This window comes from Streptomyces sp. NPDC104106 (assembly GCF_055584345.1).
In genome coordinates, this window is record NZ_JBVJMF010000025.1 from 1 (window position 1) to 57,671 (window position 57,671).

Here is a 57,671-nt window from a genome sequence, read left to right on the forward strand (position 1 = left end):
GCCCAGGGCGATGACCCGCAGCCCTCCTTCGGGAAGGGGCGGGGCGGCTTTCAGCTCGGGGTGCGGATGACTCATACGCTGACGGTACCCGGAGAACGGGACAGGGTGATCCAACGGTCGGCAACCGTCTCATCTGCCCGCTGCCCCGGCCCCGGGACAGGAGGGCATCCGCAGCCGCGGCGACCGCCGCTGGTGCCGGGGTGGCTTCGCGGGTCGCGCGGGCGGTGAGGACCCCGCCCGCGATCACGCAAGAGGAGCAGGGCGAACCGACGGCCCGGGCATGCGCTCACGGCCGCTGAAGTACCGAGGCCGAACGTGATGTCGGCCTTCGGGGGCCGGGTCTGACTCCTGGTATCGGTGACCAGGGCGTCTTGCTCACGCTGTGTCGACCGTCGGCCGGGGATGGTGCGTTGCTGGTACCGGGCCGGCCGGGTGTGTCTCGACAGGGGTTTGCCGACCGGGCGTCGTCACGGTTCTGACCGTCCGCGCGGTCCGGTGCCGACGACGCGATGAACCGTCGGGTCGGAAGGCGGACGAGCATGACCGGTACGTCCCCTGCCCGGCGTCCCCGCCGACGTCGGACGACGGGGGAGGTGGTCCTTGGAGTGGAGAGGCGCCGGGACGATCGTGTGGCTGCCGGGCTCTCTCTGGGGGGCAGTGATCAGCATCGAGGTGTTCGCGGACACCGCGGCCGGATACGGCGAATTGCGCCGTCCGGACCGACCGTCGCCGGCACGCCACGTCGGATCGCTCGACGCCCAGAACGGGCCCGGGCGCTGCTGAGCGGGCGGGCACGCGTGCCCAGGCGAACTCAGTCGATGGACCGGTGCAGCCGTACCTGTGCACGGCTCGCCGGCGAAGAGGCGGTGCTGCGGGTCACCCGCATCACCCCGTGCCTACTGGCCCAGAGAATCGGGTAACTCACCCAGGAGATCCGGGACTTGGGGGACCGACTGACCTGACTCGCGGAACACTGCGCCCCGCAGCTGCTCACTGGGTGGGAGACAACCCGGAACGCCTGGGCAGTGAGGCGTCCCTTCGCCGCGCTGTGCGGGGTAAGCCCCGTCGAGCGTTCCTCGGGCGGTCGACAGTGCCGGCGCCCTGGGAAGTCAGCAACGGGTCGGTGTGAGTCCTCAAACACCCTGCGACAGCTGACCGCACATGCCAAACGTTGTAGCCTCCGAACATCGCCCTTGACCTGCAAAAAGCAGGCAGGGAGCAGACAGACCGGGAGTTTCTTCGTGTTTCGTACAATGTTCAAGTCCAAGATCCACCGAGCCACCGTCACGCAGGCCGACCTGCACTACGTGGGATCGGTGACCATCGACGCCGACCTCCTCGACGCCGCGGACCTGCTGCCCGGGGAGCTGGTGCACATCGTCGACATCACCAACGGCGCCCGGCTGGAGACGTACGTCATCGAGGGCGAGCGCGGCTCCGGGGTCATCGGGATCAACGGGGCGGCCGCTCATCTGGTGCACCCCGGTGACCTCGTGATCATCATCAGTTACGCTCAGGTCAGCGACGCCGAGGCACGGCAGCTGCGGCCTCGGGTGGTCCACGTCGACGGCGGCAACCGGATCGTGTCCCTCGGTGCCGACCCGTCCGAACCGGTCCCCGGCTCGGACCAGCAGCGCAGCCCGCAGGCCCGCCCGGCCTGACGGCGGCGCCCGACCAGGCCGTACCGGACCAGGAGCGTGTGAGCCCGTGAGCGAGACCGAGATCCGCGACGACCGGGCGGCGGGCCGCCTGGAGGCCGTCGGCGACGGCGAGGTCGTCGGCCGTATCGAGTACTTCGTGCTGGAGTCGCCCCGGCGCGCCCTGGTCCCCGTCCACACCATCGTCGAGCCCGCCCACGAGGGCAAGGGCATCGCCGGTTCGCTCGCCCGCGAGCTGTACGCCCTCGCCGAGCGCGAGGGCGTACCGGTTGCCCCCTTGTGCCCGTACGTCGTCAAGTGGGCCGAACGCCACCCCGAGGTCGCCCCGCCGGCCGCCCCGGAACTGCTGTCGGCCGCGAAGCACTGGCTGCGGGACCATCCCGGCCAGTTCTGAGCGCCCGGCTCGCCCTGCCGGGTGAGTGAGCGACGGGCTGGGGGGAAGGCGGGGGAATGAGTCCACAGTCAGCAGAGCGGGCGACGTCCCGTGACCGCCCGGAGGACATCATGACCACCCCGGATCCCTATCCCACCCCCGTACCGCCCCCGCCGCCACCCCCCGCCCCCACCCCGCCGGAGCCGGGCCCCCAGCCCCCGTCACCGCCGCCACCCCCGGCGCCGGGACCGCCGGAGCCGTCACCGTCCCCGGTCCCCCCGGGCCCTGAGCCGGTACCGAACCCGGAGCCGGGTCCCCCGCTCACCTGAGAGCACCGGGCCGGAGACCAGGGGCGCGGGGAGCGGCGCGAGCGGCCACGACGAACCCGCGGCCGCGAACGCACCCCTGCCCCCGCCCCTTCAGGCCCACCGAGAACTACGGGCGGACACGGAACCGGCGGGCCACGGCGAACTACGCCGACACCTCGCTGCGGTCCCCGCCCCACAGCGTGTGGAACGACCCCTCCCGGTCCACCCGCCGGTACGTGTGCGCCCCGAAGAAGTCCCGCTGCCCCTGCGTCAGCGCCGCCGGCAGGCGCGAGGCCCGCAGCGCGTCGTAGTAGGCCAGCGCCGCCGAGAAACCGGGCGTGGGGACGCCCTGGCGCACCCCCGAGATCACCACCTCGCGCCAGTCGTCCTGCGCCCCCGCGATCTCGCGGGCGAACGTCTCGTCCGACAGCAGGCTCGGCAGGTCGGCGCGGGCGTCGTACGCGGCGCGGATGCGGTCCAGGAAGGCCGCCCGGATGATGCAGCCGCCCCGCCAGATCGAGGCGATGCGGCCCAGGTCGATGTCCCAGCCGTACTCCTCGCTGCCCGCCGTGATCTCGTGGAAGCCCTGCGTGTACGACACGATCTTGGAGGCGTACAGGGCCTGCTCCACCCGGTCGGCGAAGGCCGCCGCCTCCTGCTTGCCCAGCGGCGCCGCCTTCGGGCCGGCCAGCCCCCGCGAGGCCTCGCGGAGCTTCGCGTGCCCGGACAGCGAGCGCGCGAAGACCGCCTCGGCGATGCCGGACACCGGGACGCCGAGGTCCAGCGCGATCTGCACCGTCCAGCGGCCGGTGCCCTTCTGCTCGGCCTGGTCGACCACCACGTCCACGAACGGCCGGCCGGTCGCCGCGTCCACGTGGGACAGCACCTCGGCCGTGATCTCGATCAGGTACGAGTCGAGACGGCCGGTGTTCCACGTACGGAAGATCTCCGCGATCTCGGCGGGGGAGTACCCGGCGACCTCGCGCAGCAGCTGGTAGGCCTCGCCGATCAGCTGCATGTCGGCGTACTCGATGCCGTTGTGGACCATCTTCACGAAGTGCCCGGCGCCGTCCGGACCCACGTGCGTGACGCACGGCGCGCCGTCCTTCGCCTTCGCGGAGATCTTCTCCAGCATCGGGCCCAGCGAGTCGTACGACTCCTTCGGGCCGCCCGGCATGATGCTCGGCCCGTGCAGTGCGCCCTCCTCGCCGCCGGAGACGCCCATGCCGACGAAGTGGATGCCCTGCTCGCGCAGCGCCTTCTCACGGCGGCGGGTGTCCGCGAAGTGGGCGTTGCCGCCGTCGATGATCATGTCGCCGGGCTCCAGCAGCGGCGCGAACTCCCGGATCACCGCGTCCGTCGGCTCACCGGCCTTGACCATGACGACCAGGCGCCGCGGGCGTTCCAGCGCGGCCACGAACTCCTCGGCGGTCTCGGCGGCGATGAAGTCGCCCTCGCCCCCGAACTCCTCCACCAGTGCCTTGGTGCGCGCCACCGTACGGTTGTGCGCGGCGACGGTGTACCCGTTGCGGGCGAAGTTCCGGGCGAGGTTGCGCCCCATGACCGCGAGGCCCGTGACACCGATCTGCGCTGAAGTACTCATGCCGCCTGCTCCCTGGTTGCCTCGTGACTACGGCTCCGACAGTACGGGTCCTCGCCCATCCTGACGTGCCGTCCCGGCGAGCGCACATCAGACCCGCCGGGCTTGAGTACGCGCCGACGGCCCCTGCGGCCTCAGTCTTCCGCGGGTCAGGTCAAGGCCGGGCCGTTCCCGGCCACTTGGGCGCCGCGCGAGGCCGGTTTTCCGTCTTGTCATGGCCGGTTCGGCGCGCTTAGTTTTGCCCCTCCTGACGCATGCCGAGGGGAATTCGGACATGGCCGTACGCGGCCGGCATCGCCGGTACCAGCCGAACAGGATCAACCGCGCCTCACTCACCGTCACGGCGAGCGGCGCCGGACTCGCGATCCCGCTGGTCGCCGCCGGCACCGCCGACGCGGCCGACGCGGCCACCTGGAACAAGGTCGCCGCCTGCGAATCCAGCGGCGACTGGAGCATCAACACGGGCAACGGCTACTACGGCGGGCTGCAGTTCACCCAGTCCACCTGGGAGGCGTACGGCGGCGCGCGGTACGCCTCGCGCGCCGACCTCGCCACCCGGGACCAGCAGATCGCCGTCGCCGAGCGGGTGCTCGGTGCCCAGGGGCCCGGCGCCTGGCCGGTCTGCTCGGTGCGGGCCGGGCTGGAACGGGGGGACGGCGGGCCCGGTACGCGTACCGACAGTGCCGCGACCCGGCCGGCGAAGGCCGAGGGGAGCGCGAAGAAGACCTCCGTGCGGGACGTACGGCCGCAGACCACCCCGCAGTCGCGGGCCGGGCGTGCCGAGATGTACACCGTGGTGCACGGCGACACGCTCTCCGGCATCGCCGAGGACCACCACGTCCGCGGCGGCTGGCGCACGCTCTACGCCGGCAACCGTACGACGATCGGCGCCGACCCGGATCTCATCCTGCCGGGGCAGCGGCTCAGCCTGCGCGGCGGATCCACCGTCGAGCCCAAGGCTCCTAAGCGCAAGGCGCCTTCGGGGCACACGCCCGCCCCGCACCGGACGAGGACCACGAGCCGCACGCTCGTCGCCCCCGTCGACGCCCCCATCGGTACCGGCTACCGGGTGGCGGGCGCGCACTGGTCGAAGGGCTACCACACCGGCGTCGACTTCCTCGTGCCGACCGGGACCTCGGTCAAGGCCGTGGAGGCCGGGCAGGTGGTGGCCGCGGGATGGGGCGGTTCCTACGGCTACCAGGTGGAGATCCGGCACGCCGACGGCCGCTACAGCCAGTACGCCCACCTGTCGGCGATCTCCGTGCGGATCGGGCAGGACGTCACCGCCGGCCAGCGCATCGGCCGTTCGGGAGCCACCGGGAACGTCACCGGTCCGCACCTGCACTTCGAGGTGCGGACCGGACCGGACTTCGGTTCGGACATCGACCCGCTGGCCTATCTGCGGGCCGGCGGCGTCAAGGTCTGACGCCGGTACGGTCCAGGCCCGGGGCCGGCAGCGGTACGAGGACGCCGCCGGGCAGCGCGGAGTACGGCACCGCGAGCACCCGGCCGGCGGGCGGCTCGCCGCGCCCGCCGCCCGCCGCGCCGCCGCCCGCGGAACCTCCGCTCATCCCACGGCCGCCCCTCGCCGGCGGGAAGTCCCCGCCGGCAGCGGGCGGCAGAAGGCCGCCCCCGGCCCCGGGCAGGAGGCCGTGGTCGGGGGCGGGGAGGAGGCGGTCGCCGGCGCGGGGTATGAGGCTGTGGTCGGGGGTGGGCGGGAGGCCGTCGTCGGCACTGGGCAGGAGGCCGTGGTCCGAGGCGGGTATGAGGCTCTGGTTCGCGTCGGACAGGAGGCGGTCGCCGGCCCCGGGCAGGAGGCCACCGTCCGCGGTCGGTGTGAGGGGGCCGTCCGGGGACGGCACAGGCCTGCCGTCCCCGGTTGGGTCGGCGCCGTGCTCCTGAGCCGGCGTCAGCAGGTCCGGCGCTACCGGCTCGTCGGCCGCGCCCTCGTCCGGGGCGGGCCCCGGCGCCTGCGGCTCGGCCGGTGCCGGCCCCCGCTGCTGGGGCAGGCCGGGCAGCGCCTCGGCCCGCGCGGCGGCCGGGTCCGCGCCCGGCGCCGCGGGCGTACCGGTGTGCTCGATCCGCTCGGTCGTCAGCATGACCAGCCCGCCCGCCGCCACCACCCCGCAGCTGACGGCCAGTCCGGTGCCCACGTCGCCGTAGCGGAACGTCTCGCCGAACATCAGGATGCCGACGGCGGCGGCCAGCACCGGGTTGACCACGGTCTGCGTGGACAGCGGGGCGGCGAGCCCGGCGCCCTGGTAGGAGACCTGCGACAGCGCGACACCGGCGACCGCGCACACCCCTATCGCGGCGAGCCACGGCAGGTCGGCCGCTTCGAGACCATGGGTCCAGTCCTCGGCGACCGTCTTGGTGAACACCGAGGACATGCCGAACGCGATGCCGGAGGCCGCGGCGAGCAGCACGCTGCGCACCGCCGGATGCCGCTGCGCGGTCAGTCCCGCCACCGTCAGCGCCGCGACCGCGCCGCCGGTGACGAGCGCGACCGCGATCCGCTGGGCCGCGCCGAGGGAGTGGGGGTCGGAGGAGCCGACCAGGGACAGCAGACCGGCGAGGCCCACCGTGGCCATGACGGCGCCGCGCCAGGCGGCCGCCCCGGCCCTGCGGCCGACGAACAGCGCCGCCATGGGCAGCGCGAAGACGATGGTCAGCGCACCGAGCGGCTGGACGAGGCTGAGCGGCCCGTAGGCCAGCGCCACGACGTGCAGCACGCCCCCGAGACCGTTGAGCGCCAGCGCCCCCCACCAACTCGGGCGGCGCAGCGGCATGTACGCACTGCGGGGAGAGGACACCGCGACCTGCTCCTGCACGATCGCGCCGCCCGCGTAGGCGAGGGCGGACACGACCGACAACAGCACGGACAGCGCGAGGGCGCTCATCGGCGTCTCCTTCGCGGAGTGCGGGGGCGCGCAGCCCGGTGCGACGTACGGTCGGCTTCCATTCCGAACACTCTGCCGGTCCGCGCTGTTCCCGTCGTCGTCCCTGAGCACGCAATGCGTCCTACTGCCGATGGAGTACGGCGCCGACCCGATCATCCTTGGGACGGGTGCCCCCTGGTACTACTGCCTGTCGTGGACCTCGACCCCCGGCTCGCCGCCCTCCGCCCGCTCGGCGGCTTCTTCGTCCTGCACACCGCCGCGGCGGCGGCGCCGACCCTCGCGGAGGCCTACGCGACGGCGCCGCCGGACCGCCAGGACGACCCCCTGGCCGCGCGGGTCGCCGTGGTCGCGCGGCGGCTGCGCGTCCCCGAACCACGGGTCGCCGCCTCCCTCGCCCACCAGGGGCTGGCCGCCCGGCTGTGGTCGGCGGCCCTCGGCTGCGCGGTCCTGTACGGCCGGCTGCCCGACCTCGCTCCCCGGCGCTTGCGCTGGGATCCCCTGGGGTCCGCCCCCGACGACCTGTGGCTGACCGGCGTACACCCGCTGCCCGGTGCCCCCGACCTGGCCGCCGCCGTGCTGCACGGGCACCTGGAACCGCTGGGGGAGGCCCTGACGGACCGTTACGGGGTCGCGGCCGGGCTGCTGTGGGGCAACGCGGGCTCCGCGCTCGCGGGCGCGGCCCGGCAGCTGGACCGCTGGGCGCGGGCGCAGGGCCGTACCGACCTGGCGGCACGGGCCCGCGCCATCACCGACGACCTCTTCGCCCACCCGTTGCTGCGCACCACCGGCACCGGCACGGCCGCCGGCTTCCGCCGCCGCAGCTGCTGCCTCTACTACCGCGTGCCGGGCGGCGGGGTCTGCGGCGACTGCTGCTTCACCCGTCCGCCGCGCGCTTCGCGCCCTTCGCGCTCTTCCCCAGGGGCCGTATCCGGGCGACCATGAGGGGACCTGTCGCCGGTACGAGGGGGTTGTCGGGTGCGAGTGGGACTGCTGACCCGGGAGTACCCCCCGGACGTGTACGGTGGCGCCGGGGTCCATGTGGAGTTCCTGGCGCGCGAGTTGACCTCCCTGGTGGACCTGGAGGTGCACTGCTGGGGCGAGGGCCGCGGGGTGGGCGTCGTACGCCACCGGCCCTGGTCCGCGCTCGACGGCGCCAACGACGCGCTGCGCACCTTCTCCGTGGACCTGGCGATGGCCGCCGCGCTGGCGGGCCGCGAACTCGTGCACTCCCACACCTGGTACGCGGGCCTCGCCGGCCATGTCGCCAAGCTGCTGCACGGCATCCCGCACGTGGTCACCGCCCACTCGCTGGAGCCGCTGCGCCCCTGGAAGGCGGAGCAGCTGGGCGGCGGGTACGCCCTGTCGGGCTGGGCCGAGCGCACCGCCGTCGAGGCCGCCGACGCGGTCGTCGCCGTGTCGGGCGCGATGCGCGAGGACATCCTCACCCACTATCCCGCGCTGGACGCGGCGCGGGTCCACGTCGTGCACAACGGCATCGACACCCGCCTGTACCGCCCGGACCACGGCACCGACGCCCTCCTGCGGCACGGCATCGACCCCGCCCGCCCCTACGTCCTGTTCGTCGGCCGGATCACCCGGCAGAAGGGCGTGCCCCACCTGCTGCGCGCCGTACGGGAGATCGACCCGGGCGCGCAGGTCGTGCTGTGCGCCGGGGCACCCGACACCCCGGAGACCGACCGCGAGTTCCGGGAGCTGTTCGAGGCGCTGAGCCGGTCCCGCGCGGGCGTCTTCTGGATCCCGCGGATGCTGCCGCGCGCGGAGGTCGTCCAACTCCTCACCGGCGCCGCCGTGTTCGTCTGCCCGTCGGTGTACGAACCCCTCGGCATCGTCAACCTGGAGGCGATGGCGTGCGGCACACCGGTGGTGGCCTCCCGGGTCGGGGGCATCCCGGAAGTGGTGGACCACGGCCGTACCGGCCTGCTGGTGGACGTGGACGACGGCTTCGAGGCGGGCCTCGCCCGGGCGCTGGACAGCATCCTCGGCGATCCGGCGGCGGCCCGGCGGATGGGCGGGGCGGGGCGGGAGCGGGCGGTGGGGGAGTTCGGCTGGGACGCGGTCGCCCGGCGCACCGTCGCCCTGTACGAGGAGGTACTCAAGGGGGCTTAGCCCGCGCGACCTTGGGGCAGCCATGGTTCTACCAGGGTGAGGGGAGCGGCCATGCGTCGTGGAGGGCCTTCCGTACTCGGGATCGTGCTGGCGGGCGGCGAGGGAAAGCGTCTGATGCCGCTCACCGCCGACCGCGCCAAACCCGCGGTCACCTTCGGCGGCACCTACCGCCTCGTCGACTTCGTCCTGTCCAACCTCGTCAACGCCGACGTGCTGCGCATCTGTGTGCTGACCCAGTACAAGTCGCACTCGCTGGACCGGCACATCACCACCACCTGGCGGATGTCCAGCCTGCTCGGCAACTACGTCACGCCGGTCCCGGCCCAGCAGCGCCTCGGCCCGCGCTGGTACCTGGGCAGCGCCGACGCGATCCTGCAGTCCCTGAACCTCGTGCACGACGAACAGCCCGAGTACGTCGCGGTCTTCGGCGCCGACCACGTCTACCGCATGGACCCGCGGCAGATGCTAGCCCAGCACATCGACGGCGGGGCCGGGGTGACGGTCGCCGGCATCCGGGTGCCGCGCGCGCAGTCCTCCGCCTTCGGGGTGATCACGCCCGGCACGGACGGCCGTACGATCCGGCGCTTCCTGGAGAAGCCCGCCGACCCGCCGGGCCTCCCGGACGACCCGGAGACCGTCTTCGCCTCCATGGGCAACTACGTGTTCACCACCAAGGCCCTCGTCGAGGCGCTGCACCGGGACGCCGAGGACGGGCAGTCCGTGCACGACATGGGCGGCTCGATCCTGCCCCAGCTCACCACGCGCGGCGAGGCGCAGCTGTACGACTTCGGCGACAACCACGTGCCCGGCGAGACCAGCCGCGACCAGGGCTACTGGCGGGACGTCGGCACCCTGGACGCCTACTACGAGGCGCACATGGACCTCATCGCCGAGCGTCCCGCCTTCAACCTCTACAACCGGCAGTGGCCGATCTACACCCACTCCGGCCAGCTCTCCCCGGCCCGCTTCAGCGCGGGCGGCATCGCGAGCGAGTCCATCATCAGCGCCGGGTGCCTGATCCGCGGCCAGGTCACCCGGTCCGTGCTGTCCCCGGGGGTGCGGGTCGACCCCGGGGCCGTGGTGCAGGGCTCGGTGCTGCACGACAACGTGCGGGTCGGCCGGGGCGCGGTGGTTCGCGGCGCCGTCCTGGACAAGAACGTGGAGGTCCCGCCCGGTGCGACGATCGGCGTCAACCCGGAGCGGGACGCGGAGTTGTACACGGTGTCGGCGGGTGGGGTGATCGCGCTGGGGAAGGGCCGACGGGTGTCGTGACGGGCCCGCCGCCCGGCGCACACCGCGTCAGGCGGCGTGCACGCGCGACGCGTTCCGAGTGAATTTCCTCCGGTTGCCCGGGTTTGCGTTGTCCGCCCCTCAGGATGCAGGGAACGACGTCGAACCTGCGGAGGTCATCGGACATGAGAGGGACCCGGCGCACACGGCTGTGCCTGGCCGGGGTGATGGCAGCGTCCGCGCTGATCACCACCCCCGCCTCGGGCGCCGCCGGGCGGACCGACGGCCACCTCACCGACCTGGTCAACCCCTTCATCGGGAGCCAGGACGAGGGCAACACCTTCCCCGGCGCGGCCGTGCCCTTCGGCATGGTGCAGCTGTCCCCGGACACCGGGCACTTCGCCGGATACGACTACACACACAGCCGCCTCCGCGGCTTCTCCCTGGTCCACCTCTCGGGCGTCGGCTGCGGCATCGGCGGCGACCTGCCCGTGCTGCCGACCGCCGGTGACGTCACGCAGACGGACTACACGCAGTACGCCGCCGCCTTCTCCCACCGGGACGAGGCGGCGCGCCCCGGCTACTACCGCGTGGGCCTCGCCTCCGGCATCCGCGCCGAGCTGACCGCGACCGAGCGCACCGGTGTGCAGCGCTACACGTTCCCGGCCACCGACAAGGCCAACGTCCTGCTGAACGCGGCCCAGTCGCTGCACAAGACGGTCTCCTCCGCCGTCGAGATCCTCGACGACCACACCGTGCGCACCGAGATCACCGGCCGCGGGTTCTGCCGGGACACCGCCCCCTACACCGTCTACACCATCACCCGGTTCAGCCGGCCCTTCACCGCCTACGGCACCTGGGACGGCAGGACCGTCACCCCCGGCTCCCGCAGCGGACGCGGCGGCGCCTACGTCCGCTTCGACACCCGCCGGGACCGCACGGTCGAGGCGACCACGGCCCTGTCGTACGTCGACGCGCGCGGCGCCGCGGGCAACCTCGCCGCCGAGGGCGGCCGGTCCTTCGACGCCGTGCGCGAGCGAGCACGCGAGGCGTGGGAGCGGCGCCTCGCCGCCGTGCGCGTGAGGGGCGGCACGGACACCCGGCGCCGTACCTTCTACTCCTCGCTGTACCGGTCGTTCCTCGCGCCGAACATCGGCGGCGACGCCGACGGCCGCTACACCGGCTGGGACCGCCGCGTCCACCGCGCCGAGGGGTTCACGTACTACCAGAACTGGTCGCTGTGGGACACCTACCGCACCCAGGTGCAGCTCCTCGCCCTGCTCGCCCCGGGCGAGGCGCGGGACATGGCCCGCTCGCTGGTCGCGGTCGACGAGGACGGCGGCTGGCTGCCCAAATGGGGCTACGGCCCGGTCGAGACGAACGTCATGAGCGGCGACCCGGTCACCCCGTTCCTGACCGCCGCCTACCAGACGGGCCTGCTCAGGGGCTTCGAGGAGCGGGCCTACCGGGCACTGCGGAAGAACGCCGACCGGGTGCCCCCCGCCGACTACCCGGGCATCGGCCGGGAGGCCAACGCCGACTACCTCGCGCACGGCTTCGCCCCCTACATCTGGAACCGCCCCCTGGCCAAGATGGGCGACTCCGACTACCACCACGGGGCCTCCGTCACCCTGGAGTACGCGCTCGCCGACGCCATGCTGGCCCAGATGGCCCGGGGCCTCGGCCATGACGCCGACGCCGCCCGGTACGCCGCCCGCGCGGAGAACTACCGCAACATCTTCGACCCCTCGACCGGCTTCTTCCGCGCCCGCGACGCCGCCGGCGCCTTCACCGGCTCGGCCGACCCGGCCAAGGGCACCGGCTTCCACGAGGGCACCGCCTGGCAGTACCAGTGGCTCGTGCCGCAGGACGTCCCCGGCATGGTCAGGCTCATCGGCGGCGAGCGCGCGGCCAACGCCCGCCTGGACTCCTTCTTCGCCTACGACCGGCTGCTCGCCGACCCCGCGCGGACCGCGCGCGAGGTGTGGGTGCACGGGGACGCTTACAACTACTACAACGCCGACAAGTACAACCCGATGAACGAACCCGACCTCATCGCGCCGTACACCTACCTCGCCACCGGCCAGCCCTGGAAGACCACCGACGTGGTGCACGCCGCGCTGACCCTGTTCACCGACGGACCCGCCGGCATCACCGGCAACGACGACCTGGGCACGATGTCCGCCTGGGACGTGCTGTCGTCCATCGGCCTGTTCCCGATCCAGCCCGGCTACGGAACCTGGGGCCTGTCCACCCCCGTCTTCGACCGGGTCGACCTCGGCCTGGACCGGCGCTACTGGCCGAGCGGCCAGCTGACGATCGCGGCGCCCGGCACCTCGGCGACCGACCGCTACATCCAGTCCGTGCGTACCGACGGGCACGCGCACCGGCAGACCTATGTGACGAACGACGCGCTGCGCTCGATGCGCTCCCTCGCGTTCACGGTCGGCCCGCGCCCGTCGGAGTGGGGTACGTCACCCGAGGCGGCGCAGCCCGTCCTGAGGTGATCGGGCGTATCCCGTGGTCCCGCCCCTGATCGAGGGGCGGGACTTAATCTAGCGTTAACTGAGCGTAGCCTGATCGTACTTGACCGTAATCAGGTGGCGGGGATTCACTGCGAATGACTGCGATTGACCGCACATGCACCCGTCGTCGACGCGTGAGGCAAACCCTTGACTTCCGATCTGCTCGCTCCCCTCGATCTGGCGTTCTGGAACATCGAGTCCGACCGGCACCCGATGCACCTCGGTGCGCTCGGCGTCTTCGGCGCGCACTCGCCCACCGCCGGCGCCCACGCGGCCGACCTGCTGGCCGCCCGCGCCGCCGCCGTGCCCGGACTCCGCCTGCGCATCCGCGACGTGTGGCAGCCCCTCGCCTTCGGCGGCGCCGCCCGCGAGACCGACCCCGACTTCGACCCGCTGAACCACGTCCGGCTGCACGCCCCGACCGCCGACTTCCACGCCGACGCGGGCCGGCTGATGGAACGTCCGCTGGAGCGGGGCAGGCCGCCGTGGGAGGCGCACGTCCTGCCCGGCGAGGACGGTCTGTCCTTCGCGGTGCTGTTCAAGTTCCACCACGCCCTCGCCGACGGGCTGCGGGCGCTCAAGCTCGCCGCCGGCGTCCTGGACCCGCTGGACCTGCCCGAACGGGCACCGCGCGCCATCGAACCGCCCCGCGGACTGCTGCCCGACGTGCGCCGGCTGCCGGGGATGGTCCCCGGGCTGGTCCGGGCCGCCCTGTCCGACGCGGGCCGCGCCCTGGACATCGGCGCCTCCCTCGCCCGCTCCACGCTCGGGATGCGGCCCTGCTCCGCGCTCAGCTCCGCGCCGAGCGGCACGCGCCGCATCGCCGGGGTGGTCGTCGACATCGACGACGTGCACCGCGTGCGCAAAACCGCGGGCGGCACGGTCAACGACGTCCTCATCGCCGTCGTCGCGGGAGCCCTGCGCCGCTGGCTGGAGGAGCGCGGCGAGTCCACGAAGGGCGTGGCGCCCCGCGCCCTGATCCCCGTCTCCCGGCGCCGCCCGCGCACCGCCCACCCGCAGGGCAACCGGCTCTCCGGCTATCTGATACCGCTCCCCGTGGGCGAGCCCGACCCCCTCGGCCGGCTGGACACCGTGCGCACCGCGATGGTCCGCAACAAGGACGCGGGGTCCGACCGGGGCGCCGGCGCGGTCGCCCTGCTCGCCGACCACGTCCCGGCCCTCGGCCACCGACTCGGCGGCCCGCTGGTCGGCCAGGCGGCCCGACTGTGGTTCGACATCCTGGTCACCAGCGTGCCGATGCCGAGCCTGGGCCTGCGGCTCGGCGGCCACGACCTGACCGAGGTCTACCCCCTGGCCCCGCTCGCTCCCGGCCAGTCGCTGGCGGTGGCGATCTCGACGTACCGCGGCCGCGTGCACTACGGCCTGGTCGCCGACGCGCGGGCCGTACCGGACCTGGACCGGTTCGCGCACGCGGTGTCGGCCGAGATCCAGGCCCTGCTCACCGCCTGCGCGCTATAAGGGGCTGAGATCCGCGGCCGGCTGCAGGGCGGGCGGGGCGACTGGGGAGCCGGTCGCTTGTCCACGCGGGTTGGTGCGCGGCGCAGGGCTGGTGGCTCGTGCGGGTGGGCTGGTGACGGTGCGGACGGGCGCTCGCCCGCACGGGTGGGCTGGTGACGGGGAGGACGGGACGCTCGCCCCGCCCGCCGGCCCGCCCGTGGGGCTTGCCCCGGCCTGCCCGTCGGCCTGCCCGCGCTCGCTCGTGGCTCCCTGCCCGCGCCCGCCCGCCCCGGCCTGCCCGTCGGCCTGCCCGCGCTCGCTCGTGGCTCCCTGCCCGCACCCGCCCGCCCCGGCCCGCCCCGGCCTGCCCGTCGGCCTGCCCGCGCTCGCTCGTGGCTCCCTGCCCGCACCCGCCCGCACCGGCCCGCCCGCCGGCCCGCCCCGGCCCGTCCGCCGGCCTGCCCACACCCGCCCGCGCGGCCCCCTGCCACACCCGCCCGCGCGGCCCCCTGCCACACCCGCCCGCGGGGCCTGCCCGCACTAGCACGCCGGGCCTGCCCGCACTCGCCCGCGGGGCCCGCCCCACCGGGCCGCGGGCTAGCCCTCATCGGCCCCGGGCCCGTTCCCGGCTGGGGTTGTTCATGGGGCCCGGCCAGGGGGTTGCGGGTGCTGGGGCGATCGGGTTTGGCGGCTGGGCGGGGTGCTCCGTAAAATTCCCCGTTCGAAAGCGAGCGCGAGTCGGCGCGCCGCACGGGTGATCAGGGAAGCGGCGGCGCGATGACGGTGACAGAGGACGGCTCCATGGCCGCCACGGCCACGGACGAGGTGGTCTACGGGCCGGGGATCGACCCCGAGCGGCTGGCCGTCTGCCTGAGCGTGCTCGAAGAACTCGACCAACTGGAGGTCGACCACCCGGACGCGATCAAGGTGCGCCGGGCCACCTCGCACATCTACCGCACGGTCAAGCAGCGCCGCCGCCAGGAGCGCCGCGCCGCCAAGACGGCACACGACCGCGCCGTCACCGAGGCCACCGCGACCGGCTCCGCCGAGCGCATCGACGACGAGACCGAGGGCCTGCTGCCCACCTCCAAGGTCGGCGAAGGCAGGATCGCGGGCATACTCCAGCGCCCCCGCTCCTGCTACACCTGCAAGACCCGCTACGTCGAGGTCGACTACTTCTACCACCAGCTCTGTCCGGACTGCGCCCGCACGAACCGGGCCAAGCGCGACGTCCGCGCCGACCTCGCCGGCAAGCGCGCCCTGCTCACCGGCGGCCGCGCCAAGATCGGCATGTACATCGCGCTGCGCCTGCTGCGCGACGGCGCCCACACCACCGTCACCACGCGCTTCCCCAAGGACGCCATCCGCCGGTTCACGGCGATGGAGGACTCGGCCGACTGGATCCACCGCCTGGAGGTCGTCGGCATCGACCTGCGCGACCCGGCGCAGGCCGTGGCCCTCGCCGACCAGGTCGCCGAGGCCGGGCCGCTCGACATCCTGATCAACAACGCCACCCAGACCGTGCGCCGCCTGCCCTCCGCCTACGCGGCCCTGGTCGAGGGCGAGAGCGCTCCGCTGCCCGCCGGCGAGCTGCCCGCCCACTCGGTGATCGGCGCCTTCAACTCAGGCGCGGTCGACGGCATCGCCGCGCTGCCCGTCGGCACCAGCGGCCTGGACGCGCAGAAGGTCGCCGACCTCGCGCTCGTCGCGGGCAACGCCAGCATCGCCCGCCATGTCGAGGGCACCGCCATCGACGCCGGCGGCCTGGTCCCCGACGTGGTCGACACCAACACCTGGGTGCAGACCATCGAGCAGATCTCCCCGGTGGAACTGCTGGAGACCCAGCTGTGCAACTACACCGCGCCGTTCATCCTCATCAGCAAGCTGCGCCCGGCCATGGCCGACGCCGCGAGGAAGGCGGCCAGCGGGCGTGCCTACGTCGTCAACGTCTCGGCGATGGAGGGTGTCTTCGACCGCGGCTACAAGGGTGCCGGGCACCCCAACACCAACGCCGCGAAGGCGGCCATGAACATGGTCACGCGCACCAGCGCCCAGGAGATGTTCGACACCGACGGCATCCTCATGACCTCCGTCGACACCGGCTGGATCACCGACGAGCGCCCGCACTACGACAAGCTGCGCCTCGCCGAGGCCGGCTTCCACGCCCCGCTCGACCTGGTCGACGGCGCCGCCCGCGTCTACGACCCGATCGTGCGCGGCGAGGCGGGCGAGGACCTGTACGGCGTCTTCCTGAAGGACTACGCGCCCGGCAAGTGGTGACACGGGGCGCGGGCCGGCGGACGGCCGGCGCGAGTGGCCCCGCCGGTACGGCGGGGCCGGTCCGTGTCGCGCCGCCTACCTCCCGGGCCCCTCGCGCAACCGCGCGTGGACGGCGTACGGCCCCGCCCCGGGCGCCGCGGCCCGCACCCGTGTCCCGCCGTCCACCAGCAGATCCGCGCCGGTGACCCAGTCCGCCGCGTCGGACACCAGCCACACCACCGCCCGCGCCACGTCCGCCGGCTCCCCGATCCGCCCGAGCGGCAGCCCCGCGGCCGCCTCCCGCTCGCCCGGCTCCCACACGAACCGTGCCATCTCGGTGCGCACGAGCCCGGGCGAGACGGAGTTCACCCGTACACGGGGCGCGAGTTCGCCCGCGAGCTGCCCGGTGAGATGGAGCAGCGCCGCCTTGGTGGTGCCGTACGCCCCGACGTTCGGGCCCACGTGACCGGCGCCCTCGGTGCACACGTTCACGACCGCCCCGCCGTGCTCGCGCATCCAGGCCCGCCACGCACACCGCACCAGCCGCAGCGGTGCCTCGACGTTCACGGCGAACGCCTGCCGCCACGGGTCCGGATCGGTCTCCATCAGCGGGCCGTACGGCTGGTTCGTCGCCGCGTTGTTGACGAGGACGTCGAGCCGCCCGAACTCGCGCAGCACCAGCTCCGTCAGCGCCTCCGGATGCCCGGGCGCGGCCACGTCCCCGGCGAGCCCGATGCCGCCCAGCTCGGCGGCCGTGTGCCGTACCTCGGCCGCGTCCCGCGCGGTCACGCACACCGAGGCCCCCGCGGCCGCCAGCGCCTCGGCCACCGCCCGCCCGATGCCGCGGGTCCCGCCGGTGACGACGGCCGCCCTGCCCCCCAGTCCGTGCGGTCCGTACGACGACGTCATCGCCGTACCGTCTCATGACGGACCGTCAGAGACCAGGGATGCGACGGGTCCGGTCCGGTCAGTCGACCACGCCGAGCCGCGAGTGCCGCGCCGCGACCAGTTCCAGTACCGTGCGCCAGTCCTCCAGCACGCCCGCGTCGAAGCCCGCCGTGCGGCCCTCCTCGTCGGCGAGGCGCAGTCGCTGCACGTCGTCCTCGGCGGCGGGACCCGCGTCCCCGCGCACCAACCGGAACACCCGCTCCCCGAGCAGGGCCCGCACCGCCTCGGCCGCGCTGCGGGCCCCGCCCGCCGCGTCGGCCGGGCACAGCACCGGAGCGATCCCGTGCACCAGCCCCGCCACCTGGAGCTCCTTGTCGGCGGGGCGGCTGCGGCGCAGCAGCGCCGCGGTCCGCAGCGCATGCTGGTGCCGGCCGGCGTACAGCAGATCCATCAGCTCCTCGACGCTGCGCAGCTCCATGCGTCAGTCCTTCCGCGAGACAGCCGTTGCCCGCACGGCAGCAGATCATGGCCAGCTTGCGCGCCGGCCAACGGCACTTGAACCGTGCGGCCTCGCGAAGTAGCCCGAGTGGGTGAATCGCGGTGTGGGGTGAGGGATGCGCGGCGTGGCAAATAGCGGCATATTGAGGGTCATTGGGGTGCCGCGCGACGCATAGGCGTTACAGGTTGTTTGCACTCCCTATCGAGCGGACGTGCGCTCATTTGGTTAATCTGGAGGGGACGGGCAGCAGGACCGGGTGCCACCCACACCCACCGTCCGTACGCACCGACGCCACCGCGTCCGAACTGGCCTTCCATCCAGACCCGAGCGGGCGTCGAGCGCCGGAGCGCAGGCTCTTCGGCAGGCCCCCGAGGGTGACCCGACACATAAGGAGTGCGCGGTGACACCGGAGAAGACGAATCGCGATCAGCGTCCCGAGGACAATACGGAGCGCGGGAGCCGGCGCCCCGGCGAACTCGGCAGCCTCGACGTGTGGGCCCGCTCGGCCCCGATCCGCCTCGCGGGCTACGAGGACGACCTCGCCGAGCCGCACATCCTGCCCAGCGTCGACTGAGGCCGGGCGGGTCCGTTCGCGATCGCCGTACGCATGGGCGTGGCCGCCGGTGCCGATCTGGCAGACTCGCGCCCATGCTGATCAGACGAGCCGCGGCCGAGGACTGGCCGCGGATCTGGCCCTTCTGGCACGAGATCGTCGCCGCCGCGGAGACCTACGCCTGGGATCCGCAGACGAGCGAGGAGGATGCCCGCGCGCTGTGGATGGGTCCCGCCAAGCGCGTGTACGTCGCCGAGGACCCCGCCGCAGAGGTGGTCGGCTCGGCCTACCTCACCCCCAACTACGGCGGCCCCGCCGCCCGGGTGGCCAACGCCGGCTTCATGGTCGACCCCGCGCGCACGGGCGAGGGCGTCGGCCGCGCCCTGGCCGAACACGTCCTGGCCGAGGCCCGCGCCCACGGCTACCGCGCGATGGTCTTCAACGCCGTCGTCGAGACGAATCCCGCGGTCGCCCTGTGGACCTCCCTCGGCTTCCGCGTCCTCGGCACGGTCCCGCAGGCCTACGACCATCCCCGGCACGGCCGGGTGGGACTGCACATCATGTACCGGTCGCTGGAGTAGCCGCGGTTCACACGCCGGCCGGCGGTGCCGTGCGCTGCCACGGCCGCCGCCGCTCCAGCTCCCGCGCCAGCCCCAGCAGTACCTCCTCGGAGCCCGGGAGCCCGACGAGCTGCACCGCGCAGGGAGCGCCCGAGGGCAGCGTGCCGAACGGGACCGACATCGCCGGCCACCCGGTCAGGTTCCAGGGCGGGGTGAAGGGCGAGTACGCGGTGTTGGCGAGGACGTTGCGCAGCCAGCCGCGCTCGTGCCACGGGCCGGTCCGGGGGGAGCGGCGGGCCAGGGCCGGGGTCAGAAGCACGTCGTGCGCGGTGAAGAAGGGGGCCAGCCGGGCGCGCAGCCGCTCACGGTCGCGGCCGGTGCCGACGGGGCCGGTGAACCGCCGGCCCAGCGCCGCGTGCACCCGGGTCCGCCGGGCGAGCCGCGCCGCGTCCAGGCCCGCGGCGTCCACCGCCGTCCCCGCCGTCCAGTGCCGCAGCGCGGTCACCCCGAGTGACGGCGGGTACGGCGGCTCGGCGCGCCGTACCTGGTGCCCGCCGCGGGCCAGCACCCCGGCCGCCTCGCGGACGGCGGTCGTATACGACCGGTGCACGCTCACCCCGGGCAGCGGGCTGCGCAGGGCCACGGCGATCCGCAGGGATGCGGGTTCCGGCGCCCGGGGGAGCGGGCCGTCCGCGAGGACGTCCAGCATCAGCCGCAGATCCTCGACCGTCGTGGCCAGCGGGCCGTTCTCCGCCATGCCGAACCAGTCGCCGTCGCCGATCCCGGCCGGCACCACCCCGTGGCCGGGCTTCAGCGTGACCAGACCGCAGTTGGCCGCCGGGATGCGCAGCGAGCCCATGCCGTCGTTGCCGAGTGCGAGCGGCACCAGCCCGGCGGCCACCGCGGCCGCGCTGCCGCCGGAGGAGCCGCCCGCCGTGCGGGAGAGGTCCCACGGATTGCGGGTCGTGCCGTACACGCCCTCCGTCGTGCCGAAGACGCACAGTTCGGGCACGTTCGTCAGGCCCACCACCACCGCGCCGGCCGCGCGCAGCCGGGCCACCGTGACGTGATCCGCGCCGGCCGGGGCGTCGGGGGTGGCGGCCGAGCCGCAGCGGGAGGACTCGCCGCGCACCGCGAGGTTGTCCTTCACGGCCAACGGCACGCCCGCGAGCGGCAGTTCGGCGAGATCCGGCCGCGCGGCCACCTCGTCGGCCTCGGTGAGCGCCGCCTCGGCCCGCACCGTGCGGAACGCCCCGATGCGTCCGTCGAGCCGCTCGATCCGCGCGAGGTGCTCGGCCACCACCTCCCGGGGCGTGACCTCCTTCGCGCGTACGGCGGCGGCGATCTCTGCGGCGGTCCGGCCGGCCCACTCGGTCACGGGCGCACACTCCTCGGCGTCGACTGTCGGCTACTCGTCGGTACGACGCTACGCCACACGTCAAGAGCGAGTATCGGATGATCCATCAGTCATCCAACCACTGGCGATAAGTCAAGCCTCGCGAGGCCCTGTTGACAGGGTTCCGACCCCCGCTCAATCATCAGTCATCCGATGAATCGGCAGTACTTGGGAGCCGCTCATGAGTACGTTCCCCAGACGCCATGTGCTGGCCGCGGCGGCGGGCGCGACCGCGGCGACCGCACTTCCCCTCACCACCGCGCCGCCGGCGCGGGCCGCGGCACGCCCGTCACCCTGGGCCGCCGTCCCCGACCCCGTGCCCGTCCCGCTGGACGCCCACTGCGACAACGACGGCATCGACACCGCCTCCGCACGCGGCGGCGACTTCGACGGATCGGGCTACACCTTCCCCGGCGAGGAACTGCCCGCCGGCCCTGTCGAGGTCGACGGCGTGCCCTTCCTCTTCCCCGCCTCGACCGCCGGCGCCAAGAACAACGTCGTCGCCCTCGGCCAGCGCCTCGACCTGCCCAGGGGCCGGTACCTCTCGGCCTTCTTCCTCACCGCCGCCGCCTACGGCGACGCCTCCGCGACGGCCACCGTCCACTACGCCGACGGCACGACCACCAGCGCCGGCCTGGGCGGCGCCGACTGGTACGCGACGGGCGGTCCGCTGGCGGCGCCGTACCGCTACCGGCCGGACGGCGGAAGGGACGAGCACGCCGTCGGCATCGGTGTCGCCGAGGTCTGGCTCGATCCCCGCCGCGAGGCCGTCGCCGTCACGCTCCCCGCCCTCGGCCCGGCCGAGGCGGGCAAGACCTCCCTGCACGTCTTCGCCCTCACCCTCCAACCGGCCGCCCAGGGAAGGGCGTTGGCCCTGCGCGCCCCGCACTCCACGCCCTCGCTGCTCGAACCGTCGGGCGCGCAGAGCGTGGAGGCGACCGTCGTGAACGCGGGCACGCTCCCCGTCCTGGCCGCCGACGCCGTCTCGGTCACGGTCGAAGCCCCGGGCGCCCGCACCGTCCAGCCCGCCCGCGTCCGCCGCCTCGACCCCGGCGAGCAGGCCCGCGTCCGCATCGGCATCCGCAACCGCCCCGGTACCGCGCCCGGCACCCACCGGGACGGTACGGTCACGGTCACCGGCCGGGGTGCCCGAGCCGCCGCGGCGCAGACCTCGTTGACCCTCGGCACCGCCGACTACGCCCCCACCGAGGCCTCCCTCGCCGCCCACCAGGCGCCCTACTGGTTCCAGGGCGCCAAGTTCGGCGTCTTCATCCACTGGGGCGTCTACTCCGTGCCCGCCTGGTCGCCGGTCGGCAAGGAGTACGCCGAGTGGTACTGGGACCACATGCAGGACCCGACGGGCGCCGTGTACGCCCACCACCGGGACACCTACGGCGAGGACTTCGCCTACGACGACTTCATCCCCCGCTTCACCGCGGAGAGGTTCGATCCGCGCGCCTGGGTGGAGCTGTTCCGCGACGCGGGTGCCCAGTACCACGTGCTGACCTCCAAGCACCACGAGGGCTTCGCGCTGTGGGACACCAAGGTCTCCGACCGCAACTCGGTGCGGATGGGCCCCAGGCGGGACCTGGTCGGGGAACTCTTCGAGGCGAGCCGCCGCTACGCCCCCGAGCTGCACCGGGGCCTGTACTTCTCGATGCCGGAGTGGTTCAACCCCGACCACCCCTGGATGGGCCACGCCCCGCGCAACCCGTACACGCTCGCCCCCGTGCCGTACACCGGATACACCGCGGGCAAGGACTACGTCCACGACTACCAGGCCCCGCAGCTCCTTGAGCTGATCCACGGCTACGACCCGGAGATCATCTGGTGCGACATCGGCGGCGCCAACGACAGCCTCCACGTACTCGCCGAGTACTTCGACCACGCCAAGAACCGGGCCCGCCCGATCGACGTGACCGTCAACAACCGCTCGGGCATCGCCTTCCACGACTTCACGACCCCCGAGTACACGACGTACGCCCACACCGTCGTCGCCAAGTGGGAGGCCAGCCGGGGCCTGGACCCCTTCAGCTACGGCTACAACCGGGCCACGCCCGACTCCGCGTACATGACCGCCGAGGAGGTCGTGCGCACCCTGGTCGACATCGTCTCGAAGAACGGCAACTTCCTCCTCGACATCGGCCCGCGCGCGGACGGCACGATCCCCGGGATCATGCAGACCCGGCTGCGCGAGACGGGCCAGTGGCTGAAGGTCAACGGCGAGGCGGTGTACGGCACCGCCTACTGGTCGCGGACGGCCCAGCTCGGAGACGACCTGCGCTTCACGGTCCGTCCGGACGAGGCCTTCTACATCCACTGCCTCGCCGATCCCGGCGCGCGGCTGACCGTGGCCGCGCCGGTGCCCGTGCGGCCCGGCGACAAGGTGACGATGCTCGGCCACGACCGACCGCTGACCTGGACCGTCCGGGGCGGCTCGCTGGTGGTCGACGTACCGCTGCAGGCCCGCAGGGCGGGCCGGTACGTGTGGGTGTTCAAGGTGGAGTGGCGTAGCTGAGCGCGCGAGAACCCGCCCCGGTACGGGCAGCGGCGCCGGCGGCTGAGGGTCACGGCCGCCCGGTCGGCCGCGCGGGTCGCGGAGTTCGGGCCGTACCGCTCACGCCTCTGAGCCGCGTCGGCCCGTGAGACCGGCCGCGGCCGATGCGCGACCGACGCGTGGGCGGTCGCCGGCCCGTCACGGTGCTTCTCGCGCGCCGCCCGCCGCCGCTCCCGTGCTGCCCCGCCCCGTCAGCCGCGGCACCGGCACCCCGACCGGCCGGGCCGGGGCGCCGTCCAGCAGGGCCAGGAGCTCGCGGGCGGCCGTGCGGCCGAACTCGGCGCTGTCGCGGGAGAGGGCGGAGAGCCGGGGGGTGACCATGCGGCACAGGGCCGAGTCCTCCCAGGAGACCACCGAGACGTCCTGCGGGACACGGAAACCCAGGTCGGCGGCCGCCGCGAGGCCCGCCACGGCCATCACGTCGTTGTCGTAGATCAGCGCCGTGGGGGCGGGGGAGCCGCCCAGCACCCGGCGGGTCACCGCGGCGCCCTCCGTGTCCGAGTAGTCGGTGGTGACCGAGCGGACCTCGGTCAGCCCGCGCCGCTCGGCCTCCGCGCGCAGCGTGGCGGTACGGCGCCGGGTGTGGGCCAGGTCGGGCAGGCCGGCGATGTGCACGATCCGGCGGTGCCCCAGCGCCGTCAGCTCGTCCACCACGGAGGCCATCGCGCCCCCGTCGTCCGCCCAGACCGTGGACAGCCCCGGATGGCGGACGTCCGGCGCGCCGCCGATCACCACGGCGGGCAGGCCCAGTTCGTCCAGCAGATCGGGGCGGGGGTCCTCGGCGCGCGGATCGACCACCAGCACCCCGTCCACCCGGTGCTCCGCCCACCACCGGCGGTAGACCGCGCACTCGTCGGTCACGTCCTCGGCCACCTGGAAGAGCAGACCCAGGTGGCGTTCGGCGAGCACCTCCTGGATGCCGGAGACCAACTGCAGGAAGAACGAGTCGACGCCGAGGGTGTGCGCGGGGCGGGCCAGGACGAAGCCGACCGTCGCCGCGCCCTCGCCGGACAGCGCGCGGGCCGCCGTACTCGGCCGCCAGCCCAGCTGTTCGGCGACCCGGCGGACCCGCGCGCGGGTGGCCTCGGAGACGCCGGGGCGGTCGTTCAGCGCGAAGGAGACGGCGCTCTCGGAGACCCCGGCCTGGCGGGCGATGTCCTTCATCGTGGGCCGGCGGGCGGGGGACCGTTTGCTCGGCGGCATCTTCCTCCCTCCTTCCGGGCAAGTTGACTAATGCGCTTGAGTGTCAAGACCCTAAAGCGCATTAGCCATTGACCGCAAGCTCGTTGGTTCGGCGTCTGTGGCCTGCACTGATGAATCACTGATTTCTTTAGTCCGAGTGAATGCATTGACTTTCTCAGAACGGCGCGTGCAAGGTCTCTCACGCCGCCAACAGCCCGACACAGCAAGGGAGTCGTGTCACCGTGCCCATGTCTCGCAGAGCCCTCGCCGCCGCTGCCGTCGCCCTGATCCTGCCGCTGAGCGCCTGCGGCTCGCGCGGCGACGGCGGCGGCTCCACCGACGCCTCGGGAAAGGTCGAGGGCGACATCACCTTCCAGACCTGGAACCTGCGCGCCAACTTCCAGCCGTACTTCAACGGACTGATCGCCGACTTCGAGAAGAAGTACCCCGGCACCCATGTGAAATGGATCGACCAACCGGCCGAGGGCTACGCCGACAAGCTCAGCGCCGACGCCGCCGGCGGCACCCTGCCCGACGTCGTCAACGTCTCCCCGGACCTGGTCGCCCCCCTCGCCAGGGCCGGGCTGGCGATGGACCTCGACAAGGCCGCCGGGACGTACCGGTCCGAGTACCTGGACGGGGCCTGGGCCGGCCATCGGATACCGGGCATGAGCGGCACCTACGCCTTTCCCTGGTACCTGAACACCGGCCCCCTCTTCTACAACAAGTCCCTGTTCACCAAGGCCGGACTGAACCCCGACCAGCCGCCCAGGACGTACGGCGAACTCTTCGCCGACGCGCTGCGGATGGCGGCAAGGAGCGGCGGCAAGGTCGCCACCCTCGCCAACGTGCCCACCATCGAGGACTTCGGCCGCTACGGCGTCCCGCTGATGAACCAGCAGGGCACCGCGTTCGCCTTCGACAACGCCAAGGGCGTCGAACTGCTCACCAGATACAAGGAGTTGTACGACGCCAAGGCCCTCGACCCGCAGGCGCTGACCGCGACCCCGGAGTCCTCCGGCAAGAAGTTCCTCACCGGCGCCGTCGCCATGAACCCGGGCAGCGCCCTCGACCTCGACAACTTCAAGAAGAACGCGCCCGGCCTCTACAGGAACATCGGCATCACCGACCAGATCACCAGCACCGGGCACGTCAACATGTACGTCATGGGCGTGATGGTCAACTCCCGCACCAGGCACACCCCGGCCGCCGTCGCCTTCGCGCACTTCGTCACCGACGCGCGGAACCAGATGTCCTTCGCCAGGAAGGTCGCCATCTTCCCCAGTACCGCCGGTTCCCTGGACGACCCCTACTTCACCAAGGAGGACGGCACCGACGAGGCACGGGTGCGGATCGCCGCCGCCAAGTCCCTGAAGAACGCGGTCAATTACACGCCCGTGCTGTTCAGCGACCAGATGAAGACCGCGCTGCGCAACGAGGTCGCCAAGGCGCTGCAGGGCAAGGAGAGCCCTCGGCAGGCCCTCGACAACGCCGTCAAGGCCGCCGACCGGCTCCTCCGGCAGGGCTGACCGGCCATGGCCGCCCCCGCCGCACCGACCCGGATCAGACGCCAACTACCGCTCAGTCCCTGGCTCTTCGCCGCACCCGGGTTGCTCGTCACCGGCGCCTTCGTGCTCTACCCCTTCGTCTCCACCCTGGTCAACTCCTTCACCGACCGCCGCACCCTGCTGCCGGGCCGCTTCGTGGGCCTCGCCAACTTCCGCGAGCTGCTCCACGACGACATGTTCTGGACCGGCCTGCGCAACAGCACGCTGTACATCCTCGGTGTCGTCCCCGCCCTGGTCGTCCTGCCCCTGCTGCTGGCGCTGCTGGTGCAGAAGAACATCCCCGGCATCACCTTCTTCCGCTCCGCCTTCTACACCCCGGTCGTCGCCTCCATCGTGGTCGTCGGACTGATCTGGGTGTGGCTGCTGGACGAACGCGGCCTGGTCAACTCGCTGCTGGAGGGCGTCGGCATCGGCCGGGTCGGCTTCCTCAGCGACCAGTGGCTCCTCCTGCTGAGCGCCATGGCGGTCACGGTGTGGAAGGGCCTCGGCTACTACATGATCATCTACCTCGCGGCGCTCGCGAACGTACCCCGCGAACTGCACGAGGCCGCAGCCGTGGACGGCGCCGGACCGGTACGCCGCTTCCTCACGGTCACCGTGCCCGCCGTGCGCTCCACCATGGTGCTGGTCGCCGCGCTGTCCTCGGTCGCCGCGTTCAAGGTGTTCTCCGAGGTGTACCTGATGGCGGGCCCGGACGGCGGCCCGGCCGGCGAGGACACCACCCTCGTCATGCTCGTCCAGCGCACCGGCACCGGCCTGACCGGCCGTGTCGGCTACGCCTCCGCCCTGTCCGTCGTCGTCTTCGCCGTCACCGTCGCGCTCATGCTCCTCGTCCTGCGCGCCGACCGCCGGGAGGAGCGTTGAGCGCCCTGGACCGGACACGGCCGCGGCAGCGGACCGCCGCCCCGCGGAGCACGCCGCGCGCCACCGACGAGCACGGCCGCCGTATCCGCGGCGCGGAACTCCTGTGGCGCTACCTGCTCCTGCTCGCCGTCCTCGCCCTGACCGTCGGCCCCTTCCTGTGGCAGCTGTCCACCTCCCTCAAGGGGCCCACCGAGGACATCTACAGCTCGCCGCCGAGCCTGCTGCCCGCCCACCCCACCCTGCACAACTACACACGGGTCGCCGACACCATCCCGGTCTGGGACTACGCCCTGAACTCCCTGAAGGTCGCCACCGCCAACGTCGTGACCAACTGCGTCGGTTCGGCCCTCGCCGGATACGCCCTGGCCCGCCTGCGCTACCGCGGCCGGCGCGTGACCACGCTGGTGTTCGTGCTGGCGATGCTCGTCCCCGTCGAGGGCATCGTCATCGCCCAGTTCACCACCATGCGCGAACTCGGCCTGAACAACACCCTCGTGGGGGTCGTCCTGCCCGGCGCGGTCGGCGCCATGAACGTGCTGCTGATGCGGGGCGCCTTCCGCAACCTGCCGTACGAGATCGAGGAGGCGGCCTACGTCGACGGCGCCAACGTCTGGCAGCGGTTCCTGCGGGTCGCGCTGCCCTCGGCGAAGGGAACGGTGGCGGTCGTGGCGATCTTCGCCTTCATGGGCGCCTGGGACGACTTCCTGTGGCCGCTGATCGTCCTGAGCGACCCGTCCAGGTTCACGCTCACCATCGGCCTCAACTACCTGCACGGCACCTTCGCCAACGACGAGCGGCTCGTCGCCGCCGGCACCGTGATCGCCGTGGCCCCGCTCATCGCCCTCTTCGCCTGCCTGCAGCGGTACTTCTTCCGCGGCGTGGGCGAGGGCGCCGTCAAGGGCTGAACCACGTCATCGACCGCCTCGCCAAGGACCCCCATGCCTTCTGCCGTCCGCTTCGGCGTCAACTACACACCGAGCGAAGGGTGGTTCCACCACTGGCTCGACTTCGACCTCGACTCCGTGCGCGCCGACCTCGACGCTCTCGCCGCGCTCGGCCTCGACCACATCCGCGTCTTCCCGCTGTGGCCCTACTTCCAGCCCAACCGCGCCCTGATCCGCCCGCGCGCCGTCGAACAGCTCGTGGCCCTCGCCGACGCCGCCGCCGAACGCGGCCTGGACGTCAACGTCGACGGCCTGCAGGGACACCTGAGCAGCTTCGACTTCCTGCCCGCCTGGACCCGCACCTGGCACCGGCGCAACCTCTTCACCGACCCGGACGTGATCGACGGCCAGGCCGCCTATCTGCGCACCCTGGCCGCCGCCCTCGCCGGCCACCCCGCCTTCCTCGGCATGACGGTCGGCAACGAGGTCAACCAGTTCGCCGCGGCCCCCCACCCCGACCCCGACCGCGTCACGGCGGACGAGGCCGAGCGCTGGCTCGCGCGGATGCTGGCCGCCTGCGCCGAGGGCGCCCCCGGCCGGATCCATCTGCACGCCTCCTACGACGCCGCCTGGTACCAGGACGACCAGCCCTTCACCCCCGGCCACTCCGCCCGGCTCGGTGACGTCACCGCCGTGCACTCCTGGGTGTTCAACGGCACCGCGCAGCGGTACGGCCGTACCTCCGTGCCCACCGAACACCATGCCGCGTACCTGGTGGAGCTGAGCAAGGCGTGGGCCGGCACACCGCACCGGCCCGCGTGGCTGCAGGAGGTCGGCGCGCCGGCCCCGCTCGTGCCCCCCGAGCACGCCGCCGCCTTCGCGGAGACGACCCTCACCCACGTCCTGGACTGCCCCGACCTGTGGGGCGTCACCTGGTGGTGCTCCTACGACGTCTCCCGTGACCTCGCCGACTTCCCCGGACTCGAGTACGGGCTCGGGCTGTTGACCAACGAGCGCCGGCCCAAGGACATCGCGCGCGTGCTGGCCGAGGCGGCACACCGGCCACACCCGGCCCCCGCCACCCGCACCACCGCCCTCGTCGTACCCGCCGATCCGGCCCGGCGCTCCCGCTGCGCCCCCGGCGGCCCCGTCTTCGACGCCTTCTTCCGGCTCGTCGCCGACGGCGCCCGCCCCACCACCGTCCTCGACACCCGCGCCGCCGACCCGGCCCACCTCGCCGCCCGCGGGATCACCGAGGTCGTCACCGTCGACCAGGTCCTGCTCACCCCGCACGGAGGGACCCGCCCGTGAACCCCAGCAGACGCACCGTCCTGATCGCGGGCGCCGCGGCCGCACTCACCCCGGCCCTGCCCGCCGTCGCGGCGGGCCCCCGGCCCACCGCCGCCGCGACCGCGCCGTACGCCTCCTACTGGTACCCCGACTCCCTCCCCGCCGGCAGCCCCGGCCCCGGCATCACCTGGCGCAGCCTGGCCTCCTGGCGCGCGGCCGACGACCCCGACCTCGCGTTCAACGCCGCGTCCGTGCCGCTCGCCACCCGCTTCACCCCGACCCCCGCGAACACCACCGCCCGCTCCGGCCAGGCCCGCGTCCAGGCCCTGGTGTCCTTCGGCCCCACCTCCGCCAACCCCTCCCAGGGCTCCGCCACCGCCGACACCTACGCCCTCACCCACTGGGCCTACCTCGACGAACTGGTCTTCTGGGGCGGCTCGGCCGGCGAGGGCCTGATCCTCGCCCCGAACGCGCCCGTCGTGGACGCCGCCCACCGGCACGGCGTCCCGGTCCTCGGCAACATCTTCCTGCCGCCGACCGCGTACGGCGGACAGCTCCAGTGGACCCGGGACCTGGTCCGCAAGGACGCCTCCGGGCACTGCCCGCTCGCCGCGCAGCTCGTCGCGGTCGCGTCGGCGTACGGCTTCGACGGCTGGTTCGTCAACGCCGAGACGGGCGGCGGGAACAGCGCGCTCGGCCGGGCCATGCTGGACTTCGTCACGGAGCTGAAGAGCCTCGCCTCCGGGCGGGGACAGCGGGTGACCTGGTACGACGCGATGACCGTGGACGGCACGGTCGGCTGGCAGGGCGCCCTGGACAGCCGGAACGAGGCGTTCTTCCAGGCCGCCGACGACATGTTCGTGGACTTCCGCTGGAGCGCCGCCACGCTCGCCTCGTCGGCCGCCGAGGCCGACCGGCTGGGCCGTAGCCGCTACGAGGTGTGGGCGGGCGTCGACGTCGAGTCCGGCGGCACCGGCACGGCCGTGGACTGGGACGCGATGGTGCCCGCCGGCACACCGCACGTGACCTCGGTCGGCTTCTACCGGCCGGAGTGGACCCACGACCACCTGCCCGCCGGCCAGCGCACGCCCGGCGACTTCCACGCGGCCGACGACCGGTTCTGGACCGGGCGGTCCCTGGATCCCGCCCACCCCGACCCGGGCGATCCCTGGCGGGCGCCGGCGGTGTCGGTCGCCGACCGGTCCACGGTGACCGCGCTGCCGTTCGCGAGCGTGTTCAACACCGGGCACGGACTGCGGTGGTACGAGAACGGGGCCGTCACCTCGGGCACGCCCTGGAACCACCTCGGGCTCCAGGACCGGCTGCCGTCCCGGCGCTGGGCGGTGCGCACGGCCGGCGCCAGACCGGTGGTCTCCTTCGACTTCGCCGACGCGTGGCGGGGCGGGAGCAGTGTGCTGGTGGCCGGTGAACCGGATCAACCCGTGGTGCTGGATCTGTACGCGACCCGGCTGCCGATCGGCGTGAACACCGTTGTCCAGCTGACGTTCCGGACCGACGCGGGGAAGGTGGAGGTGGAGCTGGCGGCGGCGACGGCCGAACCGGTCGAGCCCGGGACGGCACCGCCGTACACCTATCTGGCTGTGAATCCGGTCAACAGGGGCGGCAGGCGCCACCGGGGCAGGCGTGTGAAGTGGGTCAACGGGTGGCAGACGGTGACGATTCCGCTCACGGGGCTGACCGGCACCCTCCACGCCCTCGGCGTCCGCCTCACCGCCGCCACACCCGCGACGCCGGTGCGCTGGCGGCTCGGCGGCCTCGCCGTGCGGGACACCGCCTCCGCCCCGGCCGCCCCCTCGAACGCCCGAGTCACCGCGGCGAGCGGGGGGGACCTCCGTCTCGCCTGGCACGCCGCCCCCGGCCCCGTACGCCACTACGAACTGCACCGCCTCCTGGCCGACGGCACCCGCCGCTTCCTCGTCGGCACCTGCCAGCGCGCCTGCTTCCTCACCGGCCTCGGGCCCGAACAGGGCGAGGCCGCCGCACGATTCGAACTGCGCGCGGTGGGGGAGCTGTACAACGCCTCGACCCCCGTGACCGTGACCCACCCCTGGTAACCACCCGGACCCCCGCAGGGAGCATCCCGCATGCATGACGACCGCACTCTGGTGGAAGCCCGCCTGAAGCGCGTGCTGGACGAGCGCGTCCGGCCGGCCGTGTACCCCGAGTCCGTGCCGCTGGACGTGGCCGTGTGGCACGCGCCCGGCGAGCCCGTACCGGTCGCGGAGGGGCTGGCCGTCGAGCCCGAGCCGATCGAGGTGGGCGCCCGCTGGGGCGCTCCCTGGGGCACGAGCTGGTTCCGGGTGACCGGTACGGTGCCCGAGGCGTGGGCCGGCCGGACCGTCGAGGCGCTGCTCGATCTCGGCTTCGACGAGAACATGCCCGGCTTCCAGTGCGAGGGCCTGGTCCACCGCGGTGACGGCACCCCCGTGAAGGGCCTCAACCCGCGCAACCAGTGGGTGCGGATCGCGGCCCCGGCGGCGGGCGGCGAGGAGGTGGTCCTGCACATCGAGGCCGCCTCCAACCCGGTCATCCTCGACTACCACCCCTTCCTGCCCACCAGGCTCGGCGACAAGGAGACCGCCGGCAGCGCACCGCAGTACACGCTCACCCGCATGGACCTCGCCGTCTTCGACGAGACCGTGTGGCAGCTGGTGATGGACCTGGAAGTGCTGGGCGAGCTGATGGCCGAGCTGCCCGTGGACTCCGCGCGCCGCCACGACATCCTGCGCGCCGTCGAGCGCGCCCTGGACGCCGTCGACCTGCAGGACGTGAACGGCACGGCCGGCCGGGCCCGTTCCCGGCTCGCCGGCGTGCTCGCGGCGCCCGCGGTGCCGTCCGCGCACCGGATCAGCGCCGTCGGGCACGCGCACATCGACTCGGCGTGGCTGTGGCCGCTGCGCGAGACGGTCCGCAAGGTGGCCCGGACCGCGTCCAACATGACCGCGCTGATCGAGGACGAGCCGGAGTTCGTGTTCGCCATGTCCCAGGCGCAGCAGTGGGCATGGGTGAAGGAGCACCGGCCCGAAGTGTGGGACCGGGTGAAGAAGGCCGTGGCGCAGGGGCGGTTCGTGCCGGCCGGCGGGATGTGGGTGGAGTCGGACACCAACATGCCCGGATCCGAGGCGATGGCCCGGCAGTTCGTGCACGGCAAGCGGTTCTTCCTGGACGAGTTCGGCATCGAGAACGAGGAGGCGTGGCTGCCGGACACCTTCGGCTTCGCCGCCGGGCTGCCGCAGATCATCAAGGCGGCCGGCTCCAAGTGGCTGCTCACCCAGAAGATCTCCTGGTCGCAGACGAACACGTTCCCGCACCACACCTTCTGGTGGGAGGGCATCGACGGCACCCGGATCTTCACCCACTTCCCGCCCGTCGACACCTACAACTGCTCCATGAAGGGCGCCGAGATCGCCCACGCGGCACGCAACTTCAAGGACAAGGGCAGGGCCCGGCACTCCCTCGCCCCCACCGGCTGGGGCGACGGGGGCGGCGGCACCACCCGCGAGATGGTCGCCAAGGCGGCCCGCCTGCGGGATCTGGAGGGCTCCGCGACCGTCGTCTGGGAGACACCCCGCGCGTTCTTCGAGAAGGCGCAGGCCGAGTACCCCGAACCGCCCGTCTGGACCGGCGAGTTGTACCTCGAACTGCACCGCGCCACCCTCACCAGTCAGGCCCGGACCAAGCAGGGCAACCGGCGCGCCGAGCACCTGCTGCGGGAGGCCGAGCTGTGGGCGGCGACGGCCGCCGTCCGCACCGGATTCCCCTATCCCCACGAGGAGTTGGACCGCGTCTGGAAGACCGTCCTGCTGCACCAGTTCCACGACATCCTGCCCGGCTCGTCCATCGCCTGGGTGCACCGGGAGGCACGGGCGACCTACGAGCGGATCGCGGCGGAGCTGAACGGCGTCATCGGCGCGGCCCAGCGTGCCCTGGCGGGGGAGGGGACCAGGGAACTCGTGTTCAACTCGGCACCGCACAGCCGGGACGGCGTGCCCGCCGGAGGCGCCGGGGCGCCCCGCCTCCCGCGGGGAACCACCGTGTCACCCCGCGCCGCGGGCGGACACGTCCTCGGCAACGGCCTGCTCCGCGTCGAGGTCGACGGCCGCGGCCTGGTCGTCTCCGTGTACGACATCGACGCCGACCGCGAGACCATCGCCCCCGGGGCGGCCGCCAACCTCCTCCAGCTCCACCCCGACTTCCCGAACATGTGGGACGCCTGGGACGTCGACGCGTTCTACCGCAACACGGTCACGGACCTCACGGACGCCGAGTCCGTCACGGCAGGGGAGGACGGCGCGTCCGTACGGGTCGTCCGCGCCTTCGGCGACTCGCGCGTCACCCAGGTGCTGTCCCTGCCGCCCGGCGAGCGACGGCTGGTGATCGACACCGAGGTCGACTGGCACGAGACGGAGAAGTTCCTGAAACTGGCCTTCCCGCTCGACCTGCACGCCGAACGGTACGCGTCCGAGACGCAGTTCGGGCACGCCTACCGGCCGACCCACACCAACACCTCCTGGGAGGCGGCCAGATTCGAGGCCTGCAACCACCGCTTCGTGCACCTGGAGGAGCCTGGCTGGGGCGTCGCGGTCGTCAACGACTCGACCTACGGCCACGACGTCACGCGTACGGTGCGCACCGACGGCGACCACGGCACGACCACGACCGTCCGGGTGTCCCTCCTGCGTGCCCCGCGCTTCCCGGACCCGGAGACCGACCAGGGCGTCCACCGCTTCCGGCACGCACTGGTGCCCGGGGCGCGGATCGGGGACGCGGTCCGCGAGGGCTGGCGCGTCAACCTGCCCGCACGCACGGTCACCGGCGCCCACGGCGTCGCCCCCCTCGTCACGGTCGACGACGACGCCGTGGTCGTCACGGCGGTCAAGCTCGCCGACGACGGCAGCGGGGACGTCGTGGTCCGCTTCCACGAGGCCCACGGCGGCCGGGCCCGTGCCACCCTCACCGCGGGCTTCGAGGTCGCGGACGTCACGGCGACGGACCTGCTGGAACGGCCCCTGCCCGACACACCCGCGCCGCACCGCGACGCAGACCGGATCACGGTACGGCTGCGGCCGTTCCAGCTGATGACGCTCCGGCTGCGGCGCGCCTGAGCCGGGGCACCGCCCGCGTCAGTCCGCCGGGGGCGACGCGGGCGGTGCCGGATCGCCGCCGGACGGGTGCGCGTAGCGCAGCGGCGGCCGCGGGTCCAGGTCCTGCCGCCACATCCCGCCGAGCGCCTCGTTGGCACGTACCTCCTGGGTCATGTCGGCGGGCAGCGGGAGGTGCAGCGCGCTCAGCGGATCGAAGCGGTGCAGGTCGAGGGCCGCCTCGACGTACTGCCCGCAGCCGATGGCCGCGTGGACGGCGGCCACGTAGGCGGGCCGGGGCAGCGCGGCGAGCAGCGGGGCCAGGAGCAGCCACCGGCCGGACCGCCGCAGCATCCACCCCGTCGGCGGTACGCACAGCGCGGCGGTGAAGCCCAGCCGCGCGGCCGCGTCCATCGCGGCGCGCTGCCCGGACACCGTGGCGGCGATCCGTTCGCCCAGCAGGGGTTCGAGACGGGTCCAGAACACCGGCGCGTCCATCCCGTACCGCGATCCCGCCCGGGACTCGGCGGCGGTGAGCGCGTTGCCCAGGGCCGTGGGCCGCAGCAGGTGCGGGTGGTCGACGGGGTAGCGCAGCCGCTGCACCCAGCCGGGCCGAGACACAACGGCACTACTCCCCGAGCCGCGCCCGCAGCCACTCCTCCACCTCGCCGACGTGTGCGGCCGCCGCGGCCCTGGCCGCCTCCGGGTCCCGGGCCGCGAGGGCGCGGTGGATCGCGGCGTGCTCGCGCCGCGTCCGGGCGAAGGCCCCTTCCTCCTGGTATCCCCGCCACACCCGGGCCCGGAAGGTGCGCGACGACAGCCCCTCCAGGATCGCCGCCATGGTCTCGTTGCCCGCCGCCACCGCGATCTCGCGGTGGAAGGCGAGGTCGTGGGCGAGGATCTCCTCGGGGTCGTCGGTGGCGTTCATCGCCGCCAGGTGCCCTTCCACGGCGGCCAGTTGCTCGCCGGTGATGCGTGCCGCGGCCAGCGCGGTCGCCGTCGACTCCAGGATCCGGCGCACTTCCAGCAGCTCCACCAGCCGCGGTCCCCGGGACAGGTCCGCGACCACGCCGAAGGTCTCCAGCAGATCGCCGGCCTCCAGCGCGGTGACGTAGATGCCGGAGCCGTGCCGGGCCTCCAGGACGCCCATCACGGTCAGGGCGCGGACCGCCTCCCGCATCGAGCTGCGGGAGATGCCCAAGCGGACCGCCAGGTCCCGCTCGGTGGGCAGCCGCTGGCCCGGCTCCAGCCGGCCCTCGGCGATCATCGCCTTGATCTCCTCGATGGCCCGCTGGGTCACCGTGCCCTTCTGCGGGGCTTCCTCGTCCACGCCGCTCCTGCCTCCCGGGGTCCGCCGCAGTCTAGCCAGCCGAGTGGTCCGACCACTATGGCCCATTCGCTCGAATTTCCCGTGCACCGGGGTGTTGTTCCGGCTTATTGGTCTGATAAGTATGCGGGCATCCGCTCGAACACGCTCGGCACCACGCTCCGCACCACCCTCGACACCACCTCGACCACCCTCGACGAGGAGCCGCGAGATGCCCGCCAGCACAGTGAGGAAGCGCAAGCGGTCACGGATCACCGGCGCGGCGGCCCTGGCCGCCGGCGCCGCACTCCTGCTCGCCGCCTGCGGCAGCACCAAGGACACCGCGAGTGCGGGCGGCGGCACCGGCACCGGCGAGGTGGGGGTGGTCCTGCCGCTGCTGACCTCGCCGTTCTGGCAGTCGTACAACGACTACGTGCCCAAGATGGCCAAGGCCGAGGGCGTCGAGGTGCTCAAGACGGTCAACTCCAACAGCGACCCCTCGCAGCAGATCACCGACATCGACAACGAACTCACCCAGGGCGTCAAGGGCCTGGTGGTCGCCCCGCTGGACAGCGCCGCCGTCCAGGCCGGGCTCGACCAGGCCGAGCGCAAGGGCGTCCCCGTGGTCGCCGTCGACGTCGCGCCCGACAAGGGCAAGGTCGCCATGGTGGTGCGCGCCGACAACGTGGCGTACGGCCAGAAGGCCTGCGACTACCTCGGACAGCACATCACCGGCGGTAAGGTCGTGCAGGTCATGGGCGACCTCGCCTCGGTCAACGGCCGCGACCGCTCCGAGGCCTTCCGCTCCTGCGTGAAGAAGAAGTACCCGAAGCTCACGGTCCTGGAGATCCCCGCCAAGTGGGAGTCCGACACCGCGGCCGCCAAGCTGGACACCCTGCTGAACGCCGACCCCGACGTCAAGGGCATCTACCTCCAGGCCGGCGGCGTCTACCTCGCCCCCACCCTGCAGACCCTGAAGTCCAAGCACATGCTCAAGGCCGCCGGAACACCGGGGCACATCGCCATCGTCTCCAACGACGGCATCCCGCAGGAGTTCGACGCCATCCGCAAGGGCCAGATCGACGCCACGGTCTCCCAGCCCGCCGACGCCTACGCGAAGTACGGCCTGTACTACATCAAGGCGGCGATGGCCGGGAAGACGTTCCGGCCGGGCCCGACCGACCACGGCTCCACGATCGTCAGGCTGCTCAGCGGCATCCTGGAGGACCAGCTGCCCGCACCGCTGGTCACCAAGGCGAACGTCGACGACCCCACGCTGTGGGGCAACACGGTCCGATGAGCACACCGCTGGTCGAGGCCGAGGGCATCGTCAAACGGTACGGGCCCACCGTCGCCCTCGCCGACGGACGCCTCACCGTCCTGCCCGGCGAGTCGCACGCCCTGGTCGGCCGCAACGGCGCCGGCAAGTCCACCCTCGTCAACGTCCTCACCGGCCTGCAGGCCCCGGACGAGGGCACGGTCCGCTTCGACGGCGAGGTCGCGCCGCCGCTCGCCGACCGGGACGCCTGGCGCCGCAAGGTCGCCTGCGTCTACCAGAAGCCGACCGTCGTCCCCGAACTGACCGTCGCCGAGAACCTGTTCCTGGGCCGCCAGCCCACCGGCCGCGGTCTCATCAGCTGGCGCCGGCTGCGCCGCGCCGCCGCCGACCTCCTCGCCACCTGGGACGTGCGCGTCGACCCCGAGGCCCGCACGGCCGACCTCTCGGTCGAGGACCGGCACATGGTCGAGATAGCACGGGCGTTGAGCGTCGGCGCCCGGTTCATCGTGCTGGACGAACCCACCGCCCAGCTCGACAACCGGGAGATCGAGCGGCTGTTCACGAGAATGCGCTCCCTTCAGGACTCCGGTGTCACCTTCCTGTTCATCTCGCACCACCTCCAGGAGGTGTACGAGGTCTGCCAGACCGTCACCGTGCTGCGTGACGCCCGCTGGATCACCACCGCCCCGGTCGCCGACCTGCCGAAGGCGGCCCTGGTGGAAGCGATGGCGGGTGATGTCGTCGGCGAACGGGCCGTGCGGGTGGGGGGCGTCGACGACGGCGCGGCCGTCCTGCTGGAGGCGCGCGGGCTCACCTCGACGGCGTACGACCGGATCGACCTCACCGTCCGGCGCGGCGAGGTCGTCGGACTCGCCGGCTCCAGCGGCAGCGGCAAGACCGAACTCGCCGAGTCCTTCGCCGGGTTGCACACCCCGACCGGCGGCACCGCCCGACTGGACGGCGAGCTGCTGCCGTTCGGCGACGTACGCGCCGCCCTGCGGGCCGGGGTGGGCTGCGTCCCGCGCGACCGGCACGAGCAGGGCCTGGTGCCCGGCATGAGCATCGGTGACAACGCCACCCTCAGCGTCCTGGACCGGCTCGGCCGGGCCGGCTTCGTCGCCACCGACGCACGGCGCCGCTTCGCCGCCGACCTGATCGACCGGCTCGACATCCACGCCGAAGGCCCCGACCAGCCCGTGTCCGACCTGTCCGGCGGCAACGCGCAGATGGTCGTCATGGCCCGCGCCCTCGCCTCCGACCCTCGCCTGCTCGTCCTGATCAACCCCACCGCGGGCGTAGACGTGAAGTCAAAGGAGTCGCTGCTCGCGCGCATGGACAGCGCCCGTGAGGACGGCACCGCCGTCCTCGTCGTCTCCGACGAACTCGACGACCTGCGCCGCTGCGACCGGGTCCTCGTCCTCTTCCACGGCCGTGTCGTCGCCGAGCACCCGGCCGGCTGGCGCGACCACGAGCTGATCGCCTCCATCGAAGGAGTTGACCATGGCTGAGACCCGGGCGGCCCCCCCGCTCGCGCCCCCGAAGACCCCGGACACGCGGCCCGCCAGGACCGTACTGCTGCGCCGCGCCCGCGAACTCGCCCTCGTCCCCGCCCTGTTGCTGCTCATGGTGCTCGGCACCGTGGTCAACGACTCCTTCCTGACCGAGCGGAACCTCATCTCCATCCTCGGCGCCTCCGCCGCGCTCGCCATGGTCGTGCTCGCCGAGTCCCTCGTCCTGATCACCGGCAAGTTCGACCTGTCCCTGGAGTCGGTCGTCGGCATCGCCCCGGCCGTCGGCGCCCTGCTGGTGCTGCCCGCGGGCCAGTCCGGCTGGGGCACCGGGTTGCCCGCCGGGCTCGCCCTCCTCGCGATTCCCCTGGTCGGCGCGGCCATCGGCGCCTTCAACGGCGTCCTCGTCGTGAAGTTCCGGCTCAACGCCTTCATCGTCACCCTCGCCATGCTCATCGTGCTGCGCGGCCTGCTGGTCGGCGCCACCAAGGGCAAGACGCTGTTCGGCATGCCCGACAGCTTCTACTCGGCGGCCACCACCACCTTCCTCAACGTGCCGCTGTCCGTGTGGCTCGCCGCGGCCGCCTTCGCCGTCACCGGGTTCCTGCTGAAGTACCACCGCACCGGCCGCGCCCTCTACGCGATCGGCGGCAACGCGGACGCCGCCCGCGCGGCCGGCGTCCGCGTGGACCGGGTCATGCTCGGCGTCTACGTCGTCGCGGGCGTCCTCGCCTCGGTCGGCGGCCTGCTCCAGACCGGCTACGTCGGCGCGATCAGCGCCAACCAGGGCCAGAACATGATCTTCACCGTGTTCGCCGCCGCGGTGATCGGCGGCATCAGCCTGGACGGCGGCAGGGGCACCATGTTCGGCGCCCTGACCGGCGTCCTGCTGCTGGGCGTCGTGCAGAACCTGCTCACCCTCGCCCAGGTCCCGTCGTTCTGGATCCAGGCCATCTACGGCGGCATCATCCTCGTCGCCCTCGTGATCGCCCGCGTGACGACGGGCCGCGCCCAGGACTGACCGGACGCCAACCACCCGCCCACCGAAAGGACTTCAGTGTCCCAGGCCCCCGCCCGCATCACCGCGCTCGACACCCACGACATCCGTTTCCCCACCTCGCGCCGCCTGGACGGCTCCGACGCGATGAACCCGGACCCGGACTACTCGGCGGCCTACGTCGTGCTGCGCACCGACGCCGGCGACGGACTGGAGGGACACGGATTCGCCTTCACCATCGGGCGGGGCAACGACGTCCAGGTCGCCGCGATCGACGCGCTGCGGGACCATGTGCTCGGCCGGGACGTGGCGCGGCTGTGCGCCGACCCGGGCGCGCTCTTCCGGGACCTGATCGGCGACAGCCAGCTGCGCTGGCTCGGCCCCGAGAAGGGCGTGATGCACATGGCGATCGGGGCCGTCGTCAACGCCGTCTGGGACCTCGCCGCCCGGCGGGCCGGCACACCGCTGTGGCAGGTGCTCGCCGACGCCGAGCCCGAGTGGCTCGTGACGCAGATCGACTTCCGGTACCTCACCGACGCACTCACCCCCGAGGAGGCCCTGGACCTGCTCAGGCGCGGCAGACAGGGGGCCGCAGAGCGCCGCGCCCGGCTCCTGGAGCGCGGCTTCCCCGCCTACACCACCTCGCCGGGCTGGCTGGGCTACGACGACGACAAGCTGGGCCGGCTCGCCGCGCAGGCCGTCGCCGACGGCTTCACCCAGATCAAGCTGAAGGTCGGCGCCGACCTCGACGACGACATCCGGCGTTGCCGGGTCGCCCGCGCCGTCATCGGACCGGACGTACGCCTCGTCATGGACGCCAACCAGCGCTGGAACGTGGACGAGGCCATCCGCTGGACCCGGGCCCTCGCCGAGTTCGACCCCTACTGGATCGAGGAGCCCACCAGCCCCGACGACGTCCTCGGCCACGCCGCGATCCGCCGGGCGGTGGCCCCGGTGAAGGTCGCCACCGGCGAACACGTGCACAACCGGATCATGTTCAAGCAACTCCTCCAGGCGGGCGCCGTCGACATCGTGCAGATCGACGCGGCCCGCGTCGCCGGCGTCAACGAGAACCTCGCCGTCCTGCTGCTCGCCGCCAAGTTCGGTGTGCCGGTCTGTCCGCACGCCGGCGGGGTCGGGCTGTGCGAACTCGTCCAGCACCTCTCGATGTTCGACTACCTGGCCGTCTCGGGCACGTCCGAGGACCGGGTCATCGAGTACGTCGACCACCTCCACGACCACTTCGTCACCCCGGTCGTCATCCGCGACGGCCACTACACCGCCCCCACCGCCCCCGGCTTCTCCGCCGCCCTGCGCCCGGAGTCCGTCGCGCGGTACACCTTCCCCGGCGGCAGCTACTGGGCCGCCGCCCCCGACACACAGACCGACACGCAGACCGACACGCAGACCGACACACAGAAGGGACAGGCCGCATGAGCGAGTTCGCGGGCCTGAGGGCCCTGGTCACCGGCGGCGCCTCCGGTATCGGCCGGGCCACCGCCGACCTCCTCGCCGCCCGGGGCGCCCAGGTCGCCGTCCTCGACCGGGACACCACCGGCGTCGACAAGCCGCTGCGGGCCTACCGGGCTGACGTCACCGACGACGCCTCGGTGCGTACGGCCCTCCAGCGCGCCGCCGAGGACATGGGCGGCCTGGACATCCTGGTCAACAACGCCGGCATCGGCTCCCAGGGCACGGTCGAGGACAACGACGACACCGAGTGGCGGCACGTCTTCGACGTCAACGTCCTCGGCATCGTCCGCGCCGCCCGCGCCGCCCTGCCGTACCTGCGCCGCTCCGCGCACGCGGCGATCGTCAACACCTGCTCCGTCGCGGCGACCGCCGGGCTGCCCCGGCGCGCCCTGTACAGCGCCACCAAGGGGGCCGTGTACTCCCTGACCCTCGCCATGGCCGCCGACCACGTCCGCGAGGGCATCAGGGTCAACTGCGTCAACCCCGGGACGGTGGACACCCCGTGGGTCGGCCGCCTGCTCGACGCGGCCCCCGACCCGGCCGCCGAACGCGCTGCCCTGGAGGCCCGCCAGCCCACCGGCCGGCTCGTCGCGCCCGTCGAAGTCGCCTCGGCCATCGCCTACCTGGCCGGCCCCCTCGCCGGTGCCACCACCGGCACCGCGCTCGCCGTCGACGGCGGCATGCAGGGCCTGCGGCCGCGCCCCGAGGGCCGGTGAGGACGCTCGGCCGCAGCGGCGTCGAGGTCACCCCACTCGGCTTCGGCGCCGCACCGATCGGCAACCTCTACGCCCCGCTGGACGACGACCAGGCCCGCGCGGCGGTCGAGGCCGCCTGGCAGCGCGGCGTCCGCTACTTCGACACGGCCCCGCACTACGGCCTCGGCCTGTCCGAACGCCGCCTCGGCGCCGCTCTGCGCACGTACGACCGTGCCCGCTACGCCCTGTCCACCAAGGTCGGCCGCCGCCTCGAACCCGCCGACGACGGGGGAGACGACCTGCCGAACGGCTTCGCCGTACCCGCGACCCACCGGCGTGTGTGGGACTTCAGCGCCGACGGCGTCCGCCGCTCCCTGGAGGCGAGCCTCGTCCGCCTCGGCCTGGACCGCGTCGACGTCGTGTACCTGCACGACGCCGACGACCACGCCGAACAGGCCTTCCGCGAGGGCTATCCGGCCCTGGAGAAGCTGCGCGAGGAGGGCGTGGTGGGCGCGATCGGCGCCGGGATGAACCAGACGCCGGTGCTCACCCGGTTCGTCCGCGACACCGACGTGGACGTGGTCCTGTGCGCGGGCCGGTACACCCTGCTCGACCAGAGCGCCGCCGCCGAGCTGCTGCCGGCCGCCGCCGAGCGCGGGGTGTCGGTCGTCCTCGGCGGCGTCTTCAACTCCGGCCTGCTGGCCGACCCGCACCCCGGCTCGACGTACGACTACGCGCGCGTTCCACGGCGGTTGCTGGACCGGGCCCTGCGGATGAAGGCCGTCGCCGAACGGCACGGCACCACCCTGCGTGCCGCCGCGCTCGCCTTCTGCGCCGCCCACCCGGCCGTCGCCTGCGTGCTGACCGGGCCCCGCTCGGCCGCCGAAGTCCACGACGGCGCCGACCAGTTCACCGCCGGGGTCCCGGCAGCCCTCTGGCAGGAGCTGCGCGAGTCGGGCCTGCTGCCCGCAGGGGAGGGACCGTCATGACCGTCGACGCCCACCACCACGTCTGGGACCTCTCGGTACGGGACCAGGACAAACCCGCGTTCTCGACACCACCGCCACCCGCGTCTACGGCCTCTGAGCCACCCCCGCCAGCCGTGTCGGCGGCAGGTACTCGCGCACGTACGTCCGCTCCCAGCACGCGCCCGTCCGCCGCAACTCCCGCCAGGTGGTGTAGCGGTAACGGAAGAGCCGGGCCCGGACGAAGCGAGGCGCGGTGTCCGGGGGGAAGGGCGAGCGGCGCAGCAGACGCAGGGTGGCACGGTCGTTCTCCAGCAGCCGCTCCACGAGTCCGCCGAACCAGTCGCCGGCGTAGGCGGGGGACAGCGCCGCGAACCACATCAGCCAGTCCAGTCGCAGATGGTACGGCGCGAACTGGCGCGGCCAGTGCCGGACGTCCCCGGGCTTGCCCCGGAACTCGTACTCCCGCCAGTCCGAGTCCTCACGCGGCACGTCGTCCAGCGTGCCCTCGACCACCACCTCGTAGCGCACCCGGCTGACGCTGCCGAACGCCCCGTAGGTGTTCACCAGGTGCAGCGGGTCGAAGGAGCGGTTCATGATCTGGCGGCGGGAGATCATGTTCACCACCGGGCGGTAGCTCAGGAAGAGCAGGAGCGCGGCGAGCGCGAGCACCAGGACCTCGTACCACAGCGACGCCGACGGCACGGACGGCGCGGAGGCGGGGATCCGCAGCGCCGACAGGGCCAGCACGATGGTGATCCAGTTCAGCCAGGAGAAGTTGCCGGACAGCACCAGCCACAGCTGGGTGACGATCATCAGGGCGGCGGCGGCCGAGGCGATCGGCTGCGGGGTGAACAGCAGCACCGGGACGACCAGTTGGGTGACGTGGTTCGCGGCGACCTCCACCCGGTGCAGGGGTTTGGGCAGATGGTGGAAGAACCAGCTCAGCGGGCCCGGCATCGGCTGCGTCTCGTGGTGGTAGTACAGGCAGGTCAGCTTCCGCCAGCAGGCGTCTCCGCGAAGCTTGATCAGCCCGGCGCCGAACTCCACCCGGAACAGGATCCAGCGCAGCAGGAACAGCACCACGACCGGCGGTGCCACCTCGTCGTTGCCGAGGAACGCGGCCAGGAAGCCCGTCTCCAGCAGCAGCGACTCCCAGCCGAACGCGTACCAGGTCTGGCCCACGTTGACGACCGACAGGTACAGCGCCCACGGCACCAGCCACAGCAGGATCCCGGCCCACAGCGGCAGCAGGGAGTCCGCCCCGGCGAGCAGGGCCGCCGACACCGCGCAGCCCGCCCAGGCGCAAGCCGCGAAGAAGCGGTCCGAGTAGTGCAGTTGGAACAGGCTCGGGGCCCGTTTGAAGGGGGCCAGCGCCACGAAGCGGGGGATCGGGAGCATGCCGCGCTCGCCCAGCAGGGGGCGGAACTGCCGGGCCGCCGCCAGGAAGGCGACCAGGTACAGCGTGGCCAGAGCCCGCTGGAGTACCAGCCGGCTCAGCCAGTAGTCGGGAGCGGTGAACCAGTTCACGGCTGCGCGCCCTTCGTCGCGGCCACAGCGCCGGGGGCCGTCTCCATCATGACCGCCCTCGAGTTGCCAGCCAAACGCCTGCGATGCAGACAATAGAGGTGAAGTCACCCATAGTGATGCGGAGTGTACGGTGCGGATACCCACCGGATCCATCGTCACGGCCCTGGCGCTCTCGGCCACGCTCCTCGTGGCGGGCTGCGTCCGCCCTGGCGACAAGGTGGCCCCGATGGACGCGGAGGTCTACCTCCAGCCCGCCGCCTCCCAGGGACCCGACCCCTTCACCGCCTCCACGGCCACCGAACCGACCGCCCACACCCGCCCGGACAGCGCCGACCCGACCGTCCCCCCCGACCTGCTCGCCACCGCCCCGACCCCGTCCCCCGGCACGGGTGCGGGTACCGGTGCTGCTGCGGCTGTGCGCCCGGGCGGGGGTGCTGCGGGCTCGCGGCTGGCCGCCGGGGCGAGGGGCATGGGGCCGGCCGTGTCCGCCGGGGTGCGTGGGGGTGGTCCGGCGCTGTCCGCCGGGGAGCACGGGGGCGGTCCCACCGCGGCCGTTCGAACCGGCGGTGCCGAGCCGGCCGCCACCGCCGGCGCGGATCCCCATGCGGGCGCCGGCACTGCCGCGGGGCGGGACCCCGGCTCCGGAACCGCGCCCGCCGCCTCCACGGTCCCCCGCACGCCCAGCCCGCTCCCTCCTGCCGTCTCCGCCGTCCCCCAGGTGGACGCCACCGGGCCCACCGTGGCCGGGTCCCCCTGGCCGGCGCCGGTCGCCGGGCTGGCCGTCCCGCCGCTGCGGGCGATGCGCTCCCTGTCCGGCGGGACCCCCGGCCTCTACAGCGGCACCGCGCACGTCGCCGGCTGTGACGTCGAGCGGCAGATCGGCTATCTGACGGCGGACCGGAACCGCGGTGCGGCCTTCGCACGCGGGGCCGGGATCGGCCCGGCGGCCGTCCCCCGCTATCTGCGCGGCCTGACCCCGGTCGTCCTGCGCGCCGACACCCGCGTCACCAACCACGCCTACCGCTCCGGGCGGGCGGCCGCCTACCAGGCCGTGCTCCAGGCCGGCACCGCCGTCCTCGTGGACAACCGGGGCGTGCCCCGCGTGCGCTGCGCCTGCGGCAACCCGCTGGGGCCACCGGCGCCGGGCCACGGCGGCCTCGGCGCCCGCGGCAACGCATGGTCCGGCTACCGGCCGGACCTGGTCATCACGGTGACCCCCGCCCCGCACGCCGTCGCCGCCCTCACGCTCGTCGACGCCCGGACCCGCACCTGGATCCAGCGCCGGGTCGGTCACGACGTCCGCCGCGACCACGTCGTACCCGCCCCCGCCGGAGCCGGCACCCTGCCCCCGGCCCAGCCCACCCCGAACGACACCGCCCCGACGGGCCGCCCGCCCTCGTACAGCCTGCTGCCCAGCCAGGACCCCCACACCGCCGCTCCCGCCGGCACGGCCGCGCCGGGTCGCCGTACCGCACCCCCGGGCCGCCCCACTCCCACCCCGGCCCCGGGGCACCCCCTGCCGCAGTCCACGCCGTCCCTGGGCCTCACCCTCGACCCACCCGGGACCGGCCCGCCCCGCACCACCGACGACGGCCCTCCCGGCCCCGGCGAACCCGGCGGCTGAGCGCCACGCTCACCGCCCGCCCCCGGGCGCCGCCGGGGACGGCGCGGCCCACCCCGCCCGCGCGGGCCGCCGAAGCTTCCGATCCGGTCGAAGAATCCGCCGAATCCTGGCAAGGTGGCCCCATGGCTGATCGGGGTGCGAGTGCCCTGTCACTCCCGGCGAACTGGCCCGCAGACCCGGACCCGATCCTGGCGCTCAACCGCATGGGCACCTTCGACTGGGACCTGGACAAGGGCCTGCTCCACATGGACGCCCGGGCCCATGAGGTGTTCGACCTGCTGCCCGGGGAGTTCGACGGACGCCCCGAGTCCCTGAGCAGGCGGGTGCCGCCACCGGAATCCGCCCGGCTGGACGCGGTGATCGCCCAGGCCATCAAGGACGGCAGCGAGAACTACGGCGCCTACTTCCGCATCCGCCGCCGCGACGGCACGTCGCGCTGGACCCACACCCAGGGCTACATCCGCCGCGACACCACCGGCCGCCCGCGCCGGGTCGTCGGCATCGTCCGCGACGCCACCGAGGAACTCGCCGACAGCACCGCCCGCAGCCTGCCCCAGGACGAGGCGTTCCGCCGGCAGACCAACACCGTCCAGGTCGTCTCCGCCGCCCTCGCCCACGCCCGCACCGTCCAGGACGTCATCGACGTGCTGAAGGACACCCACGGCGTACGCAACCTCGGCGCGGCCAGCCTCGTGATGGGCCTGGTGGAGGCCGGCCGGATCCGGCTCGTCGCCGAGGGCCCCGCCTCCGCCTCCGTGCCCGGCACCCGCGTCACCCGCATCGACGAGCCGTACCCGATGGGCGAGGTGGTGCGCACGCTGCTGCCGCGGTTCATCGAGTCCCCCGAGGAGTTCGCCGAGGGCTACCCCATCCTGTGGCCGCACCTCACCGGGCTGCGCATCACCTCGGCCGCCTACCTGCCGCTGATCGCCCAGGCCCGCCCGCTCGGCGCGATGGGCCTGCTCTACAACGACCGGCGCGGCTTCTCCACCGAGGAGCGCGCCGTCCTGGTCGCGCTCGGCAGCAGCATCGCCCAGAGCCTGCAGCGGGCCATGCTCTACGAGCAGGAGAAGGACCTCGCCCAGAGCCTGCAGCAGGCCATGCTGCCGCGCACCATCCCCAGCGTGCGCGGCGCCGACATCGCCGTCCGCTACCGTGCCGCCACCGCCGGGGGCACCTTCGGCCGGGACATCGGCGGCGACTGGTACGACCTGATCCCGCTGCCCGGCGGCCGGGTCGGCGCGGTCATCGGCGACGTCCAGGGCCACGACACGCACGCGGCCGCCGTGATGGGCCAGCTGCGGATCGTGCTGCGCGCGTACGCCGCCGAGGGCCACACCCCGGCCACCGTGATGGCGCGCGCCTCCGTCTTCCTCCACGAACTGGACACCGACCGCTTCGCCACCTGCCTGTACGCCGAGGCCGACCTCGCCACGGGCGTCGTCCAGGCGGTGCGTGCCGGGCACATCGACCCGCTGATCCGCGACAGCGACGGCACCTGCCACCGGGTCCCCGTCCAGGGCGGGCTGCCGCTCGGGCTGTCCGCCGAGTTCGGCCGGCTGGAGTACCCCGTCTCCACCCTCGAACTCGCCCCCGGGCACACCCTGCTGCTGTGCACCGACGGCCTCGTCGAGCAGCCCGGCGCCGATCTCGGCGACGGGCTGCGCGGCCTCGTCCGCCTCGTCGCCGAGGGCCCGGACGACGTGCGGGACCTCGCCGACCGGCTGATCCAGATGGCCGACGAGCGCGGCGGCGACGACGACGTGGCGCTGCTCCTGCTGCGCCGCCGCGCCCCCGAGGCCCCGCGGGCCGGCAGCCGGCTCCAGCAGCACGTGGCCCCGGGCGACCCCGAGGCGCTGGTCCACGCCCGGCACATGATCCGCGCCGCGGTCCGCGCCTGGGGCGCCCTCGACCGGACCGACGACATCGAACTCGTCGCCGACGAGCTGATCACCAACACCCTGCTGCACACCGAGGGCTCCGCGATCGTCACCCTGCGCGTGCTGAACGGCAGCGACCACCGGCTGCGCATCGAGGTCGAGGACTCCTCCAGCGCCCTGCCGCGCCGCCGCGACGCGGGGCAGGAGGGCGTCTCCGGCCGGGGCCTGTTCCTGGTGGACCGGCTCGCCGACGTCTGGGGCGTGGAGGCGCGGGGCGGCGGCAAGGCGGTCTGGTGCGAGTTCGTGCTGTCCGGGCGCGCCTGACCGCGCCGGGCCCGGATGGCACCCTGGAGCTATGCCGGAACTGCCCGAGGTCGAAGCGCTCAGGGACTTCCTGACCGAGAACCTGGTCGGCCACCAGGTCGTACGGGTGCTGCCCGCCGCGATCAGCGTCCTGAAGACGTACGACCCGCCGGCCGACGCGTTCGAGGGCAGCGAGGTCACCGCCGTGCACCGGCACGGGAAGTTCCTCGACATCGCCGGGGACACCGGCCTGCACCTGGTCACCCATCTGGCCCGCGCGGGCTGGCTGCAGTGGAAGGACCGGCTGCCCGACGGCCCGCCCAGGCCGGGCAAGGGCCCGCTCGCGCTGCGCGTCGCGCTGGAGAACGGCGCGGGTTTCGACCTCACGGAGGCCGGCACGCAAAAGCGCCTCGCGGTGTACGTCGTCCGCGATCCGCGGCAGGTCGAGGGCATCGCCCGGCTCGGCCCGGACCCGCTCGCCGACGACTTCGACGAGCAGCGCTTCGCCGCGCTGCTCACCAGCGAGAGGCGCCGGCTCAAGGGCGCCCTGCGCGACCAGTCCCTGATCGCGGGCGTCGGCAACGCCTACAGCGACGAGATCCTGCACGCCGCGAAGATGTCCCCGTTCAAGCTCGCCTCCTCGCTGACGCAGGAGGAGACCCGGCAGCTCTACGAGGCGCTGCGCACCACGCTCACCGATGCGGTCGAGCGGTCCCGGGGGCTGGCCGCCGGGCGGCTCAAGGCGGAGAAGAAGAGCGGGCTGCGCGTCCACGGCCGCACCGGCGAGCCCTGCCCGGTGTGCGGCGACACCATCCGCGAGGTCTCCTTCAGCGACTCCTCGCTGCAGTACTGCCCCACCTGCCAGACGGCCGGCAAACCCCTGGCCGACCGCCGCCTCTCCCGCCTCCTGAAGTAACCGCACCGCCGGCCCGGGCCAGCCCCCGCCCCCCTGGCGCCCGCCGCCTTCGGCCCGCAGACGGTCGGGGTTCGGCTCGTGGTGCTCGTGCTCCGGCGTGTGCGCGTTGTCGGGTCGTGTGGCGTTCGAGGTTCGGCTCGTGGCGCCCGCGCCCTTCGGCGCCCGTGTCCGTCCGCCCCGGCCGCTCACGTTCCGCCCCTGGCGTGTCAGCCGTCGAGCGTCCCGCTCCCGACGCCCTCGGCATCCGGCACCTCGCCCGTCCGGCGCCTACGGCCTGAAGGGCACACCGGCCTCTTCGGCGTCGCGGCCCTGTGACGTCCCGATCTCGCGTGTCGCGCCCGCGAGCCCTCGCCCCACCGCCTCTCACTCCGTCGGTGCCTTGACGCTGACCAGGGGTTGGCCGTCCGCCGTGCGGATGTCGTAGCGGGCGATCTGGGCCGGGTGCAGGGGGGAGGAGCCGAGGCCGGTGAAGGTGTGGGAGCCGGGGCCGGACTCGGTCCAGGTGCCGGCGGTCTGTTCGGAGCCGTCCCGGCCCACGACCACGAACCGGCAGGTGTGCGAGCCGGTGCGGTCCTCGACCCGCAGCAGCAGCCGGCTGCCACTGTCCCCGTCGTCGGTCGTCACCTCGGCCCACACCCCCGTCCTCGGATCGGTCGCCGCGGTGACGCGCGCGGCCGGTTCGGCATGGCCGGTGAAGGCCACGAGCCCCGGCCCGGCCACGGCCAGCACCACGCAGGCGGCCAGGCCGTACAGAACCCGCCGCCGGCGTACCCGCCGCCGGTGCGCGACCTCGCCGAGCAGCCGCTCCAGCAGCCGGGGGCCGGGCTGCGCCATGGGGTGCACAAAGCGCGGCGTGGCCCGGCGGTACAGCATCAACTGCCGTGCGGAAGGGCCGAATTCGGTCACCTGTGCCGCGCACTGAGGGCACTCCATGAGGTGGTCCTCGAAGCGGAAGGCGTCCGCCTCGTCCAGCACGCCGAGCGCGTACGCGCCGACATCGCGATGCCTTTCCTGGGACCTCATGCGAATCCTCGTGCCGATGGGTGGGGGTGGCGTTACTCCTTGCTCCCACCCGTACGCAGCCGACAGCCGAATCACTCAAGCCGCCCACAGAATCCCGGAGAGGAGATTCGGAGCGGCCCGGCCCGCGGATTGGTGCGTTCGGAAAAAAAGTCCGCCGCCCCGAGGCCGCCGCCGCGGCGAGGTCCGCGGGAGGACACCGGGCGGGTCAGAACAGGTGGATCGCCAGGTGTCCGAGCGGCAGCCCGAGCCGCCAGGCCGGGGTCCACACCTTCGGCCCGTCGTCCTCGCCGACCACCGCCGCGCCGCCCGGCACCGCGTCCAGGTCCGGCGCCAGCAGCTCGGTCTCCTCCAGCCATCGCCAGGCCTGCGCCGCGAGCGCGAGATCGGGCGAGGGCCTGCCGGTACCGGCGGCATGGGCGGTCAGCTCGGCCATGCGCGCGCGCACCCACTCCTGCCACGGCTGGTCGTACGCCGTGAGCGACAGCCAGTTCTCCAGCTGGGAGATCACCCGGATGCCGGACAGCTCCCCGTCGGTGTCGGACAGGAAGACGGTCAGCGCCAGCGCGTCCCGGCCGGCCCGGAACTCGAAGGACGTCGGCGGCATGAGGTCGCCGGTGCGCAGCAGTTCGTCGGCGATGTACTCGGCGTACAACCAGGCCATGGGGACGGCCAGTTCACCGCCGCCGGTGCCGTCCGTGCTCTCGTGCCCTCTGTGCAGCATCCCTTCCTGCCCTTCCTCCGGTGCGGGCGCGTGGTCCGGGCCCCGGCGGGCCGCGGCCCGCCCCCGCCCGAACGCGGATGAGGACAGCCCATTGCCCCGACGGGGGCCACAGCAAGGCGCTTTGCCGAGGTTTGACCCGGCTTCCGGTTTCAGTGCAGGCCGGCCGCGTAACCCGGCAGGACCCGGCGCAGCGCACGCAGCGCGTAGTACGCGCGGGACTTCACGGTACCGGGTGGTACGCCCAGGGTCCGCGCCGCTTCCGCCACACTGGCCCCACGGAAGTACACGAGTACGAGGACGTCACGGTGCTCCGGCGTGAGTGTCTTCACAGCCTCGCGCACGTCGAGTGTCTCGGCGGCCCGCTCGGCGTGGTCGGCGGTCACCCGCGCGGTCTCGGGGACCTCGCCGCCGGCCTCGGGGGGCCGTGCCTGCCGGGCCCTGCGGGCGTCGATCGCGAGCCGCCGGGCGACGGTCAGCAGCCAGGGCCGTACCGACTCGAAGCCGTCGGCGTGCAGTGCCTCCGGATGCTGCCAGGCGCGCACCAGGGTCTCCTGGACGAGGTCCTCGGCGCGCTGCCGGTCCCCGTCGCAGAGCCGGAGCAGCAGGGCGAAGAGGGGTCCGCCGTGCTCGCGCTGGAGCGCGGCCAGTTCGTGCTCGGCGGTCGTCGTCCCACGGCCCGGTGCTGCCGGCCCGTGGGTGAGTGGGGTTGCGGCCGTCATGGCCGTATGCCAGCGCACGCCGGCGGCCCGGGGACAGGGGGCGGGGGCGGCCGTGCGGCGGACGGTCGATCGCGTCGGCGAGCGGTCGGACGGCGCCGGATGGGCTAAGGAGAACGCCTGGTCTGTTTATCCGGTGCATCAGCTTCGTACCCATATGCCCGTCACGGCTTGTCGGTAAATACGACATTCATGGGGTGAGCTGATGCTCGGACGCAGACAACAGGCGGCGCTGGCCCTCACCGCCGTCCTCACGGCCGCGGCCGCCTGCTCGAACCACCTACGGCAGCAGGACGGGCGCCCGGGACCCGCGGGCTCCGCCGCCCGCGGCTTCACCCTCGTCGCCTCCGGTGACGTCCTGCCGCACACCTCCGTCATCGACCGGGCGGCCTTCGACGCCGGTGAGCGCGGCTACGACTTCGGCCCCATGCTCGCCGGCGTCAAACCCGTCGTCTCCCGCGCCGATCTGGCGCTGTGTCACATGGAGACCGTGTACGGCGCGCACGGCGACTACTCCGGCTACCCCGCCTTCAAGTCGCCGCCGCAGATCGCCCGGGGCCTGGCCGCGACCGGCTACGACGGCTGCTCCACCGCCTCCAACCACGCCCTGGACGACGGCGCCGACGGCATCCGGCGCACTCTCGACGCCATGGACGCGGCCGGTCTGCAACACGCCGGCACCGCCCGCAGCGCGGCCGAGGCCCGCACGGTCACGATCCTCAGGGCGGGCCCGGCCAGGGTCGCGCACCTGTCGTACACCTTCGGCACCGACGGCAACCCGCTGCCGGCCGGCGAGCCCTGGGCCGTCAACCTCATCGACGGGCAGCGGATGGTCGACGACGCCCGCGCCGCCCGGCGGGCCGGAGCCGACGTCGTCGTGGTCTCGGTGCACTGGGGCACCGAGTGGCAGGACGAGCCGGACGAGCAGCAGCTCGGGCTGGCCCGGTGGCTCACCGCCGCCACCACCGCCGGCCGCCCGGACATCGACCTGATCCTCGGCACCCACGCCCATGTCCCGCAGGCGTACGAGAAGGTCAACGGCACCTGGGTGATCTACGGCATGGGCGACCAGATCGCCGGCGAGATGGACAACCGCCGGGGCGTGCGGGACCCGCGCGGCAACGAGTCCACCCTCGGCCGCTTCACCTTCGCACCGCCCGCGCGGCCGGGCGAGCGCTGGCAGGTCACCAAGGCCGAGTTCATCCCGCAGTGGTACGACACCGACGCCGGCCGCGTGGTCGACCTGGGCCGGGCCATCGCCGACGGCGCCGAGCTGGAGGCGGTGCGCGACCGCATCCGGGACGTGGTGCTCAGCCGCGGCGCCGCCGAGGACGGCCTGGCCATGGCGGAGTGAGCCGCCGGCGTTCAGGGTGCGGGCGGGCGCTCGGCCAGTGCCGAGTGCTTGGCGGAGTAGCCGAAGTAGATGACGCAGCCGATCACGAACCACACCGCGAACCGCACCCACGTCTGCCACTGCAGGAACGTGATCAGCCAGATCGAGAACACGACACCCAGCGCGGGCACCACGGGCATCCCCGGGGCGCGGAAGGCGCGCGGCAGGTCCGGCTGCCGGTAGCGCAGCACGATCACCGCCGTGCACACCACCACGAACGCCAGCAGGATGCCGATGTTGGTCAGCTCCGCCGCCGAGCCGATCGGCACGAACCCGGCGATGGCGGCCGAGCCCGCCCCGACGATCCAGGTCACCCGGGTCGGCACGTGCCGGGTCGGGTGGGTCTTGGCGAACCACCTCGGCAGCAGTCCGTCGCGGGACATGGAGAACCACACCCGGGTCACGCCCAGCATGAAGGTGAACATCACGGTGAGGATGCCGATGATGGCGCCCACCGCGATCACGTCCGCCAGCGCGTTCAGGCCCACCGACTTGAACGCCGTCGCGAAGCCGCTCTCCTTGTTGATGTGCCGGTAGTTCTGCATGCCGGTCAGCACCAGGCAGGCCGCCACGTACAGCACCATCGAGATCGCCAGCGAGTAGATGATCGCCTTCGGCATGTGCCGCTGCGCGTCCTTCGACTCCTCCGCCGCCGTCGACATCGCGTCGTAGCCGAACACCGCGAAGAACACCGTCGCCGCGCCGGTGAAGGCGCCGCTGACGCCGTACGGGAAGAACGGGTGGTAGTTCGCGCTGTCGATGTGGAACACGCCGACCCCGATCACCAGCAGCACCACCAGTACCTTCAGCCCGACGACGAAGGTCTCGAAGCGGGCCGCGCTGCGCATGCCCAGGTTCAGCAGCCAGGCGATCAGCAGACACAGGACCGCCGCGAACAGGTCGACCCGGTGCCCGGACCCGGTGCCGGGCGCCCCCAGCATCCAGTGCGGCAGGTCCGCGCCCATCTCCTGGACCAGGAAGCCGAAATAGCCCGAGATGCCGATCGCCACCACCGCCACGATCGCGGTGTACTCCAGCAGCAGGTCCCAGCCGATGAACCAGCCCGCGAACTCGCCGAGCACCGCGTAGCCGTAGGTGTACGCGGAGCCCGCCTTCGGGATCAGCCCGGCGAACTCGGCGTACGACAGCGCCGCACAGGCACTCGCCACACCGGCGATCAGGAACGACACCAGCACCGCGGGGCCCGCCGTGCCGTTGGCCACCGTGCCGGCCAGGGTGAAGATGCCGGCGCCGATGATGCCGCCCACGCCGATCGCGGTGAGCTGCCACAGCCCCAGCGACCGGTCCAGCCGGGCGCCCTCGCGGACCTCCGTGTCCTCGATGTGCTCGATGGGTTTGCGGCGGAGAATCCCCTCGCCTGCACGGAGCCTGTCCATGGGCCTCACCTCTTCACCGACGGCGAACGGCTGACGGCGGATCATGATGGCCCAGCCCGGACCCGTACGGAAGACGCCACGCAAGCGCTCCCGGACCGCCGCCGCTTCCACGACCCAGCGGTACAACCAGTGGTTGTGCCGCTTGCCCTTCCCGTTGTTTGCGCCCGGACCGCAGCACCGGCTTTCATGTCCCCGGTCAACGGGAGGTTGTGCATGAAGCTGGGTCGGCGGTTCGGATGGCTGTGGGGAGCCTACGCGGTCAGCACGTTCGGCACCTGGCTCGCCTTCGACGCCTTCTCGGTGATCGCCGTCCTCGTGCTGCACGCCGGTCCCGTCCAGGTCTCCGTGCTCGCCTCCGCCGGCGTGGCCGTCGGCGCCGTGGCCGCCGTGCCCCTCGGGCCGTGGGTGGAGTTCCACCGCAAGCGACCCGTGATGATCACCGCCGACCTCGTACGCGGCGCCGCGCTGCTCACGCTGCCCGCCGCACATGCGCTCGGGATGCTGACCTTCGCACAGCTGCTCGTCGTCTCGGTGATCGTCGCGGCGGCCGACATCGCCTTCACCGCCGCCTCCGGCGCCCACCTCAAGGCCCTCGTCGCACCCGCCGACCTGCTCACCGCCACCAGCCGGTTCGAGTCCACCAACTGGACCGCCACCGTGCTCGGCCCGCCGCTCGGCGGCGCCGCGATCGGCCTGCTCGGGCCGCTGACGACCGTGGCCGCCGACGCCGCCAGCTATCTGCTGTCCGCCCTCGGCATCCGCGCCATCGGCACCGGCGAGCCCCGCCCCCGGCGCACCGCCGCGCCCCGCGCCGGCGACCTGCTCGACGGCTGGCGGCACCTGCTCACCAGCCCCGACCTGCGCCCGCTGTTCCTCAACTCGCTCACCAACAACGCCCTGATCATGGCCGTGGTGCCGGTGCTCTCCGTCCTCATGCTCGGGCACCTGGGCTTCAGCACCCTGCAGTACGGTCTCGCCTTCGCCGTGCCCAGCCTCGGCGGACTCCTCGGCTCCCGGCTGGCCCGCCCGCTCGCCACCCGCTACGGCCGCCGCCGGATCCTGCTCACCACCGGCGTGCTGCGCGCCCTGTGGCCGATCGGGCTCGCCCTCGTCCGCCCCGGTCTGCCCGGTCTGCTCGTCGTGATGGTGACCGAGGCCGGCCTGATCACCTGCTCGGGCGTCTTCGGTCCCGTCCTCGCCGCCGAGCGCCTGGAGCTGACCCCGGCCGACCGCGTGGCCCGCACCCTCGCCGCCTGGTCCGTCACCGGCAAGGCCGTCACCGCCGCCGTCACCGCCCTGTGGGGCCTGCTGGCCGCCGCCACGAGCCCCCGCACGGCCATCGCCACCGCCGGAGTGCTGCTCCTCGCCACCCCGCTGCTGCTGTGGCGCCCCGCGCCGTCTACGGAACGACCGTCACCGGCCAGCGCCCGGCCTTCACCAGCCGCACCGCCACCGAGCCGATGATCCGGTGCCCGGCCTGCTCCGATGCGCCCACCACCACGGCGTCCGCCGTCAGCTCGTCGGCCGCCTTCACCAGCCCGGTGTAGGGGTCGCCGCGGAAGGTGTGGAACTCCCAGCGCACCTCGAATATCCCCTTGACCCGCTCCGCCGCCTCCCGGATCTGCGTCACCAGATCCTCGGCGATCTCGTCGGTCGTCTCCGCCACCGGCGCGCCCAGCGCCGCCCCGGCCGCGAGCACCGGCTGCACGTACACCACGGCCAGCAGCGCGTGCTGGCGCCGGGCCAGCCCGCCCGCGTAGGCGGCGGCGCGCATCGAGGAGTCGGATCCGTCCACCCCCACCACGATGACCTTCGGCCCGTCCGTGCCCCGCTCGAACCGGGGGGCGTGCGGCTGCGACTGCTGCTCGTGCTGTTCCGTCACGGCCGTGAGGCTATCGGAACCGGTCCCTCCCGATAAGACACGGGGTCGTAGCGCGGCAGGACAGCGGCGGTCCACGCCCCGGCACCCGGCTCTCGACGGGCGAGTCGCCCGGCCCCTTCCTACAGTCGGAACCATGACCGCGAGCGCGGAGCCCGCCGCACGCAGCGACCCCGCGGCACCGGCACGCCCGCCCTCCGGCGGGCGCTTCGGCTGGGTGCCCGAGGCCTTCGCGACCCTCTTCGGCGCGCTCGGCCTGCTGTGCGCCCTGCTCGCGCTCATCGAACCGCTGCGGCGCGTGTTCCGCCCGGTCGCGCACGCCCTCGGCGTGGTCCTCGTGCCCATCAGCGCCAACCTCGCCTACGCCGTCTTCCTGTTCCTGCTGGCCGGCGCGACCGCCGCCCGCAAGAAGGCCGCCTGGTGGCTGGTCGTCGTCTACCTCGGTCTGCTCGTCCTCAGCGACGCGCTCGCCGTGGCCGTCGGCATGTACAGCGAGGCGCTGCTGTCCCTCGTGGTGTCCGTCCTGCTGCTGCTCCTGCTCGTCGTGGCCCGCCACGAGTTCTACGCCGCCTCCCGCCGCGCCGCCGTACGCCGGGCCCTCGGCGTGCTGGCGGCCGGGCTCGTCGTGGCCGTCCTGCTCGGCTGGGGCCTGGTGCTGCTGTTCCCGGGCACCCTCCCGGCGAGCCAGCACCTGGCCTGGGCGGCCGACCGGGTGTGCGGCGGACTGGTCACCGAGGGCTCCTTCGGGGGCCGCCCGCCGCGCCAGGTGAGTTTCCTCCTCGGCCTGTTCGGCGCGCTCGCCCTGCTCAACGCCGCCGCCACGCTGTTCCGCTCCCAGCGCCTGGAGGCCGCCCTGCACGACGACGAGGAGGCCCGCATCCGCGCCCTCCTCGCGGCCTACGGCGAGCGCGACTCCCTCGGCTACTTCGCCACCCGCCGGGACAAGGCCGTCGTCTTCTCGCCCAGCGGCAAGGCCGCCGTCACCTACCGCGTCGAGGCCGGGGTGTGCCTGGCCAGCGGCGACCCCGTCGGCGACATGGAGGCCTGGCCGCACGCCATCGCCGCCTGGCTGGACCTCGCCCGCCGCTACGCCTGGGCGCCCGCCGTGATGGGCGCCTCCGAGGACGGCGCCCGCGCCTACGCCCGCGCCGGGCTCGGCGCCCTCCAGCTCGGCGACGAGGCGATCGTGCACATCGCCTCCTTCGACCTGGACGGCCGGGAGATGCGCGTCACCCGGCAGGCCGTGCGCCGCGTCCGCCGCACCGGCGCCACCTGCCGCATCCGCCGCCACGCGAGCCTGACCGAACGGGAGATGGAAGAGATCGTCGACAAGGCCGACGCCTGGCGCGACACCGAGACCGAGCGCGGCTTCTCCATGGCCCTGGACCGCCTCGGCGACCCCGCCGACGGCGACTGCCTGCTCGTGGAGGCCCTCGGCGAGGACGGCCGGCTCCTCGCCCTGCTCTCCTTCGTGCCCTGGGGACGCGACGGCGTCTCCCTGGACCTGATGCGCCGGGACCGCGCCGCCCCCAACGGGGTCATGGAGTTCATGGTCGCCGAGCTGTGCGCCGCCGCCCCCAAGCTGGGCGTGCGCAGGATCTCGCTGAACTTCGCCGTCTTCCGCTCGGTCTTCGAGGAGGGCGCCCGCATCGGCGCCGGACCCGTGCTCAGGCTCTGGCGCCGCCTGCTGCTGTTCTTCTCGCGCTGGTGGCAACTGGAGGCCCTGTACCGCTCCAACGCCAAGTACCACCCCGAGTGGTACCCGCGCTTCATCTGCTATGGCGACACCGCCTCCCTCGCCCGCATCGGCCTCGCCTCCGGCATCGCCGAAGGGTTCGTCCCCGTACCGTCGCTGCGCAAGCTCTGGGGCAAGGGGCGCCCGCGCAACGGGCAGCGGCCCGCCAGCACCCAGGGGCTGCCGCCACTGACGGCGCTCGGCCCCGCCCGCGACCAGGCCGCGGCCGCCGGCGCGGGCCTGCCCGACCAGATCCGCGTCCGCCGCCGCACCCTCGACCGGCTGCGCGCCGCCGGCACCGACCCCTACCCGGTCGGCGTCCCCGCCCCCACCCACGCCCTCGCCGACGTGCCCGAGGGCGCGGACGTCACCGTGGCCGGCCGGATCATGCTTGTCCGCGACTTCGGCGGCATCGTCTTCGCCGTCCTGCGCGACTGGTCCGGCGACCACCAGATCGCCCTCACCCGCGACGGCTGCGGCCCCGCCGCCCTGGACCGCTTCACCGCCGACGCCGACATCGGCGACCACATCACCGCCACCGGCCACGCCG

At 73.5% G+C, this 57,671-nt stretch carries 44 protein-coding genes (1 of these 44 running past the window's edge); 30 read left to right on the top strand and 14 right to left on the bottom strand.

The annotated features are described in order from the left end of the window. The first annotated feature begins 1,241 nt into the window (after positions 1-1,241). Both panD and ACZ60X_RS38130 read left to right on the top strand, forming a co-directional pair. Complete coding sequence (panD, locus tag ACZ60X_RS38125) at positions 1,242-1,661, top strand: aspartate 1-decarboxylase (RefSeq protein WP_469608938.1); 420 nt, start codon at positions 1,242-1,244, stop codon at positions 1,659-1,661. 46 nt (positions 1,662-1,707) lie between these two features. Continuing rightward, positions 1,708-2,052: a GNAT family N-acetyltransferase gene (locus ACZ60X_RS38130; protein ID WP_469608940.1), complete on the top strand. Its 345-nt coding sequence runs from the start codon at positions 1,708-1,710 to the stop codon at positions 2,050-2,052. Between the two features lie 450 nt (positions 2,053-2,502). On the opposite strand, the gene gndA is transcribed toward ACZ60X_RS38130, so the two are convergent. Continuing rightward, a complete protein-coding gene (gene gndA / locus ACZ60X_RS38135; protein WP_469608942.1) occupies positions 2,503-3,942 on the bottom strand; it encodes an NADP-dependent phosphogluconate dehydrogenase in 1,440 nt (479 codons plus the stop codon). A gap of 271 nt (positions 3,943-4,213) precedes the next feature. On the opposite strand from gndA, the gene ACZ60X_RS38140 reads away from it, so the two are divergent. Next, complete coding sequence (locus tag ACZ60X_RS38140) at positions 4,214-5,365, top strand: transglycosylase family protein (RefSeq protein ID WP_469608944.1); 1,152 nt, start codon at positions 4,214-4,216, stop codon at positions 5,363-5,365. On the opposite strand, the gene ACZ60X_RS38145 is transcribed toward ACZ60X_RS38140, so the two are convergent. Further along, the gene (locus tag ACZ60X_RS38145) at positions 5,355-6,839 is read right to left on the bottom strand and encodes a DMT family transporter (RefSeq protein WP_469608947.1); all 1,485 of its coding nucleotides are present in this window, start codon (positions 6,837-6,839) and stop codon (positions 5,355-5,357) included. The genes ACZ60X_RS38140 and ACZ60X_RS38145 overlap by 11 nt on opposite strands. A gap of 192 nt (positions 6,840-7,031) precedes the next feature. On the opposite strand from ACZ60X_RS38145, the gene ACZ60X_RS38150 reads away from it, so the two are divergent. The 6 genes from ACZ60X_RS38150 (at position 7,032) to ACZ60X_RS38175 (ending at position 16,459) form a co-directional block, all read left to right on the top strand. After that, entirely contained in the window at positions 7,032-7,781 is a 750-nt protein-coding gene (locus tag ACZ60X_RS38150; RefSeq protein WP_469608949.1) for a (2Fe-2S)-binding protein, read from the top strand. A gap of 33 nt (positions 7,782-7,814) precedes the next feature. After that, positions 7,815-8,966 (top strand): glycogen synthase, encoded by a 1,152-nt coding sequence (gene glgA / locus ACZ60X_RS38155; RefSeq protein WP_469608951.1) that lies wholly within the window; start codon positions 7,815-7,817, stop codon positions 8,964-8,966. A 51-nt stretch (positions 8,967-9,017) separates the two neighbouring features. Then, positions 9,018-10,238 (top strand): glucose-1-phosphate adenylyltransferase, encoded by a 1,221-nt coding sequence (gene glgC, locus ACZ60X_RS38160; protein WP_469608954.1) that lies wholly within the window; start codon positions 9,018-9,020, stop codon positions 10,236-10,238. Positions 10,239-10,381: 143 nt separating this feature from the next. Then, positions 10,382-12,703: a GH92 family glycosyl hydrolase gene (locus ACZ60X_RS38165; protein ID WP_469608957.1), complete on the top strand. Its 2,322-nt coding sequence runs from the start codon at positions 10,382-10,384 to the stop codon at positions 12,701-12,703. Between the two features lie 165 nt (positions 12,704-12,868). Beyond that, positions 12,869-14,200 carry a wax ester/triacylglycerol synthase family O-acyltransferase gene (locus ACZ60X_RS38170; protein WP_469608959.1) on the top strand — a complete coding sequence of 444 codons (1,332 nt, stop codon included), beginning with the start codon at positions 12,869-12,871 and terminating at the stop codon, positions 14,198-14,200. Positions 14,201-14,956: 756 nt separating this feature from the next. Beyond that, on the top strand, positions 14,957-16,459 hold the full coding sequence (locus ACZ60X_RS38175) for an SDR family NAD(P)-dependent oxidoreductase (RefSeq protein WP_469608962.1): 1,503 nt from the start codon (positions 14,957-14,959) through the stop codon (positions 16,457-16,459). Between the two features lie 75 nt (positions 16,460-16,534). On the opposite strand, the gene ACZ60X_RS38180 is transcribed toward ACZ60X_RS38175, so the two are convergent. Together ACZ60X_RS38180 and ACZ60X_RS38185 are read right to left on the bottom strand one after the other, a co-directional pair. Beyond that, positions 16,535-17,347 (bottom strand): SDR family oxidoreductase, encoded by an 813-nt coding sequence (locus tag ACZ60X_RS38180; protein ID WP_469608963.1) that lies wholly within the window; start codon positions 17,345-17,347, stop codon positions 16,535-16,537. 58 nt (positions 17,348-17,405) lie between these two features. Beyond that, positions 17,406-17,804: a hypothetical protein gene (locus tag ACZ60X_RS38185; RefSeq protein ID WP_469608965.1), complete on the bottom strand. Its 399-nt coding sequence runs from the start codon at positions 17,802-17,804 to the stop codon at positions 17,406-17,408. Between the two features lie 421 nt (positions 17,805-18,225). Here ACZ60X_RS38185 and ACZ60X_RS38190 point away from each other — a divergent pair, with 421 nt between their 5' ends. Further along, positions 18,226-18,399 (top strand): hypothetical protein, encoded by a 174-nt coding sequence (locus tag ACZ60X_RS38190; protein WP_469608968.1) that lies wholly within the window; start codon positions 18,226-18,228, stop codon positions 18,397-18,399. Positions 18,400-18,473: 74 nt separating this feature from the next. Then, on the top strand, positions 18,474-18,959 hold the full coding sequence (locus ACZ60X_RS38195; RefSeq protein ID WP_469608971.1) for a GNAT family N-acetyltransferase: 486 nt from the start codon (positions 18,474-18,476) through the stop codon (positions 18,957-18,959). Positions 18,960-18,966: 7 nt separating this feature from the next. On the opposite strand, the gene ACZ60X_RS38200 is transcribed toward ACZ60X_RS38195, so the two are convergent. Next, a complete protein-coding gene (locus tag ACZ60X_RS38200; protein WP_469608974.1) occupies positions 18,967-20,316 on the bottom strand; it encodes an amidase in 1,350 nt (449 codons plus the stop codon). A gap of 199 nt (positions 20,317-20,515) precedes the next feature. Between ACZ60X_RS38200 and ACZ60X_RS38205 the strand changes: the two genes are divergently transcribed. Next, a complete protein-coding gene (locus ACZ60X_RS38205; RefSeq protein ID WP_469608978.1) occupies positions 20,516-22,852 on the top strand; it encodes an alpha-L-fucosidase in 2,337 nt (778 codons plus the stop codon). A gap of 177 nt (positions 22,853-23,029) precedes the next feature. Here ACZ60X_RS38205 and ACZ60X_RS38210 read toward each other — a convergent pair whose 3' ends face one another. Then, a complete protein-coding gene (locus ACZ60X_RS38210; protein ID WP_469608981.1) occupies positions 23,030-24,094 on the bottom strand; it encodes a LacI family DNA-binding transcriptional regulator in 1,065 nt (354 codons plus the stop codon). 221 nt (positions 24,095-24,315) lie between these two features. Between ACZ60X_RS38210 and ACZ60X_RS38215 the strand changes: the two genes are divergently transcribed. Genes ACZ60X_RS38215 through ACZ60X_RS38240 form a run of 6 tightly spaced genes read left to right on the top strand, consistent with a single transcriptional unit; the run spans position 24,316 to position 33,805 of the window. Beyond that, the gene (locus ACZ60X_RS38215; RefSeq protein WP_469608983.1) at positions 24,316-25,602 is read left to right on the top strand and encodes an ABC transporter substrate-binding protein; all 1,287 of its coding nucleotides are present in this window, start codon (positions 24,316-24,318) and stop codon (positions 25,600-25,602) included. Positions 25,603-25,608: 6 nt separating this feature from the next. Then, positions 25,609-26,505 (top strand): carbohydrate ABC transporter permease, encoded by an 897-nt coding sequence (locus ACZ60X_RS38220; RefSeq protein WP_469608985.1) that lies wholly within the window; start codon positions 25,609-25,611, stop codon positions 26,503-26,505. Continuing rightward, positions 26,502-27,410, top strand: coding sequence for a carbohydrate ABC transporter permease (locus tag ACZ60X_RS38225; RefSeq protein ID WP_469608988.1), 909 nt, complete (start codon positions 26,502-26,504; stop codon positions 27,408-27,410). The genes ACZ60X_RS38220 and ACZ60X_RS38225 overlap by 4 nt, the downstream gene beginning before the upstream one ends. Before the next feature lie 33 nt (positions 27,411-27,443). Further along, positions 27,444-28,700, top strand: coding sequence for a glycoside hydrolase 5 family protein (locus ACZ60X_RS38230; protein ID WP_469608990.1), 1,257 nt, complete (start codon positions 27,444-27,446; stop codon positions 28,698-28,700). Continuing rightward, positions 28,697-30,754 carry an endo-beta-N-acetylglucosaminidase gene (locus ACZ60X_RS38235; protein WP_469608996.1) on the top strand — a complete coding sequence of 686 codons (2,058 nt, stop codon included), beginning with the start codon at positions 28,697-28,699 and terminating at the stop codon, positions 30,752-30,754. The genes ACZ60X_RS38230 and ACZ60X_RS38235 overlap by 4 nt, the downstream gene beginning before the upstream one ends. Positions 30,755-30,784: 30 nt before the next feature. Then, positions 30,785-33,805, top strand: a complete 3,021-nt coding sequence (locus ACZ60X_RS38240; protein ID WP_469608999.1) for an alpha-mannosidase — start codon at positions 30,785-30,787, stop codon at positions 33,803-33,805. Positions 33,806-33,823: 18 nt separating this feature from the next. Here ACZ60X_RS38240 and ACZ60X_RS38245 read toward each other — a convergent pair whose 3' ends face one another. Then, positions 33,824-34,402: a hypothetical protein gene (locus ACZ60X_RS38245; protein ID WP_469609002.1), complete on the bottom strand. Its 579-nt coding sequence runs from the start codon at positions 34,400-34,402 to the stop codon at positions 33,824-33,826. 7 nt (positions 34,403-34,409) lie between these two features. Continuing rightward, positions 34,410-35,111 carry a FadR/GntR family transcriptional regulator gene (locus ACZ60X_RS38250; RefSeq protein WP_469609004.1) on the bottom strand — a complete coding sequence of 234 codons (702 nt, stop codon included), beginning with the start codon at positions 35,109-35,111 and terminating at the stop codon, positions 34,410-34,412. Positions 35,112-35,319: 208 nt separating this feature from the next. On the opposite strand from ACZ60X_RS38250, the gene ACZ60X_RS38255 reads away from it, so the two are divergent. The 6 genes from ACZ60X_RS38255 to ACZ60X_RS38280 are packed head-to-tail and all read left to right on the top strand — an operon-like array spanning position 35,320 to position 42,028. Then, complete coding sequence (locus tag ACZ60X_RS38255) at positions 35,320-36,387, top strand: sugar ABC transporter substrate-binding protein (protein WP_469609008.1); 1,068 nt, start codon at positions 35,320-35,322, stop codon at positions 36,385-36,387. Continuing rightward, a complete protein-coding gene (locus tag ACZ60X_RS38260) occupies positions 36,384-37,874 on the top strand; it encodes a sugar ABC transporter ATP-binding protein (protein WP_469609011.1) in 1,491 nt (496 codons plus the stop codon). Before ACZ60X_RS38255 ends, ACZ60X_RS38260 begins: the two co-directional genes overlap by 4 nt. Continuing rightward, positions 37,867-38,895, top strand: a complete 1,029-nt coding sequence (locus tag ACZ60X_RS38265; RefSeq protein WP_469609013.1) for an ABC transporter permease — start codon at positions 37,867-37,869, stop codon at positions 38,893-38,895. Before ACZ60X_RS38260 ends, ACZ60X_RS38265 begins: the two co-directional genes overlap by 8 nt. Positions 38,896-38,931: 36 nt before the next feature. Next, positions 38,932-40,308: an L-fuconate dehydratase gene (locus ACZ60X_RS38270; RefSeq protein ID WP_469609016.1), complete on the top strand. Its 1,377-nt coding sequence runs from the start codon at positions 38,932-38,934 to the stop codon at positions 40,306-40,308. Then, the gene (locus tag ACZ60X_RS38275; RefSeq protein WP_469609019.1) at positions 40,305-41,060 is read left to right on the top strand and encodes an SDR family NAD(P)-dependent oxidoreductase; all 756 of its coding nucleotides are present in this window, start codon (positions 40,305-40,307) and stop codon (positions 41,058-41,060) included. Before ACZ60X_RS38270 ends, ACZ60X_RS38275 begins: the two co-directional genes overlap by 4 nt. Then, positions 41,057-42,028: an aldo/keto reductase gene (locus tag ACZ60X_RS38280; protein WP_469609022.1), complete on the top strand. Its 972-nt coding sequence runs from the start codon at positions 41,057-41,059 to the stop codon at positions 42,026-42,028. The genes ACZ60X_RS38275 and ACZ60X_RS38280 overlap by 4 nt, the downstream gene beginning before the upstream one ends. Before the next feature lie 84 nt (positions 42,029-42,112). On the opposite strand, the gene ACZ60X_RS38285 is transcribed toward ACZ60X_RS38280, so the two are convergent. Beyond that, the gene (locus ACZ60X_RS38285) at positions 42,113-43,534 is read right to left on the bottom strand and encodes a lipase maturation factor family protein (RefSeq protein ID WP_469609025.1); all 1,422 of its coding nucleotides are present in this window, start codon (positions 43,532-43,534) and stop codon (positions 42,113-42,115) included. Positions 43,535-43,664: 130 nt separating this feature from the next. On the opposite strand from ACZ60X_RS38285, the gene ACZ60X_RS38290 reads away from it, so the two are divergent. The 3 genes from ACZ60X_RS38290 to ACZ60X_RS38300 all read left to right on the top strand — a co-directional run bounded on the left by ACZ60X_RS38290 (position 43,665) and on the right by ACZ60X_RS38300 (position 48,257). Beyond that, on the top strand, positions 43,665-45,158 hold the full coding sequence (locus ACZ60X_RS38290) for a DUF6777 domain-containing protein (protein ID WP_469609027.1): 1,494 nt from the start codon (positions 43,665-43,667) through the stop codon (positions 45,156-45,158). A 122-nt stretch (positions 45,159-45,280) separates the two neighbouring features. Further along, positions 45,281-47,362 (top strand): SpoIIE family protein phosphatase, encoded by a 2,082-nt coding sequence (locus ACZ60X_RS38295; RefSeq protein WP_469609030.1) that lies wholly within the window; start codon positions 45,281-45,283, stop codon positions 47,360-47,362. Positions 47,363-47,393: 31 nt separating this feature from the next. Further along, complete coding sequence (locus ACZ60X_RS38300) at positions 47,394-48,257, top strand: Fpg/Nei family DNA glycosylase (protein WP_469609032.1); 864 nt, start codon at positions 47,394-47,396, stop codon at positions 48,255-48,257. Between the two features lie 363 nt (positions 48,258-48,620). On the opposite strand, the gene ACZ60X_RS38305 is transcribed toward ACZ60X_RS38300, so the two are convergent. The 3 genes from ACZ60X_RS38305 to ACZ60X_RS38315 form a co-directional block, all read right to left on the bottom strand. Then, a complete protein-coding gene (locus ACZ60X_RS38305) occupies positions 48,621-49,280 on the bottom strand; it encodes a zf-HC2 domain-containing protein (RefSeq protein WP_469609035.1) in 660 nt (219 codons plus the stop codon). 205 nt (positions 49,281-49,485) lie between these two features. Continuing rightward, positions 49,486-50,001 carry a hypothetical protein gene (locus tag ACZ60X_RS38310; protein WP_469609038.1) on the bottom strand — a complete coding sequence of 172 codons (516 nt, stop codon included), beginning with the start codon at positions 49,999-50,001 and terminating at the stop codon, positions 49,486-49,488. A gap of 149 nt (positions 50,002-50,150) precedes the next feature. Continuing rightward, positions 50,151-50,720 (bottom strand): sigma-70 family RNA polymerase sigma factor, encoded by a 570-nt coding sequence (locus ACZ60X_RS38315; RefSeq protein ID WP_469609040.1) that lies wholly within the window; start codon positions 50,718-50,720, stop codon positions 50,151-50,153. 202 nt (positions 50,721-50,922) lie between these two features. Between ACZ60X_RS38315 and ACZ60X_RS38320 the strand changes: the two genes are divergently transcribed. After that, positions 50,923-52,071, top strand: a complete 1,149-nt coding sequence (locus ACZ60X_RS38320) for a CapA family protein (RefSeq protein ID WP_469609042.1) — start codon at positions 50,923-50,925, stop codon at positions 52,069-52,071. Positions 52,072-52,082: 11 nt separating this feature from the next. On the opposite strand, the gene ACZ60X_RS38325 is transcribed toward ACZ60X_RS38320, so the two are convergent. After that, positions 52,083-53,507, bottom strand: coding sequence for an amino acid permease (locus ACZ60X_RS38325; RefSeq protein ID WP_469609045.1), 1,425 nt, complete (start codon positions 53,505-53,507; stop codon positions 52,083-52,085). A gap of 213 nt (positions 53,508-53,720) precedes the next feature. Between ACZ60X_RS38325 and ACZ60X_RS38330 the strand changes: the two genes are divergently transcribed. Then, positions 53,721-54,971 carry an MFS transporter gene (locus ACZ60X_RS38330; protein WP_469609047.1) on the top strand — a complete coding sequence of 417 codons (1,251 nt, stop codon included), beginning with the start codon at positions 53,721-53,723 and terminating at the stop codon, positions 54,969-54,971. On the opposite strand, the gene ACZ60X_RS38335 is transcribed toward ACZ60X_RS38330, so the two are convergent. Continuing rightward, a complete protein-coding gene (locus tag ACZ60X_RS38335; RefSeq protein WP_469609050.1) occupies positions 54,907-55,389 on the bottom strand; it encodes a universal stress protein in 483 nt (160 codons plus the stop codon). The two genes, ACZ60X_RS38330 and ACZ60X_RS38335, sit on opposite strands and share 65 nt — an antisense overlap. 133 nt (positions 55,390-55,522) lie before the next feature. On the opposite strand from ACZ60X_RS38335, the gene lysX reads away from it, so the two are divergent. Continuing rightward, positions 55,523-57,671 carry the 5' portion of a bifunctional lysylphosphatidylglycerol synthetase/lysine--tRNA ligase LysX gene (lysX, locus tag ACZ60X_RS38340; RefSeq protein ID WP_469609053.1) on the top strand. It continues 1,124 nt past the right edge of the window, so the window shows 2,149 of its 3,273 coding nt (coding positions 1-2,149); its start codon is at positions 55,523-55,525; its stop codon lies off the right edge, out of view.

What these genes read in the sequence shown, in the direction of transcription:
- ACZ60X_RS38315 (WP_469609040.1), bottom strand. Translation starts at nt 50,720, where the DNA reads ATGACGGCCGCAACCCCACTCACCCACGGGCCGGCAGCACCGGGCCGT.
- ACZ60X_RS38305 (WP_469609035.1), bottom strand. Translation starts at nt 49,280, where the DNA reads ATGAGGTCCCAGGAAAGGCATCGCGATGTCGGCGCGTACGCGCTCGGC.
- ACZ60X_RS38300 (WP_469609032.1), top strand. Translation starts at nt 47,394, where the DNA reads ATGCCGGAACTGCCCGAGGTCGAAGCGCTCAGGGACTTCCTGACCGAG.
- ACZ60X_RS38230 (WP_469608990.1), top strand. Translation starts at nt 27,444, where the DNA reads ATGCCTTCTGCCGTCCGCTTCGGCGTCAACTACACACCGAGCGAAGGG.
- ACZ60X_RS38275 (WP_469609019.1), top strand. Translation starts at nt 40,305, where the DNA reads ATGAGCGAGTTCGCGGGCCTGAGGGCCCTGGTCACCGGCGGCGCCTCC.
- ACZ60X_RS38145 (WP_469608947.1), bottom strand. Translation starts at nt 6,839, where the DNA reads ATGAGCGCCCTCGCGCTGTCCGTGCTGTTGTCGGTCGTGTCCGCCCTC.
- ACZ60X_RS38310 (WP_469609038.1), bottom strand. Translation starts at nt 50,001, where the DNA reads ATGCTGCACAGAGGGCACGAGAGCACGGACGGCACCGGCGGCGGTGAA.
- ACZ60X_RS38240 (WP_469608999.1), top strand. Translation starts at nt 30,785, where the DNA reads ATGCATGACGACCGCACTCTGGTGGAAGCCCGCCTGAAGCGCGTGCTG.
- ACZ60X_RS38165 (WP_469608957.1), top strand. Translation starts at nt 10,382, where the DNA reads ATGAGAGGGACCCGGCGCACACGGCTGTGCCTGGCCGGGGTGATGGCA.
- ACZ60X_RS38330 (WP_469609047.1), top strand. Translation starts at nt 53,721, where the DNA reads ATGAAGCTGGGTCGGCGGTTCGGATGGCTGTGGGGAGCCTACGCGGTC.
- ACZ60X_RS38295 (WP_469609030.1), top strand. Translation starts at nt 45,281, where the DNA reads ATGGCTGATCGGGGTGCGAGTGCCCTGTCACTCCCGGCGAACTGGCCC.
- ACZ60X_RS38260 (WP_469609011.1), top strand. Translation starts at nt 36,384, where the DNA reads ATGAGCACACCGCTGGTCGAGGCCGAGGGCATCGTCAAACGGTACGGG.
- ACZ60X_RS38265 (WP_469609013.1), top strand. Translation starts at nt 37,867, where the DNA reads ATGGCTGAGACCCGGGCGGCCCCCCCGCTCGCGCCCCCGAAGACCCCG.
- ACZ60X_RS38205 (WP_469608978.1), top strand. Translation starts at nt 20,516, where the DNA reads ATGAGTACGTTCCCCAGACGCCATGTGCTGGCCGCGGCGGCGGGCGCG.
- ACZ60X_RS38195 (WP_469608971.1), top strand. Translation starts at nt 18,474, where the DNA reads ATGCTGATCAGACGAGCCGCGGCCGAGGACTGGCCGCGGATCTGGCCC.
- ACZ60X_RS38210 (WP_469608981.1), bottom strand. Translation starts at nt 24,094, where the DNA reads ATGCCGCCGAGCAAACGGTCCCCCGCCCGCCGGCCCACGATGAAGGAC.
- ACZ60X_RS38185 (WP_469608965.1), bottom strand. Translation starts at nt 17,804, where the DNA reads ATGGAGCTGCGCAGCGTCGAGGAGCTGATGGATCTGCTGTACGCCGGC.
- ACZ60X_RS38220 (WP_469608985.1), top strand. Translation starts at nt 25,609, where the DNA reads ATGGCCGCCCCCGCCGCACCGACCCGGATCAGACGCCAACTACCGCTC.
- ACZ60X_RS38325 (WP_469609045.1), bottom strand. Translation starts at nt 53,507, where the DNA reads ATGGACAGGCTCCGTGCAGGCGAGGGGATTCTCCGCCGCAAACCCATC.
- ACZ60X_RS38140 (WP_469608944.1), top strand. Translation starts at nt 4,214, where the DNA reads ATGGCCGTACGCGGCCGGCATCGCCGGTACCAGCCGAACAGGATCAAC.
- ACZ60X_RS38175 (WP_469608962.1), top strand. Translation starts at nt 14,957, where the DNA reads ATGACGGTGACAGAGGACGGCTCCATGGCCGCCACGGCCACGGACGAG.
- glgC (WP_469608954.1), top strand. Translation starts at nt 9,018, where the DNA reads ATGCGTCGTGGAGGGCCTTCCGTACTCGGGATCGTGCTGGCGGGCGGC.
- ACZ60X_RS38320 (WP_469609042.1), top strand. Translation starts at nt 50,923, where the DNA reads ATGCTCGGACGCAGACAACAGGCGGCGCTGGCCCTCACCGCCGTCCTC.
- ACZ60X_RS38255 (WP_469609008.1), top strand. Translation starts at nt 35,320, where the DNA reads ATGCCCGCCAGCACAGTGAGGAAGCGCAAGCGGTCACGGATCACCGGC.
- gndA (WP_469608942.1), bottom strand. Translation starts at nt 3,942, where the DNA reads ATGAGTACTTCAGCGCAGATCGGTGTCACGGGCCTCGCGGTCATGGGG.
- ACZ60X_RS38180 (WP_469608963.1), bottom strand. Translation starts at nt 17,347, where the DNA reads ATGACGTCGTCGTACGGACCGCACGGACTGGGGGGCAGGGCGGCCGTC.